The sequence below is a fragment of the Paenibacillus sp. 2RAB27 genome, from assembly GCF_052115445.1.
Classification (GTDB): domain Bacteria; phylum Bacillota; class Bacilli; order Paenibacillales; family NBRC-103111; genus Paenibacillus_E.
The window spans coordinates 57,672-115,342 of the sequence record NZ_JBFRGR010000013.1 but is presented as its reverse complement, the minus strand read 5'-3'; the positions used below and the strand labels follow the sequence as shown (position 1 = coordinate 115,342).

The window sequence follows — 57,671 nt, the reverse complement described above, 5'->3', positions numbered from 1 at the left end:
CATGTTGCCAACCTATACGCATCCTATCCTTGAAGGTAACTATGTGTCCAAATCGATGTTTGGCCGCGAAGGCGGCTCTGTTGAGCTATATAACGAAAATGGAGAGCTGGAATTTAAGGATGAAGCGGGCTTTGACACGAGTGTGTTTTTTAAACGTGTGTATCAAGAAAGGGCAGACCTGCCGCGGCTAACTTTCCAGCATGGTCAAGGACATTTATTAACGGGTCTATTCGTATTGAATGGAACGCCATGTGGGCTTTTAGGTAGGGCAGGCGGCATCATAACAGGAAATGCAAGTCAATTTGTGGCGATTGGAGTGAAAGCGCCTTGAAACAAGGAAGATTTATACTATTGGCCATAGGACTTATCGGAATTATCGTTATCATATGGCTGTTCAGCATGATATTCGATAAGAAACCATCCGTCCTAAGCCAATCAACAACAGGCAACGTATCGACAACATCCAGTTATGCTCCTGGTGACGTGCCATGGGATTATCAAGTCCAGCAAGTTAAGGTCGGTGATCTCATTGATGGTGATATGGTGCTGTTGCCGAACAATGACCGAATGTCCAACGATCAGAATTTTGCGACAGGTGATAGTATCTGGGTACTGAGTTTCATGCAAGCCACGATGAAAGCGGACAGTCAAGGAAAGAACGATGTTACTTTGTCACAATGGAAACCAATTAAGTCCTTCAAAACAAAAGAAGAAGCCGACAAAGATCTCGTGGAGCTGAAAGTGGAAATAAAGACGGATGTGAAATTGATCGGTGTTTATAAAACAGATCTGGATAGCCAATTCAGGTACTTTGCGGTAGTAGAATTGCCAACTGGGCAGAAGGTTAAGCAGCCGATTCCAGAAGAGAGATACAAAGCGTTCAAGGATAAAAAAGAAGTAAGCGTAGTCCTAGAGGAAGTACATGATTATACAGATTTTGATCAATCGATGGCTAAATTTCGGGGGTGGGCAGAGTGATCGTTGTGAATCTTATTATAAGTTTATTCGTCATTGTCTTGTTACAGTTTGCAGGGATGTACATCTTTAGTTTAATGACACCCTATCGGGATATGGAAGAAATAAATAACGGCAACGTGGCTGTGGGGATTACCATGGGAGGCAAGTTCGTAGCTACGGCCATCATTCTAGGCATTGCTGCCTATACGAACGCCTCCATTTGGCATATGAGCTTATGGTTTGCAGTAGGGTACGCATGCTTAATAGCTTCATATTGGGTGTTCGATTGGCTAACCCCAGGCATGAAGCTATCAGACCAGCTAAAAGGAGGGAATGTGGCTGTAGGTACCCTTCTTGCTGCGGTATATATCGGAATTGCGATTTCGGTAAGCAGTCTAATTATTTAACTATCTATGTATTAGATCGCAATTTTCGTAATTTCTACATTTGCTTGCTGCGATAAATCCAAGAATTGATTGTCGATGCTGATGAGCGGTCGGAAGAAATCAGTAGGGTTCGTCATGATGATCGTACCTTCACGTCCATCGCTCAAAGACACTTTTTTACCTATAAAGTTAGGAATCATGTTGCGTATGAACACTTGGGTGATCTTGGGATCCAGCTCGCCGAAGCTCATGCGATGAAGCTCTTTAAGCACATGCAAAAGATCACGTCGTTGTTGATACACTCTGCTGGATATCATGGCGCTGTAGACATCTGCGATCGCGACAATCTTGGAGTAGGAATGGATGTCCGTACCGCTTTTCCGTAGAGGATAACCTGTACCATCCATACGCTCGTGATGTTGAAGAGCAACAAGAGCGAGCGTTTCATCCTTTAATGATTTGCGAATGATATCGTACCCATGAATGGTATGCTTCTGAACTTCCTCGAATTCTTCCTTTGTCAGCTTACCTGGCTTATTCAGAATATCTGGATGTATTCGACATTTCCCGATATCGTGCAAATAGCCTGCTTTTCCGATGACGATAGCATCCTTCTCGGATTTATTCATCCATTTGGCAATATAATAAGACAGTATCCCAACTTGAACACTATGCTGTAGGGTATAGTCATCTTTACTATGCAAAGATAGAAGTAACGAAACTACATCCTTCTCCTCTTGTATGCTGTTTATCAGTGGATTGAAAGCGGATTCTACAGTTTCATTGCGAAGAGATCCACCGTCTTGCAAAGCTTCAAACATTTCTTTAATACCCTGAGTTGCGTTGTTAAAAGAGGTAACCTGTAAGATATTAGCTTGTCTAGTTGGCGCTTCCTCTACGACATTCTCGATTTCACTGCTTCTTGGAGCTATATCAACATAATCCACACTGTGGCGATTGAGCATCGAAATGTCTCCAGCATCGAGAACGGTGCCCGAGGATAGAAGATGAAGGCCTACTGCATTGTAGGAATCGGAAATTAATTTGTCACCAACAATAAGTTGAAGCACATGTACACGCATAGAAGCTCCTCTCCAAGTCCTAGTATCTGGTAGGTATATTGTAATACTACATCCCAATATAACGACTGTAAAGACTTTTGGCTTGAATTAAATCCTCAGTCCCTTGAATGAGAACACGACCACCAGGGAATAGAATAATTTGAATATCCTCAGATGCGTGAAACTTTAAAAGAAAACGATTTTTCTCAACCAGACCAAGCGGTTGAAGTCGTTCCTCCCAGTATTCCAGTGGTTGCGTGCTGGGAATAACCGGATGAATTTGAACCGAGTTGCGCCCGCATAAGGATTGAATGGTATCACTTTCAAGATGGGCATCTAAGTACTCGTATTGCTTCTGCGCACAAGCGGGACAATCCGACTTCTTAGCTCCAGAGACCCGTATTGCGGAGTTCTGATTGAACCATAAGTCCCATTGCTGCATGCTGAGATTGAGCTGATCCGTCGCACCTACGAGCAACTTAAGAGCCTCTGTGGCTTGGAAAGAAGCGACAACATGGATGATTCCTCCAATGACACCTGCAGTGTCACAAGTATCCGTGGTACCCGCAGCAGGTGCTTGTGGGAAGAGGCAGCGCAAACAAGGTGTTCGTTCAGGGATAATCGTCAGCGAAACGCCTCGTGAAGCTACAGCACCGCCATAGATCCAAGGTATCCCTAATTTCATGCTGACATCGTTGAGCAGGAAACGAACGGCAAAGTTATCGGTCCCATCGAGAATCACATCGACATCATGAAGCAATTCTTCGGCATTTGTAGCGTTAAGATCACAGACATGAGGATCAATGACGACATTGGAATTCACGAGCTGAAGACGTTTCGCAGCGGCAATTGCTTTGGGAATCGTGGCAGCAGCGTCCTCTTCATCGTACAGCATTTGTCTTTGCAGATTGCTTTTATCAACAAAATCACGGTCAATGATCCGAACATATCCAACGCCTGCTCGCACCATATGATTGGCAAGAACGGTGCCTAAAGCACCCATACCAACAATAGCAACACGACCAAGGCCAAGTTTGCGTTGACCTTCGATGCCAATGGGGGGGAAAAGAATTTGTCTCGAATAACGTGGGTCAATTCCTGTTGCATTTTCTGTATGTAAATGCGGGTCCAAGTAAAGTCATCTCCGTTCAAATCAGTTATCAGCCTGCGGTGCTTGAAGCGGGTTCCAGGGTCCTGTTTGATTGCCTTTCCATTCGGACCCATCCTCCCATATTTCTTTTTTCCAAATGGGCACGATTTGTTTCAAACGCTCAATAGCATATCTACTAGCGTCATAGCAATCAGCGCGGTGAGGCGAGGATACAGCGATCACGACACTGGCCTCAGCAATCGCGACCTTACCCAATCGATGTGTAATGGCACACAGCGTGCCAGGCCACTTCGCATTGATTTCTTCGCCGATGCTTGCCATCGTTTTCAATGCCATAGGGACATAAGCCTCATACTCCAATAGGACTGTTCGCTGTCCATACGTCATTTCTCGCGTCGTGCCGATGAAGGCGAGTGAAGCGCCATGGTTGGGATGATTCACCTTAGAGGTCACGGAGACGACATCAATCGTTGAATCGGTGATCTCATAGAGCGAAGGCTGCCCACCTGAAACAGGTGGTATGAGTGCGAGCTCGTCGGAGGCGGAAACCGTTTCCTGATCACCGGCATAAGCTTGATTTTTAGCGAAAAAACATATAGGAAGCTGCCCTGAGGCAGCAGGATAATCGGTGACGATTTTATCCTTCAATTGTGCAATGGTAATGGAATCTTGATCGACTGAAATCGTTAGAACCGCAGTACCGAATAGGTCTACAAGACCTGCGAAGAGTTGGATGTGTAAGTTCAATTTGTTTCTCCTTGCGATAGATGTTAGAATCCCTTACAGCATATCATATTTTGCCCTGAAAATGGTATAATGGAGTGATCCTTTGGCAGGGCATGGAATTTTGAATTAATGGAGGAGATCTAAGCATGCAATCCAATTCACACATAGAAGTGTCTGACTTACATAAGCGCAAGGAAACCTTTACTGTTGATGAAATGGTGACATTAGCGGAGCTGCGGTTGAACATTCAAGATCGCGTTCCGTCTGTAGAGGGGGAGGCATTTGATCTCAAATCGTGGTACCGTAACTGGAACAATAAGGGGCAGCATCGTACTGATGAAGAGCCTACTCATGTGAAGGTGGAAGCGGTAGATGAGTTCCAAGCGTTGATACCTTGGGGGCAAGCGGATCAAGCACTATTCCTATATGCACAAGAGGGACAAGCATTGAAGAAAGGATACCCTATTCGACTATATGTACCTGATGGAAGCAGTGAATGTCTGAATGTAAAAAGTATTGTTAAGGTATGGTTTCTGAACGATCCAGGTTTAGGTGAAGAAGCAACTTATGGGTTTAAGAACAAAGTTACCCCGGGTGAGCTCAAATTCAAGAAATGAGGAAGAGGATACTTGCATAATATAGAGACATGCTAGGAACTACTTGCCCATGAAGAGAGGTGAACGGGATGACGTCCCCCTTGCAACGGCTAGTCATATTGCATACGAATGATATTCATAGCCATTTCGAACAGATGCCCAAGATAAGCGCTTATTTTGATCGTATCCGCCGTCTCTGGCCGCCAGATCAAGTACTGACACTTGACATTGGCGATCATATGGATCGGATGTTTCCAGAGACAGAAGGAACGAATGCGATCGCTAATTTAGAGATCATGAATGCCACAGGCTATGAGGCAATGGTTCTGGGAAATAATGAAGGGCTAACCTTCACGCCGGATTGGCTGCGATCGGTTGTGTTGGAACACGCGCAGTTCCCGATTATTGGCAGTAACATTACAGAAATCAAAACGAATGAAACTCCTGATTGGATGCTGTCTTCACTGACACTTGAGAAATCCGGTCTTCGTATTGGTTTGATTGGGGTTACGGCTGCTTATCAAGCTTACTATGAGTTGCTCGGTTGGCATGTAAGTGATCCTATGAAGGCTGTAAGCGCCCATGTGAGCCTATTACGCCCCAAGGTGGACATTCTAATCGTCATGTCGCATTTGGGTCTGAGAACGGATCAACGGATGGCTGAGGAGCTGGACGGCATCGATCTCATCCTTGGCGGTCACACGCATCATTTACTTGAAGAGCCGCTGCTGATCAGCGGCACTTATATTGGTGCGGCCGGCAAGTTCGGTCAGTATGCCGGCCACATCGAACTTGCCTACGACCCGGCGCAGCGCCGGATCGTGGAGCTGAACGGCCGCGTCGTCCCGATGACGGACGCGAGCGAAGAAGACAGCAGCGTCATCACCCTGCTGGAGCACTACCGCATCGCCAGCAGCGCCTCGCTGGCGGTGGAGGTGGCGCAGCTGCGGCAGCCGCTGCGTCTGGATTGGTACGGCGAATCCCCGCTCGGCAACTTGCTTGCCGCGGGTATTCGCCGCTGGACCAGCGCCGAGATCGGGCTGGTCAATAGCGGGCAGCTCCTTCAGGGACTGAAGGAGGGGGGCTTGACCCGGGGCCGGCTGCTGGAAATCTGCCCCGGCCCGATCAATCCCTGCCGCATGCAGCTCAGCGGCGCGGATATTCGTCAAGCGCTCGAAGAGTCGCTGCTTGACGAGTTCATGGAGAAGCCGATACGCGGCTACGGCTTCCGCGGGGAGGTGCTAGGCGTCCTCTGTGTGGACGGGATAACCGTCCAAGTGGATGCTACGCGCCCTCCCTACGAGCGCATCGTCGCCGTATATGTCGGCGAGGAATTGTTAGATCCAGAACGTTCCTACCTCGTGGGCACGATCGATATGTTTACGTTCGGCTCAGGTTATATATCGTTGAGCCGAGGCAAGCAGATCGTTTACATGCTGCCGGAATTTATCCGTGATGTGTTAGCTGAACAACTGCAAGATGAGGCTGCGATTGCAAGCAGCCACCACTTTCGATTCTCAGATGTTGTCAGACCCAGTCCTAAACAGGTAGAATAGTAATCGGAGCAAGATTCCTGATAGTTATCAGAATTTTAGGGGGCAATTATGCATACAATTTTTGAGGCGATCATTATTGGGATCGTTGAGGGCTTGACTGAGTTTTTACCCGTATCCTCGACAGGGCATATGATTTTGGCACAGAGCCTGCTAAACACACAAAATGACGAAGTCATGAAGACGTTCGATTTCGTGATTCAATTGGGTGCTATTATGGCGGTAGTTATTATTTATTGGAAACGAATTCTTTCATTATTTGGACTTGTGAATCGGAAAAGCGAAAGTAAAACAGGGAAAAAACTGAATTTAATTCATATTTTAATTGGTATCATACCTGCTGGTGTGATCGGAGTTTTATTTAATGATGTTGTGGATGAGAAGCTATTCAATACAACAACCGTTTTAATTGGACTCGTGCTCGGTGGTATTCTATTGATCATTGCTGAGAAGAAAAAGGAACAACCCAAAACGACCGTCCTTGATGATTTAACGTATCGCCAAGCATTTGCTATCGGATTGTGGCAGCTCATTTCGATTTGGCCTGGTTTTTCTCGATCGGGTTCCACGATTGCAGGCGGTATGCTTTCTGGTGTAAGCCGTGCCGCTTCAGCGGATTTCACCTTCATAATGGCCATTCCGATTATGTTCGGGGCTTCAGGGGTCTACTTTTTGAAAAATTATGAAGCATTGTCATCCGACGATTTGGCCTTTTTTGTTGTAGGATTTTTAGTGGCTTTCGTAGTGGCTTTACTGGCTGTCGTATCCTTTATTAAATTTGTACAAAAGATGAAGCTCACTTACTTTGCGTATTATCGTTTTGCCATTGCAATAATTTTCGCGCTTTATATGTTTTTAAAGTAGAACACTAGCGAATCGCGTCGAAAGATGCGGTTTTTTGTATTGAACTTTTCTTTAAAATCTATTACATTTAAATAGAACGTAATGCTCACCTATGCGGGGGTCCTGAAATGCTGTTTATGCCGATCAACATGTGTCAACCTGGGATGAGGCTGGCTAAGAATATATACAACGATGATGGTATGGTCCTTCTGGCCGTTAATGTTGAGCTTACACAGAGACTCCTTGATCGCTTGTTTAGCTATGGAATTGATTATATTTACATAGAAGATGCTAGAACGAATGATATTATTCAAGAGGATGTCATTCAGGATGAAACAAGAAGCAAAGCAGTGATCGAAATTCGCAATACGTTTAAGAAGGTAATGGAAGATTCGAATAAGCGCGGAGCAGTGAATTATTACGATATTGGTCGTAATTTTCGTAATGTCATGAAGATGATTATTGATGATCTAAGTGCTCATGAGGGTGCGATGGTCATGCTTAATAATATGAATGTGAAAGATAATTACTTATTTCAGCATTCGGTCAACGTGAGTATTTATGCAATCATGCTTGGAATCAGTTATGGGTACAGTCGTGATAAGCTCGAAACTCTTGGTTTAGGTGCTTTATTGCATGATATTGGAAAAACGAAAGTGCCATTAGGCATTCTTCGCAAGCCTTCTCAGCTAACACCGGACGAGTTCAAGGAAATGAAAAATCATACGACCTATGGCTTCAATTTATTGAAGGATGAGCCGAATATCCCACTTCTTTCAGCCCATTGTGCCTTGCAGCATCATGAACGGATTAATGGCAGTGGATATCCACGGGGCATTCAAGGGGGCGAAATTAATGAGTTCGCCAGATGGATTGGACTTGTCGATTCCTATGATGCCATGACGACTACACGTGTGTATCGCAGACCTTTATTGCCACATGAAGCAATGGAGCAGTTATTCGCGGGATCTGGTACGATGTATGATCAAAGTCAGATTGCTTTGTTTCGAGACAAAATTGCCATTTACCCACTAGGGATTACGGTACGACTGAATACTGGCGAATATGGCATTGTGTCGAAGTTGAATATGACTGTTCCACATAGACCGACTATTCGTGTGCTTCAAGATGAAGCAGGTACTGTACTTAAAGAACCTTATGAAATTGATCTTTCAAGCAAGCTATCGATATTAATTTCCGAAATTGGGGAAATTAAGGTTAGCGAATCGGAATTAGATTCAAGTATGCCTACACTTCTATAGCATAGATATAGCACGTATTGGATAAAGAACCTGGGAAACCAGGTTCTTTTTGTAGATTAAGGAGGAAGCACGATGCGGGAGTCCATGGAAAAAGGGTTGTTTTGGAGATGGGGGCACGCCATGTTTCGGTTCCGATGGTTAGTGCTAACGATTGGCATTAGTTTAATGCTTATCTTTGCTATTTTTGCTCAAAAAACGCCAGGCATGTTGAAGGACAACGGGTTTACTCCGAAAGGGAGCGAATCCGATCTGGGCTTGATTCAAATGAGGGATGAGCTTGGTGTGCCTCGAACACAGCTGAATATCGTTTATGCGGGGCGTAATGGGCTTGATATAACAGTGAAAGATCAGCAAGACGCGATTATGGCCTCACTTACGAAACTGAAAGAACTGTCTTATGTGGAGAATGTGAAATTTATAACTACGCCTCGGAACGAGGGACATCTAGATGTCCAAGCTGTTAGTGTATCGCTCACATTGGATACAGATCCTGCCTTGGAGGCATACCCGGAGTTTAAGTCGCTTGTGYATCCACCGGCAGGTATGGACGTGTATGTTACGGGAGGTCCCGCAATTCTGTATGACATGCAAGTAGCCAGCAAACATGATATTGCCAAGTCGGAAGCGATTGGTTTACCTATTGCACTTCTCGTATTGTTAATTGTTTTCGGTACATTTGTTGCAGCATTCCTCCCCATGGTCGTGGGGTTGATGAGTGTGACGCTCACACTGGGAGTTACCTATTTTATCGCGCAGCATCAATCTTTATCGAATTTTTTGCCGAATATGGTTACGATGCTGGGGCTTGCTGTTGGGATTGACTATGCGCTATTTCTGGTTAGCCGATTTCGTGAGGAGCTTAAAGTACAAGGTAGTGTAGCTGCTGCCGTAGCCATGACATGTCAAACAGCAGGAAGATCGATTTTCTTCTCGGGTATCGCGGTACTTATTGGTTTATTGGGGATGCTGTTTGTGGATTTGACCTTCTTCCGGTCCCTTTGTCTCGGGGGGGTTATCGTTGTTTCAATTTCCGTCATTGTGGCCAATACAGTTCTGTTAGCACTTCTAGGTATTTTAGGTCATCGCATTAACTCCTTACAGGTCCTTCCAAAAGGATTCCGTAAGCAAGAAACATCGAAATTCTGGGAGAAAATTGCCTACGCGGTGATGAAACGTCCAGTCGTTTTAGTTGTGCTAATAGGCGGTGTGTTGATCTACAGTATGACACCGATCTGGCATATGAAATTAGGGGTGCCTAATGCGGAGGTTCTTCCTCCAAGCTATGAATCCCGATATGGAGCGGAGTTGCTCAAAACCGCCTATGATCCTCGTATGACAGGGCCGATTCAAATTGTGATACATACGAAAGAGGAGATCTGGTCAGCAGACTCGATCAGCGAGATTCAAGCTTACGGAGAGCGGGTCAAAGCTGTCGCTGGTGTAAAAGAGGTGCAGAGCTATCTAACCGTCTTAGGACAGCATTCGAATACAGAGCTTACAGGTATGTTTACAAAGAGGGATGTTCAAAAGCAGTTAGAAGACGCGCAATTAGCGAAAGGTCATACCGCTTTGATGGTCGTTATACCTGAGAAGGACACGGATGATCCTGTGACGGATACGTTAGTTCATGAGCTCCGCAAGTTAAACAAAGAAGCATTAGAGACTGCGGTTACAGGTGGGCCTGCCTACCGATTGGACATCATTGATCGCATTCAAAAGGAAATTCCTGAAGTTCTTATTTTCGTTATGGGAATTACCTATCTCGTTCTTTTGCTGGCATTTCGTTCCGTCCTGCTCCCGCTTAAAGCTGTGCTGATGAATATGCTTAGTTTAGGTGCTAGCTTAGGTATCGTCGTATTAGTTTTCCAACATGGATTTATGGCGGATATGCTGCACATTACGTCAATCGGATATGTGAGTGCAACGCTGCCTGTTATCATCTTCTGCGTCGTATTTGGTATCTCTATGGATTATGAAGTGTTCCTCATTTCACGTATCATGGAAGAGTATGAGGTGAGTGGGGACAATGATCAGAGTACAGCTGAGGGTTTGAAAAAAACGGGGAGCTTAATTACAAGCGCGGCTTTCATTCTTGTTGTCGTAGTTGGATCTTTTATTTTCACGGATATCGAAATTATGAAAGCGTTGGGACTTGGCCTCGGACTCGCTGTATTGATTGATGCCACGATCGTCCGGGTTATGCTGGTTCCTGCGCTTATGAAACTGCTCGGTGACGCCAATTGGTGGGCACCAAGGTGGCTCCGAGTGAAGCCTAAGGCAAAAGTAGAGAAGCGGTAGCGCCATCTGCAATTCCTGTCTCTGTTTCCTTTTTTGTGAATCATAAGTTACAATAAAGGGCATAGGTATAGGCATAATAGGTAGTAACATGTTCTTGAATAGGAAATGATAGGTCAGGTGTAAACAGCATGAATAGGAACGTAACACACTCCATCTTACCGGAGTTAACTCCCCAATATGATCCTTGGGACCCCATTCGGTCGTATCGGAAATACGGGAAACATGTATTAACCAGCATAGAGCTTACCATCACCAATCTGTGCAATATGCGTTGTGAGCATTGTGCAGTTGGGGATTCACTTACGATGTCAGAAGGACCACGCATTCCGTTGCCAGTTATTTTACAAAAGCTGGATGAGATTGAGCATTTGGAAACGATAAGTTTAACAGGCGGCGAGCCGTCCTACCACATCAAGATTGTGAAGGACTACATGCTGCCAATCCTGAAGTACGCGCGGGAGCGGGGAATTCGCACTCAAATCAACTCGAATCTAACTTTAGATTTGGAGCGTTATGAGCTGCTTGCGCCGTATCTCGATGTGATGCATATTTCGTTTAATTATTTGAATGCAGATGATTTCCATCAAGTAGGATTTGTGAATTCTCAGCGTCCCGTGGGGCAAGTAACGGCATTAGGGATGTATGAGCGAATGGTGAATAATACAATCGCGCTAAGCAAGGGCGGTTTGTACGTTTCTGCGGAATCGATGATTAACACGAGAACCCATTTGAAATTGCCTGAGATTCATCAGTTAATTAACGAAATGGGGTGCAAGCGTCACGAGGTACATCCGATGTATGCAAGCTCTTTCGCCTCACATCTTCCGATGGTTACGCTAGACGAATTGCGCGCGAGTATCCATCGCTTGTTAGATCATCGCAATCCAGAAATGTGGATGCTGTTCGGCACGCTGCCTTTTTTCGCATGTAATGAACTGGAAGCGGACCGTAAGTTAGTTAAACGTCTACGTGAGGAGCCAAATGTTACCGTTCGTAACGACCCAGATGGGCGGAACCGATTGAACGTCAGTACGTTTACTGGCGAGGTTTTCGTCACCGATTTTGCTAATGAGCCTCCGCTTGGAAATATACATGATGATGGGCTTGATGATATCTTTGCACGTTGGGAGAACAATCCGCTAAACCAGCAGGTGAATTGCTTCTGTAGTACGGCATCCTGTTGCGGACCCAACCTGCTCGTAGCTGACTCGTACTATCGCACTGTGGATTTCAAAAGCCGTAAAGCTATTATCTAATCATCTTTCCGAAGGAGAAATACATTTTGCCACATACGTCGTTTGATTTCGGTTCCATCGCACTTAATCTTTTCCTGGTTATCGTACTCGTTCTGTTAAATGGCTTTTTCGTAGCAGCCGAGTTTGCCCTTGTGAAGGTTCGACAGTCCCGCATTCAACAGCTTGTCAATGAAGGCAGCGGAAAAGCCAAATATGCGAGTATCGTAACGTCACAATTGGATAGGTATTTATCAGCCACGCAGCTTGGCATTACACTTGCCTCCTTGGGACTGGGTTGGATTGGAGAACCTGCGATTCATGATCTGATTATGGAGCCTCTATTTCATACATTTGGCTTAGGGGAATCTGTATATACAACGACTTTGTCTTTTATTATTGCTTTCGGATTTATTACGTTTATGCACATTGTGCTAGGGGAATTGGCTCCTAAATCGTTTGCGATTCAAAAACCTGAATTGACCTCTTTGTGGCTCTCAGCTCCGCTATTGTTTTTCTATCGAGTATTTCGCCCGATTATCTGGGTGCTTAATGGCGCGGCGAACAAATTTCTTGCGATGATCGGCGTTGAGCCTGCCAGTGAGAATGAAGCAGCACATACCGAGGAAGAAATTCGAATCCTGATGGATGAGAGCGTCAAAAGCGGTCATATCAATGAAGATGAGATGACGCTTTTCGATAATATTTTTGAATTCTCCGATCTCATCGCTCGTGAAGTGATGCTGCCGCGGACAGATATGGATTGTCTGTTTCTGGAAACAAGTTTTATCGATAATTTGCGATTCGTTCATGAAACCAAACACACACGCTACCCTGTAGCTGATGGGCATAAAGATAACATTGTAGGTTTTGTACATATTGCTGACTTGCTAACGGCGGATCCTGATGTCGAGCAGGAACTCAAGACCTTCATTCGTCCGATTTTGAACGTGCCGGAGTCGATGGAAGTTAGTCGCGTGCTTAAGCTCATGCAGAAAAAGCATTCCCAACTCGCGATCGTTGTTGATGAGTACGGGGGAACTGCGGGGCTCTTAGCTTTAGAGGATATCATCGAGGAAATTGTGGGAGAATTGCATGATGAATTCGATGTGAATGAGCGACCTGGCGTGGAAGTGAAAGACAAATATACTTCTGTCGATGGGCGTGTATTGCTGGAAGACCTGAACGACATGCTGGACCTCCAAATTGAAGATGATGATGTGGATTCGATAGGCGGCTGGCTGTTCAAGAAGGTGGAAGGTGCGCCTGTCAAAGGGAAGAAAGTGCCTTTTGCTAATCATGTTTTTGAAGTGACCGAGGTAGATCGATTACGTATTGTTCGTATACATATAACGAATATCGACACGATTAAACCGGGAAATGAATAATCGGAGGAGTCTCTATGTCACCCAGGACAGCTATAATCATGGCGGTAGGAATACTGGTGCTATACGGTTTGTTCACTGTAGGGCTGCCATTTCTCTTAGCGTTGGTGACTGCTATTTTTTTAGACCCACTCACAACTCTCTTGATGCGTGTCGCGAAAATGAAACGCTTTGTCGCCGCAACAATCGTTAGTACGGCATTTACTTTGCTGATGGTGGCATTAATCTATTTTATTGGGATGAATGTCGTCACCGAGTTAATCGATCTTGGTCGTAAAGCGCCTAATTACATGGAAGATGTCAATAATTACGTGGATCAAGCAGTGGTGCGGACCCAAGTATTCTATGACTCTTTATCCCCAGAGATGGCAGCGCAAGTACAAATGTGGGTAGAACGGGGTACAGAGACGTTAACTGGAGCATTGACGAGTATTTTGAGTGGAATTTCAGGATTTTTCCTCAATATGGCCGGGAAGATCCCTAATTTATTCATGCTATTGATCATCTATGTGATCACCCTGTATTTGTGCATGTACAACTTGCCGAATTTGAAGGTTTCTTTTCTCTCGATGTTTGAAACGAAAACCAAGGATAAGATGGAAAATGTGCTGACATATTTGCGTGAGGCTATTTTTGGCTTCATTCGCGCACAGCTGATCATGGCAATCTTTACGTATTTGTTGACTTTCATTGGATTGCTCGTCCTTCGGGCAGAGTACCCACTCGCCATTTCACTGCTAGTTATGGTGATGGAATTCGTACCCGTGATAGGAACTGGCATTATTTTCATCCCATGGATCATTTACCAGCTGCTGCTAGGATATACGAGCATGGGAATTGGCTTGTTCGTGCTCTTCTTGGTGCTGGTCATCCTCCGCCGGATTGTAGAGCCCAAAGTGCTTAGTGATGCCGTTGGGATCAACTCGTTAGCGGCTTTAATTTCCTTGTATATTGGCTTCGAATGGCTGGGCTTAGCCGGCTTGTTCCTCGGTCCTTTGGTCGTCATTATTTATCAAGCGTTGCGCAAAGCAGGCGTGTTGAAATTGAATATTAAATTAGATTAAGAATGAGCTAAAAGGAATCCCTTTCGAATTGCGCGGGTGCAATCGGAAAGGGATTTTTTGCTTTTGGCGGGGTGAAAGGCTCGGGAAAGGAGCTAAATTGATCATCTCATCGAAAAAAATGGGAAATCGGTGATTTTGGTCAAGTTATGCCGCATATAACGAGTCATATAGACTTTGAAAAGGAGGAGACGTATGAACACACAATTTAAAAGTTGGTACCCGTATATCGGACCGTGTGACCCTTGTCCACCGATTCGAGTGAAATGGTATAATACACCGCCGCAATTATATATGCATTTTCAACCGCCAGGATTGCCACAATTTAGCCCCTATGATGCTTTGAAAATAGGGACATTGTGGCCAGCGCTTTATGGGCCCTATCCGAATCCGTTACAGGAGACTAGAGGTGATGAAGGAGGCGAATCTACATGAGCGAGCGAGTGCTGCCCGAAGCCTATTACAAGCAACTTCGTGATTTGCAAACCGTGGATTTTGTATTGGTGGAGTTGAACCTATATTTGGATACCCACCCTGACGATCTGAGCGTGATCCAACAGTATAATCAATTTACCCATAAGCGAATGCATATAGCCCAGCAGTTCGAGATGGAGTTTGGCCCCTTGATGCCTTTTGGACACAGCTTCACGAAAGCGCCATGGCAGTGGGTGGAGACCCCTTGGCCGTGGCAAGTTTAGGAAGGAGAAGGAGGATAGCCCATGTGGATTTATGAGAAAAAGCTGCAATACCCAGTCATGGTAAGCAAATGTGATCCGCGGATGGCCAAACTGCTTCTTGAGCAGTATGGGGGAGCAGACGGGGAACTTGCTGCGGCCCTTCGTTATTTGAACCAACGGTATTCGATTCCGGATAAGGTTGTCGGTTTGCTGACAGATATAGGAACGGAGGAATTTGCCCACCTCGAGATGATTGCTACGATGGTATATAAACTGACGAAAGATGCCACTTTGGAGCAAATGAAAGCAGCAGGATTGGATGATCACTACGCAGCCCATGATCGAGGACTCTTCTATCAGAGCGCAGGAGGCGTCCCCTGGACCGCAACCTACATACAAGCCAAAGGAGATCCTATCGCCGACCTTTACGAGGACATAGCAGCAGAGGAGAAGGCGAGAGCGACTTACCAATGGTTAATTGATTTAACAGACGACGTCGACTTGCAAGATAGCTTGAAGTTTCTGCGGGAGCGGGAGATTGTGCATTCCCTGCGGTTTAGGGAGGCAGTAGAGATACTGAAGGCGGATCGGGTGGAGAAGAAGATATATTAAGTGTAGTGGTACATGTACCGCATTCCATAGAAAGAGGGCCGCCTCAAAGTAGTTATCGCTACTTCGGGGCGGCTCTCTACCGCGTTAGTCCGATTCCTCCGAACTAAACCGAGGGTTACTTATAAAAAATGACCAATAGTTCGTTTTTGCCGAGCTAATTATCCATTTTCCCTGTGTAAGAGTTGTTTTGATCGAATTAGTTTGGCTATTTAGGACTATTTAAGATGTAATGGGACAACAATGAGATTAATTCGGCAATTTCGGACTAATGAGTTGCCGAGGGAGTAGTCCGTCCCGTACTAGTTGACATAAAAAGTGGTCGCTCAACTTTAATTAGCTGAGCGACCACTTTTCTTCCATGTATCTAATTAGATAACCACAATTAAGCTTCTTTCATCGCCGCGCCGTGCACCCAAACCTGCTCGAGCTCAAGCTCCGAGCTGATCAGCAACAAGTCGGCGTGCTTGCCTGCGGCGATCGAGCCGTGCGTCGCTTCGAGGCCAAGCAGTCTCGCCGGATTGCCGCTCGCGTAGCGGCTCGCTTCTGCGACGCTGACACCGACCTCGCGCACCATAAACCGGAGCGCATCGATCATCGTCAGCGTACTGCCGGCGAGCGCGCCGCCCTCCGTCAGCCGGGCAACGCCCGCCTGCACGGTCACGGCTTGGCCGCCTAGGTCGTACTGCCCGTCGCCGAGGCCGGCGGCGGACATGGCGTCCGTGATCAGCAGCAAGCCATGCGGCTGCTTCACCATCGTCAGCAGCTTAATCGCTGCTGGATGCACATGGATTCCATCGGCGATCACCTCGCCGCTGATGCGTGCGTCGGTGAGCACGGCACCGACGGTCCCCGGCTCGCGATGATGCAGCGGCTTCATCGCGTTGAAGGTATGCACCGCATGAGAGAGCCCGACAGCCACCGCCGACTGGATGTCGGCGTAAGAGGCGTCCGTGTGGCCGCATGCAGCAACGATGCCTTGATCGCGCAGCCACGCGATCATCTCATAGCCCCCCTCGCGCTCGGGGGCAAGCGTCAACTGCTTCATGAGCTGCGGGAACCGCTCATGCCAATCTTTCAACCAATCAAGCTGCGGCGTAACCATGAGCTTCGGGTCTTGAGCGCCGGCCCACTTCGGCGAAATGAAAGGACCTTCCAAGTGCACGCCAAGCAGCTGAGTATAAGGCATACCCTGCTCCATATAGCTGTGCACTTCAACGAGAACACGATCAATGGCTTCACGCGTAGCTGTCATCGTCGTAGCCAGCATGCCAGTTGTGCCATGCGAAGCATGGAATTTGGTGATCGTATCCAAAGTTTCCGAATTCGCATCCATGAAATCAGCGCCGTAACCGCCATGCACATGAACGTCAATGAAGCCAGGCAGCAACCATTTGCCGTCTGCTTCGATGCGAACCACACTTGGACTAGCTGTGTTCTGCCAACCAGTTTGTTCACCCACGTAGGCCAATTTACCATCTATTACATGAACTAATCCATTTTCAATGATACCTTGTTCCGTGACGACCTTGGCACCCGAGATGAGAAGCTCGCTCATTCGAACAGCCTCCCTGCCTCAGCATCAAGTAGAACAACTAGATGAGGATGAGTCTGCAGCAGTGTGGCAGGGACTTCAGTTGTAATCGGTCCCGTTAGAGCACGATGTACGATTTCAGCTTTATCAGCGCCGCGTACGATCAAAAGAATTGTTTTGGCTTTCAGAATGGTACCAACGCCCATCGTCAAGGCGTGTGTAGGCACGTCATTAATGGAATCGAAGTATCGCGCATTGGCTTCACGTGTTTCTTCTTTTAATTCAACACGGTGTGTACCACTAATCAAGGAATCGTCAGGCTCATTAAAGCCGATATGTCCATTATGGCCAAGGCCTAGAATTTGCAGATCAATTTGCTTCGCATCATCCAAAAGTTGATTGAATCGCTCACACTCTGCTTCTAGGTCAGGTGCATTCCCATTCGGGATATGAGCGGCTTCCGCAGGAAGATCAATATACGCAAATAAATGTTGCTGCATATAAGCATGATAGCTTTCAGAATGGTCCTCAGGTAAGCCAACATACTCATCTAGATTAAAAGTTGTCACTTGTTTAAAACTAACACGGCCCTTCTCGTAGGCTTTCACGAGCTCTTCGTAAATACCAACCGGTGTGCCACCTGTGGCTAAGCCGAGAACAGCTTTGGGCTGCATTTGAACCAGAGAGGTAATAATACCTGCACCTGCTTCGTTAAGTTCTTGTTGATTCTGGAAAATATGAAGATTCATATTCATTATTCCTCGCTTTCATGGATGTAAAATGTAAGTGGTTAGAGAGAGTAAGGTTCAATGGACTATTTAGAAAGAGTTCATTTTTATTTTGCGTGAAAATTTCATTTATGGATCAAATTATTCTCATTTCAATCATAACTGATATTTTTGAGATCGGCAATAACCATTTTCCACTAAATAGTAGAGTGTAAAGTTTCACTTTCTACATTGTCTATATTTTTGATAAACACTGTGAGACGTCCAAGAAGGACTGAGTAGTCGTTTATTGTAATTCTACATTGACTTACATGGGTATGTTTGCCATTCTTAACATAGATCATTACAACTATTTTATACAGATAAAGGAGTAAGAACATGACGACTCGGGGACAACTGCCAGAAGCAATGCTTTTTGATTTGGATGGGACGTTATTTCAGACGGAAACCTTACTATTACCAGCGTACCATGCGACTTTCGACGAGCTTCGAGCCAAAGGAATATATGAAGGGGAGACACCGCCTGAAGACCGAATTCTTGGTGCGTTAGGCATGCTCCTTGAACAAATATGGATGCGTGTGATGCCAGAGTCGCCTGTTGCCGTACATCAGGAGGCAGATAAGTTATTGATTAAGTACCAGGTCGAAGGACTTCAGGAGGGCCGCGGGGTATTATACGAAGGTGTAGCTGAAACCTTACAGACTTTGCATGCCAAAGGGGTTCGTTTATTTGTTGCTAGTAATGGGTTAGAAGATTACGTCAAACAAGTTATCGCGGAGATGGGGCTAGCGCATCTGTTCGAAGGCTTATATAGTGCAGGAGAGTACCAAACGCGTTCCAAAGTAGATTTAGTCCAAATTTTGCTCGAAAAACACGGCATTCAGTCCGCTTGGATGGTTGGAGATCGTTCGTCAGACGTAGAAGCGGGACTTCGTAATAACCTTACCGTTGTGGCATGCGACTATGCTGGCTTTCGAGAAGCTGGAGAACTTGAAGGAGCACATATCCGAATAGGACGATTTTCTGAGCTGCTGGACTACATTTCCTAATTCTCGCAGGTCTGTCGCAAAGCGGGAGCCTTGGGCATACACTGTAGCACATTGAGAGATAAAGGTGCTGATCAGAATGCCTTCTTTTGTAGGGATATTTAATATTATAAGGAATGAAGGAAACCTGATTAACGGAGATACGTGTATCATTGCCCCGACGAGTGCCACCAAATCATACACAGGTGCTGGAGGAGGAATCACGGGGGACTTCTCGATTTCTACGACCGTATTCAGTGCGACAATTACGTTAGACCCTGATGTGATTGATGCAGGGGCGAATAAGACAGCAACGGGGACCTAAGCGATTCTAGTTGCCTATGAAGTTGACCGATTCAAGCTCACCATGCGTGGCGAGATGAATCGGTCTTTTCTTTTTGGAGAAGCCTATTGACACTGGCAAGCATGTTTATTTATTATTAACATATGAGCGATCATTCATATATAAACATGTAGTTATAAGTATGTCGTGTGCAACTGGGGAGGTAATGCCATGCAACAGCATGATTCGAAAAAGGAACACGCATGTGGACATGACCACGGAGAAGAAAAAGGTCATGAGCATAAGGGCCACGCTCACCATGAATCTGACCATCACGGTCATCACCATGATCATCATCATGGCCACGGACATCACCATGGCCATCATCACGGGCATTCAGGCAATAAGCAAGGACTGTTGATCGCGCTAGGAATAACAGCGGGTATCATGGTTCTTGAATTGGTTGGTGGACTCTGGACGAACAGTTTGGCACTGCTGTCTGATTCTGGCCACATGCTAAGCGATGCGGGTGCATTAGCATTGAGCCTTCTAGCGCTATGGTTTACAGCGAAGCCCAGCTCAGCTCGTTTATCCTTCGGATTCCACCGTTTTGAAATATTGGCAGCACTTTTTAATGCGGTGACGTTATTCGTCATTGCTGGACTCATTATATGGGAAGCGATTGATCGATTCCTCCATCCTGCTGCTGTTGCTAGCGGGTCCATGATGCTCATCGCGTGCATTGGACTAATCGCCAATTTATTAAGCGCTTGGTCGCTCATGCGTAAGGGTGATGTACATGGGAATCTGAATTTACGCAGTGCTTATCTGCATATCTTAGGTGATGCGTTAGGTTCTGTAGGCGCGATTATAGCCGGTGCTGTGATGCTGTTATTTGGCTGGTATGTAGCAGATCCCATCATTAGTATCATTGTATCTCTACTTATTTTAAGAGGCGCCTGGGGCGTCCTGAAATCAACTCTTCACATCTTGATGGAAGGAACACCAAGTTCTATTTCTATAGTCTCTGTTAAACAAGTCCTAGAAGAAATCGAAGGTGTCATTGATGTACATGACTTGCATGTGTGGACGATTACTTCGGGCATAGAAGCCATGAGTTGTCATTTGCTGATTAAGGATGATCGGGATAGCCAAACTATTCTGCAGCAAGGAATTACTGTTATTGAGAAGCGGTTTGGTATTACTCACGCGACCATACAAATCGAGAAATCAACGATCGACCATCAAGCGCTTCTGGTTTAAAATAGGTGACGAAGACAGGAGGATTTCCTATGGATAAGGGATTACTGGAAGCGAGGAAAGTAACCGATGATGATTGTAGCTGTGAGCATACGGCTATAACGCAAGCGGAACGAGAGAGAGAGCTAACCGATGAGCAAGCCACTGGTATTGCTGAGATTTTCAAAGCCCTAGGAGATCCTACGCGCGTTAAAATCATCTACTTTCTACTAAATAAGGAGCTTTGTGTTCACGATCTGGGGATGCGAATTGGGATGGAGCAGTCTGCAGTATCTCATCAACTTAGGTATTTGAGGGATCTTCATATTGTCAAAAGACGAAAAGAAGGCAAGACCGTTTACTACTCTCTGGATGACGAGCACATTGAACAGATTTTTGTGCAAACGATGGTGCATCTAGGGCACAAATAAAACGAAGTAAACCAAAAAACAAGCGTTCACCCAGCAAGGTGATTCGCTTGTTTTTTGGTGAACTATGAATCCGTGCTGTCATCCGTGCCTTTTTTCTGCCGCAGCATCCAAAGCGCATATTCTAGTGGCCTTGTTACGGCCTTCTGGTAGGTGTCGTGCTGTCCGATCCTGCGAAACACTTCCCGTGATGGCTTCGGGTTCACTTCGAGCAGCCAGACACTTCCTTTGGAATCTACGGCGATGTCCATCCCCAATTCACACAGCTTCCCGAATTTGACCTCCAAATAATCAGCCAGCTTATAAGCGAAATCGTTCATCTCGTCTTTGATGTCTGCAATTTTCTCTTGAGATGAGAAGCGGTATCCTAATAAGCGATCTTGCGTCACAGCCGTGCCTCCACCGTGAAGATTGGAGGTAATACTGCGATGAGGGCCAATTCTTCCTGCGCACCCCGTCACTTCCCATTCGCCTTGACCATTTTTTTGAATCAACAACCGATAGTCATGAACACGACCATCATTAAGAGTTAGTTGGATCCCTTGCTGAACGACATAGTCGGAGCTCAAATTCAATGTATGAAGCTTGATGGCCAGCTGTTTCTCATTCGCTTTGAAGGGAGCAATGATCGAACGAAATTGATTTCTGCCTTGTAACAAATAGAGATCAGAGGAAATCTGTTCAATCCGAAGAATTCCTCTTCCTCCGGTGCCATTCTTTGGTTTTACGTAGATGAGCTTATGTTTCTTCAGAAACCTCATCAACTCATGGATGGTACTGTAGCGAACGGTGGATGGTAGATAAGGTCGGATGCCAGTGTTTTGGGAGAGGGTTTGATGCATCGCCCATTTATTGGCCAGCGGTTTGCTCAAATAGATGAGCTTGGCATGGCGGTTGCGAAAAGCTTGTAGCATATGATAATTCGCCGCGGCTCTATAGCGGCAGCGATCATAGATAATGGGTGGTAATGTTGTGTACTTCCGAAGCCATCTTCCTCGACTGGAATCAAATGTGAGAGTTCGCACGGCATTTCCCTGTACATCCGCCGGAGTAAACACCTCGACTTGAACGCCTAGACGTTGGCCTTCCTTGCTAAGCTTTTGGAAATAAGCCAGTTCCTCAAGTCGTGAGTTGTTTAAATAAATAGCGAGTACGCCTAGTCGTTCTTGAGCCAAGCATAATCACCTTCTTCTCCGATTATTAATCAAATGAAGACTGTATTGAATAATCCGTTCAAGTGATTTCTGGCGGATTCGAGGTTCATCGAATTTCATTGGTTTCGAATTCGCTTCAAAAAACCAGATATGTCCAGACGTGTCAACACCGATATCCATGGACATTTCACCAAGTGGATTGCCTGATGATTTCTCTATTTGTGTAGCCAGTGTAATCACTGCTTGACGAACCCGTTTTAGAATGTTTTTGGCTTCTTTGGGACCGAAAACATAGGCAAGCAGCTTCCTGGGTTCGTCAATGGAACCTCCGCGCGGAACGTGTGTGGTTATGCTGGCTTTGCCTGCTACACGGGCGCCAATCCCAGAGACACTCCATTCTCCTTTTGCTGTTTTTTGGACTAATGCACGCAGATCGTAAGCACGTTCTTTGAATCTGGTTAGCGCAATCCCTTGTTGGACGATATAATCTTGGCCGCCGCTATGGCTCTCCCATTCGTTCCAAATGTCCTCCGCGTCGTTATGATAACTATAGACCATCTTCTTGTCTTCGAGGCGACTAAGCCGATATTGTCCATTGCTTCCCTTAGGGCTAATACGATCTATACGCATAATGCCCATTCCGGCTTTACCTTTAACAGGCTTCAAGTAGAGTACAGGGTGCTTCTGTAATAATTGGGAGAGATCTGCTACTTCATTCATCTGCAGGGTATCCGGCATGAATGGCTTACTTTCTTTGGCGTTATTTAACCAACTGAATAATGTCCATTTATTAAAAAAAGAAGGATTGAATAAATGAATGCTGGTGCTGCGTTTACAAGCCTGAATCGTTTGCTGGACCTCAGGTTTCATTTCCATTTTTCGATAAGGAATGCGGTTGTAAACAACTTGAGGAGAGGGAACGAGTTCCCTGCTCCATTTATTAGCACTTGGTCGAAAGCGATAACCGTACATTTCAGAGTTCGAAATACTGAAGTCCTTGGTAGTCACGACATAAACGTCAAGACCAAATCGCTCGCCTGTTTTAATTAAGTCAAGAAAGTTTTCTAAATTTCCGCGAAATACACGGGAACTGTCTTTTACGGTAAGGATAGCTAATGTTGGTTTAGGAGCTCTCTCATGAAGGGTAAAACCCATTAGTTTTCCCTCCTTGAGCGGAAACGGCTCAAATAAAGACAATGCTCATACACACTTTGAAGGGTGGCCGTGTCTCCGTCTTTCAGCGAAGGATGCTTGAAAATGGATCGACCAGGCTTTGCATTTGCTTCAAACATCCACACTTTTTCATTCTGATCAATTCCGATATCGAAGCCTAACTCACCGAGCAAATGATTGTAGTTATTTTCAATGCCTTGTGCGAGTTTAATCGCTGTTTCCTTGGCATTATCAAGAATTTGTTCCCCACGTGCCCCATAAACTAGACGAAGAACCTGCTCAGGTGTCATGAGCTGCCCACCGTTTCGGATATGCGTTGTGACACTGCCTTTTCCTGATTTTTTAGCCCCGATCGCTGCAACAACCCATTGATTACTGCCGTTTTTCGTTAAGTGGAAGCGGAAGTCAATCGGACAATTATCAATTTCGATGAGCCGAATTCCTTGTTGGGCGACATAGCTAGCTAAACGGCCGCGCCCTGTTCCCAGCATTTGCATCAAACCATCGAATTTGGCATAACGAATCAGGACATTCTTATTCCCTTTCCGGAAGCGGACGAAATAACCACGCTTCGGATTATAGGTAACACGATATATGCCGATGCCAAGGCTGCCTGCAGTTGGTTTTAAGTAAATAAATTTATGTTTATCCAACATTTCTTTGATTTGTTCGGCTGTGGGATTAATTCGGGATTCGGGTACGAAGCGGAAAGCTTCGTCACCATCTAACATTTTGTAAACATCCCATTTATCAAAGAAGCTCCAGTTAAAGATCGGAATACCTCGYGCCACGAAGCGATTTTTAAATCCCTCCATCCCGGCTGATTTCTCAGCTTTACGGCTGGAGAGCCGATTGTAAATAACATCGGGAAGCGGGAAGGTTTTACGCATCCAACCGCCGCCTTCTTTGGGAATAAGGCCAGTTACGGTCTCCTGTATCCAATTCACACTCTTAGGGCTGAAAGCGAAGCTGAAAGAACGTTGTGAGCCGGTGTTGATAACTTGACGAATGAAGCCTGTTTTGGAGCCGAATGGCGATGTACCGTTTTCCACGTTGGTTAGAACGCCAATAAGTGGACCGATGCGAAGCTCTTTATTGTTGGTATTAACGACTAACACATTCCCAGTGCGAGGAATACGCAAGGAGGCCATTAGGGAAAGCGGGATGTACATATGCTGACCACTTTTTTTGATCAAACGGACCGGTAACGAAGTCCCTTTACTCCCAACCTTTACAGTAATGGATTTAGTTCCGGTTAACCGTAAAGCTTTGGCGAGATCACTGGTTAAGTAGACCGATCTATCTGTTCGTTGTACGGCGTGGAGCATACACGATGTCAAACTCATTAGGTTACCCTCCTAAACTTGTTGCCCTACGGGGCTTTCCGTGTCAAACCAAGCAGATATGACGTTCTGCCCCCATGAGCACGTTCAAACAAAGCTTTGCTAAACCTCAGCTCAGCTGTTTGTTCAACAAAAATCCAGCATAGTGGATTGGATTTGCAATTGATTTCGAACGAGCTCGCTCATTATGCATTCGGGCGAAAATCGTTCTACCCGGCTTTGAATTCACTTCAAGAATCCATACGCGTCCGCTGGTATCAATACCGAAATCAATGCCTAACTCGGCTAATCGGCCATGATTGGACTCGAGTACAGACGGTATCTGATTAGAGAGCGTGGTTATGGTGTCTATCAGCTGTTCAGACTTCATCTCCCCGAATTCGCGAGTTAGATACGCACTCACATCTTCAGCAGTGCCTCCGCCATGCAGATTGGAAGTGATGCTTCCAGGCTTTCCAACGCGAACGGCCATACCCGTATGTTCCCAGTTTCCGCGACCATTTTTCTGGACTAGAGATCGTACGTCATAGGACATTCCGTTCATGGAGTGGAGTTGTAAATAATGTTGCAGGAGGTAAGGACGTGAGCCTATTCGATGCTTCAGCCATTGCCAGCAAGCGGACCATTCTTGAAACTCTTCCGAGACGGGATGATTACGTCCATCTCGTCCATGCAGCCTAAATAGGGAACCCGCTTTGTGAATGTGGATCGCACCCTTGCCTTGACTCCCGCCTTGAGGCTTTAAGAATGCGTCTGAATGGCTCTGTAACCAACTTTCAAGTTGGTGTCCGCTTCGGAGTCTGCTGGTCTCTGGCAAGTAAGGCAGTAAGGCAGGATCTTTTTGCAGAATCAGCCCTACTTCCCACTTTCCGCCAAGACCATAGCCAAGGAATCGAATCGTAGGGATCTCACGCAGCTTGCGTACATGATACTGATAAGTGAGATAACTATGTTTACTGCTGAAGAAGCAGCGATCATAGATGAGAGAGGGCAGGGGGAACAGCTTAGTTATCCATGCTGACTGTATCCGATCGTACATATAGCCTCTTACGATCCCTTGCATCCAATCAATGCGATTAGGCGAGAAAACAAACACATCGATCCCTTTGCTAGCACCATGTGCCGACAGATTCTGATAAAAACTCGAGCTTGCAAAGGGCAGTTCTCGGTTCAGTTCGGTAACCATGATGCCTAACAAGGGGCGTTGTGTTCGCAATCGCATAGTTCACCTCAGTGCTTCGCTAGAAAACGAGCGTATTTAACTAAAGTTTTAACAGATGGTCTGATTTTATTTTTCGTGTTGTCGGTGTTGAGCGCTGTATTATCATCCTTAGAAGGCTTAGAGTTCACTTCGAGCAGCCATACTCTACCTGATCGGTCAACGGCAAGATCAATTCCTAATTCACCGAAATGACTGGGGATTTGGGTTTCAATCCCTTTGGCAATGTCCAAAGAGGCCTTGCGTAAACGACGAATAATCGAAGAGCGAGTTACAGTCGTAGTGAAAGAGGCTTTGGCGAGCGCAGCCGGTACAGTGGATAAGGATCCACCTCGTGCCAGGTTAGAAACAAAGTGCTGAGCACCCGCAATCCGACCTACAATCGAAGTGATTTCCCATTCTCCTTTTTCTCCCCGTTGCACAAGTGCTCGGAAGTCAATCGGATTCCCCTCGGATGAAATGAGATCAAGTCCTTGCTGGATTTGATAGCGCTGTGTCTTGAGCTTTCCAGAAACGGACTGAAAAACGGCAAGCAGAGAAGGGAATGTTTGTCGGCGGACGCCTGCAAGGCTAGTTGAATGAGCCGTATACGATTCGCCAAGGCCTTCTCTGCGAATACGAATAATGCCATTTCCAAGACTTCCCGTAATGGGTTTGAGGAATAGAACACTATGGCGAGCAGCCATAGATTTCAGCATTTGAAAGTTTTTGAAAAGATAAGACTCCGGCAAGTAGCTATGCAACGAGCTATCTTTTCCCAAAGCTTCGAAAACCTCTGTTTTGTTCAAATATTTCTCGTTAAAGATTTCTGTGCCATATCGGGACTTGACATCCTTCATGAACTGTTGAACATTGGGCATATTCTCGTACTTGCGTGAGGTGAGACGATTGTAAATGACATTCGGAATCGGGAACGTTCTTTTACTCCAAGAACCATTGGTATAAGAATAAGCAGAAAGTGACTGTGGGTTGGCACGCATTTCTTTAGGTGGGAAGAAACACACACTAGCCCCCATCTGATAACACGCATCGGTCAATTCTTTACAAAAAGTGGTGATAGCACCAAAAGGGCGGCTCGTGGAACTCTCGTTAACGCGGCTAATCATGACACCAATTAAGGGTCCAATCGACATTGTATTCGAAGTTGGCTTATAGTTGATGGTAAGCCGAGCCCCTTGATGAAGACCTATCTYAGATGCAAGCGCAGGGTCGACGCGAAGGCTATTCGGTACAGCAGCTGTGACCACTTTAACATCCTGCTGAGAGGAGCCGAATCGCATGTTAATCATTTGATTGGACGGAACTTTCCATTTTCTTGCAATGGCTTCACTTAGAACAACGGTCCGATCATCCAAAAAGATGCTGGTGCTTTGAATGGTTACGCCAACTTTCGATCTGGTCAATAGTGAACACTCCTTCCAGCATGAGAAAATCCCTATCGAGGCCATTCAAGGATGATCGACCGCTATTCTCCCCTACAAAGTGACGAGAATCTTCGAAGCAAAGTCAGTCCGCACCGAGTGAGCGCTCCTTCGGCTTCTACACTTTCCGCGTAAAGCGGTTAGTCATCTTTGGCTTTTTTCGATATGCGTTTCTACATTAATTTGTGGGGGCCCCGGGAAAGGAGAGACTTTGGCCTTCGACCAAAGATCCCTATATCTGGTAGATTTTATCTCCAACAAGAAAGCTGTTTGGAAAATCGAAAGCGAATACTTTCTTATCTGGTCATGGCGGTATTGCTGTTTATGCAAAGTAAACTACTCCATCATATGAGGACATATTTCCCTTTGTGCCTAGGCATCGGGAGGAAAGCGCCCATTCTTGCAACATAACTTCAGTGATTATTCAGCTATTTTTTAGGAATTACTCAGGTTTTTAGGTGCTTAACCGCGTATAATTAGCTTAGATTCTTATTCAAAGAGATGGGATGGGTTGGGAATGAAAGCATCCTCGAAATGGACCAAATGGCAGATCGGATTCGTTAGTGCGATGATTGTTTTCTATTTGTTTCAGGAAGTCAAAGAGAGCCCTGAATTTCTTGCGGCGGTTCGAGTAGCATCGAATGCGAAGCTAAATACGACACCCGTGATTGCACAGAAAAAGCTAGATATGCCATCGTCAGATGCTTTCAGTCGAAATTCTAATAATAGGATGGGGCGCAGTGAAAGTAGTCGAGACCAGCTCAATCGGACAGATGGATCTTCCTCGCAATCACTTTCACAATCGCAGCAGCAGAATCAGACCAAAACCCACACAAGAAGTCACGCATCCTAGCGTCGAGTCTGGACAGGAGAGGATGGCTACATGTTTCGTGATTTTACATTTCGTGCAATGAATTCACACATACAAATCTTATTGGAAACGGAAACACCAACTGCAGAGCTTGAAATCCCTGTGTTGGATGGTTTTGCTCATGCAGAGCAACGGTTTAGCCGGTTTATTCCGACAAGTGAATGCTCATATCTCAATGCGAGAAGCGGGCAGCTAAGTTTTGTTTCTGACAGCATGCTCGAAGTTCTTGAACTAGCAAGGCATTATCAGGAACAAACCAATGGAGCTTTTGATATTTGTGTTGGACATGCGATGGAGCGGGCTGGATATCGGCAATCATTTGAGACAATACAGGAAAGAATGATGGAGCTTGAGCAACCCAATCTACTCCCACACTCAGGTATGGCGGTGCAAGTGGATCCTTGGATGAAATCGGTTCGCTTATTAGCCGGGTACAAAGTGGATTTCGGTGGGATTGTCAAAAGCTGGACTGCTCAGCAGGTTGCGAATCGTCTGCAGACGGATTGGCGAGTTCGTAGAGGATTCATTAATGCGGGTGGAGATGTATCGGTATGGGGAGGGGCTGCAGAGAATGAGCCTTGGTGTATCGGGATTGCCAATCCTTTCGAAACGGATCCGTCCAAGGAAGTTACGCTTCAACTACGAACCGGTGCTGTAGCTACTTCCAGCATATTACGCAGAAGTTGGCTAACGAACGCAGGAGAGATGCATCATCTTATAGATACACGCACGATGCGGCCAAGCCGATCATCTGTTGTGCAGTGCACAGTTGTCGGCCAAGATTTGATTGCCTGTGAAGTCTGGGCTAAAGTGTTGTGCATGCTCGGAATGGAGGAAGGAATCCCTCTCTTCCAGCGTAGATCACAAGGCATGGAAGCACTCATCTATACCTCCGTTGGTGATATGTTTCAAGTGAAGCCGCTTCTCGGGAGCATGGAGCATTCCTGGACAGGGTTGAAAGGAGAAAGAAGCGTATGATTCATTTCTTGATTGAACTGCCTACCTGGATGCTCATTCGAACCTTTGGTATTCTTTCTTACTTAACTTTGTTCGTTGGCATGGCGATCGGTATTACCTATAGCTATCCTCAGATCAAAGGGCACAAGAAAGGCCAACTGCTCCGCTGGCACACTTATGCGAATATAACAGGCACGGGCTTTGCCCTCCTGCACACGGCTCTTCTCATTATAGATACTTTCATGCCTTTCGACTGGGCGGAACTGTTAATCCCTTTTTCAGCTAAAAATAATCCAGTACTAAACGGCTTGGGGACAATCGCCATGTATGGTTTACTCCTTGTACTGTTTACAACAGATATTCGACATAAGTTGAAAAGAAAGTTATGGCTTGCACTTCATCTGTTGTCCTATCCGATATTTATGTTGTCCATGCTGCATGGCATCTTCCTAGGGACAGATAGTAAGCAAGGCTGGGCAGCCACGATGTATATAACAACAGCGATCATCCTTGTTAGTTTAACGCTGCTTAGATTCCAATTGTCGTCACGTAAACGTAAAGTTAAGGTAGGTCAATCGAAGCAAATATGATTCTGAGTTCCAATCCAGGGGATTGGGACTCTTTTGCGTATTCCCTTGTTGCGAAACATGTCGAAAATGGCTATAGTTAAAATGTATTTATGATGAAATGAGGATAGTAAACTCACATGGCAAAAGCAAAGATTACGGAGCTTGATATTGTCAGAGCCATTTCCATTTTGGCTGTAGTTCTGATTCATGTAACGGCAGACTGGACAGTGGATCCAGCGTTGAAAGGCAGCAGCACGCAGCTGTTTATTTTATTTCTGAACAAAATAAGTTATTTTGCTGTTCCCGTCTTTATTTTTTTGAGCGGCATCGTGCTGTTCTATATTTATGCGGATAATTGGAGCGCTAAGCAAGCAGGCATATTCTATTGGAAACGCGTTCGGCAAGTGCTCGTCCCTTATATCGTTTGGTCCTTTTTCTACTATATATATAATCCGTGGTTATGGACGCCAGGGCATCCAATTAAAATAGATTTAAGTGTATTTCTCAAGCAGTTGAAATGGGCGGATTCCGGTTATCATTTATATTTTATGATCATTATTGTGCAGTTCTACCTGCTGTTTCCTTTGCTTGTCTGGGCAGTACGGAATGCAGCATGGTTTCGCAAAACACTAGCCTTTTGGGGATTAGCGATTCAGGCGGGGGTCTACATCTATAGTCACTGGGTCGGTCCTATCAGCCATAAACCTGAGCTGTGCATCACCTATTTCGGTTACTTCCTAGTTGGCGGTGCCATCGGGATGAATTACGGCAATTTCCGAGCGTGGTTGGATCGCAACAAAGGGTGGGTCATTCCATCTTCCATCGTGAGTGGACTCGTGTACACGGGGCTATATCTATTAGCATCTAGAGGGTATTCTTTTGAAAATACCTGGTATGAGATCGCATGGCTGTTGTACAATCTTGGCATCGGTGTGAGTATGATCTGGATGGCAAAGGGACTCCTAGTGAGGTGGAAGCGCGTGGCGAAGTTTTTCGTCTCGCTGGGGTTGGTCTCTTTCGGCGTCTATCTGATGCATCCAGCCCTGCTCTCCTTATGGAAATATAAGGTTCACATACCGGGATCAATTCTACTATTTAATCTCTACAATGGCATTGTGTTTGTCTTGATTGTGGCCATACCGTGGATCTTAACTTTGCTGTATCGAAAGGGAAGAAAAGTTTTGTTGAAGTGAGGCAGGAAGTCCTCTGATCAGTAGCTATTCTAAGCCCMAGCGCCGGTCGGACATTCTGACCAGTAGCTGCATAAAGAAACAATAACGTCTCATCAGCTTCCACAATAACGGCTCCCGCAAATCTGCGAAAATGCAGCTTTGGTGGGAGCTTTTTCGTGGGAGAGGGGATATGTGTAATTACTCCTACTTCCCGGCGAGCACCAGGAACTGGCTTCATCCGCTGAGCCCTCGCACAAGTATCAGGAACGCACATTATCCGTCTAGCCTTTGCACGAACACCAGCAACTAGTACCATCCGCCTAGCTTTCGCGCGAGCACCAGCAACGCGCAATATTCGTCTAGCCCCCGCACGAGCACCAGGAACACACATTATCAGTCTAGTCCTCCCCACGAACACCAGCAAAGCGCATATCCGTCTAGCCTCCTCACGAGCACCAGCAACAGTACCATCCGTCTAGCTTTCGCGCGATCACCAGCAACGCGCAATATTCGTCTAGCCACCCGCACAAGTACCAGCAACTATCATAGCTCCGCACCACGCATCAACCGCTATTGCGAAACGGTATCTGCTCCAGCTTTCACCAAAAGTAGAAGCAAAACTGCGAAAAGGCATCTTTGCAGGGCATTTTCCCGTGGAGGAAATAGGAGATAAGTGCAAATAAGCACTTATTTTTGGTTATTTCGTAAAAATAGCATGTTTTCATGTGAAAAGGATGCTTATTCGCAACAATTTACTAGTTTTGAGCTGATGTGTGGTGAAAAGGTTGCACTTTTGCATTTTTGGTCTATGTTAACGTATCATCTTCTGCTACCCGAACCACAACAAGTCCGAACACTAGTTACAGCCCTACACTACTACAGTCCGCTGACTAGTCTGTCCTCGCAACAATAATCGCCTGATCACCAACTTCAGCCCCAGCGCATCAGTTACCTCCAACTAGCCCCACTATCTACACTTGCATCCTCATCCTCACCGTCACCAGTCCCTGCAACCGCCTCTACACCAGCCCGCCCTATCGCCTCTCGTTTCAAATCTGAGTTGAATTTGAAAATTGCTCCATTTTCAAGGATACTGAGTGAAAAGAGATAGAGGAGTGGACTCATGCATGAATGCAATCATTGATCTACTAAAAAATCATCGCTCTATTCGTAAATTTACGAATGAGCCCATTAGCATCGAGCAACGCGAGGCGATTATCCAGGCAGCTCAAGCTGCCTCCACCTCGAGTAATATGCAAGCTTACAGCATCATCCATGTGACTGATGCTGATCTGAAGAGCCAGCTAGCCGAGCTAGCTGGCAATCAAGCTTACGTCAGCGAGTGCCCGCTGTTCCTCGTCTGGTGCGCAGACCTACACCGCTACGCGGAGGCGGTCCACCAACACGTGGACACGCCGGTCACCGGCAATGCTGAGAATCTCATCATTGCCACGGTCGAGGCTGCATTAGCTGCGCAAAATGCAGCGATCGCCGCCGAGTCGCTCGGCCTCGGCGTCTGCTATATCGGCGGGCTGCGCAATAAGCCCGCGGAAGTATCCGAGCTGTTGGGCCTGCCGCAGCTCGTGTACCCGATCTTCGGCATGTGCATCGGCATGCCGGATCAAGAGCCGCTGCACCGCCCGCGGCTCCCGCTCGAAGCCGTGTACCACGAGAATCGGTACACACTCAACCAAGCCGCGGTCGAGACCTATGACGAGACGCTCCGCGACTACATGAACGTGCGTACCGACGGCAAAGTCGATACGACCTGGTCTAAGGAAATGGCTGCCAAAGCGCAGCGTCCAAGGAAGCATATGAAAGCCTTTCTGAGCAGCCAAGGCTACGAAGTCGAATAATCTTGGCCGTACTGCGCCACACGCATTCATATCTCGATGACTTGTCTCATACAATGGAAGTAGGTAGAGGTAGGTTCGAGGTTATTATGAACGAAAGGCGTGTGATTCGGTTGAAAGGTTTCAAAAATGTCGTGTATATGAGTTTGGCAGTCGGCATGTTATTTTATTCCATACCCCAATTAAATTTTCGTGAAGTGGGCTCATTGCCGATGATATTTAGCGTCATCTGGCTTGTGATGGCGTTGCTCATCATCGCCGCTCATTTGCATCAAATCCTTGGTGTAGATGAAGAGAAACGTAAGCAACAACTCCGCATTAACCGGATGAAGAAATGGCAAATGGAACAGCTTGTACAAGGCAGACGGAAGCTTCTTCAATTCCGCAAGTAAGCGAAGAATGAGCTAAACTTTGACTTCGAACATATGTTTGGTATAATGAATATGAAGCATCCAATCCAATAGGGTTGGATGCTTTTCCATCTTCCAAATCCTCATTGTTCTTACCCATTAGAACGATTATACTAGTAGTACAGACTAATACAGGATCTAATAATGAGGTGTAACAGTTGGATACACATTCCGTCGATACATTAACGAAGCATGAGCAGATTTTGCGGCATATTGAGGACTTGAAGCTAGGAAGTCGGATTTCCGTGCGCAAAATAGCCAAAAATATGGAAGTCAGTGAAGGCACAGCCTACCGCGCAATTAAAGAGGCCGAGAATCAGGGACTCGTTTCAACGAAAGAGCGGATCGGAACCGTTCGTGTCGAGAAGAAGCTTCGTCAGAACATTGATAAGCTGACTTTTGCCGAGGTTGTGAACATGGTGGATGGCCAGGTCCTTGGCGGAGCGAAGGGACTGCATAAGACGCTGCATAAGTTCGTCATCGGCGCTATGGAGCAAGATGCCATGATGCGCTACATTGAGGCAGGCAGCTTACTTATTGTAGGTAATCGGAATAAAGCTCACTTGTGTGCCCTGGAGCAAGGGGCAGGCGTTCTCATTACAGGAGGATTTAATACGAGCCCTGAGGTCAAAGTTCTGGCGGATGAGCTGGAACTGCCGATTATTTCAAGCAGCTATGACACCTTTACCGTCGCATCCATGATTAACAGGGCTATCTACGATCGTTTGATCAAAAAGAAAATCATGCTCGTGGAAGATATTCTCGCTTCTGGTGCAGCGCTGTTCGCCTTGAAGGCGAACAGTACATTGAAGGATTGGCAGCGCATGTCCGAGGATACGGGCTACAGCCGCTTTCCTGTTGTCGATGAGTGGAATCGGATTATCGGTGTTGTAACGTCCAAAGATATGGTTGGCGCGAGCATTCAGCAATCTGTTGATAAATTAATGACACGCAATCCATTAACCGTTTCACCTCAGACGTCGGTCGCGTCGGCAGCTCACATGATGGTGTGGGAAGGCATTGAGCTTTTGCCAGTTGTAGATACGAATCGCAAAATCGTCGGCGTGCTGAACCGCAGCGATATTTTGAAAGCCATGCAAACGATTCAGAAACAGCCGCAGAACGGCGAAACCTTTGAAGATTTGATCTGGTCCGGGATGGAAGAGGTCAGAGATGAGAAGGGCAAACTGCAATTTCATGGCGTAATTACACCACAGATGACGAATCATTTAGGGACGGTTTCGGAAGGGGTTCTTACGACTCTTATGACGCAGGCGGCCTACCGCATTGTGCAGGAGCATAAGAAGGGGGATCTCGTCATGGATAATATGTCGACCTACTTTCTGAAGCCGCTTCAGATTGATTCCAAAATAGAAATACGACCCACCATCATTGAGGTGAGCCGTAAATTTGGCAAGATCGATGTAGAGATTTATCATGCAGGCGCCCTGGTTTCCAAGGCGATGCTAACCGCACAAGTGATCTAGCGGAGCAGACGATCAAAGTGACCGTGATTGCGGATCCCAACGAAAACATTGAACACGCCGATCAACACAAGCACGGTACCGAAGATGCGGCGGAAGCTGGATTCGCTGAAGAAGAAGATTTGCGTAATTGCAATAAGTACGAGCATCAAGCCCATGCAAATGTTCATGCGTGCAGTGTACAAGCCTCGTTTGGCAGTATCTGGTTCGCGACGTGAGCGAATGCTATAGAACAAGGTAAGCCCAAGGAAGAGGCAAATAAGAATGAATAACGTCAATTGTATGGCGTGCATAACGACAATCCGTCCCTTTTATTTGAATTTACAATTAACTTTAGCGATTTTAAGAGGGGATTGCAAGATGAGCGGCCATTTCACGTTATGTTTTTTTCTCCTCGGCCGTAATCCAAATGGTTAATTCCGTCTGAATCAACACAATGGATTTGACCTGAACAACATATTTTTTATCATGAAGAAAATAGGTTTTTTGTGTAATTAGCTTCTCATAGAGGGGCTGGGCATCTCCGACGAATGATGCTTTTTGGCCAATGGCGACTTTGAGCTCACTTTTAATATCACCTTCAATTTCTTTTTGAATATCCTCGCTAAAGATGTCAGTGTCGTTTTTGGGAAGTAGATGAACATTGACTATATTGACTAACGTTTGATTGTTTTTTGTCTTTTTTAAGCTAGCGATATCATCTTGGAGATCATAATTCTCCTGTATGACCTTATGCAACTGCACGTACAACTCATTATATGTGTGTTGATGAATACTCATATATACAGCGCTCCCAATGATCGCTCCCGACAGCAGCAGTCCAAGGCTCGCCAGCAGTCGTTGGTATCTTGCAAAAGGCGGGATTCTCAAGGCTGATGTCCACCTTTGCAGATCATTTGAATCAACGCCGTTCCGAATTGTGCTCCTGTAAAAGCAACGACGATATAGACAATCTGCTTGATTGCCGGATTGAGATGGCCGATGGCTACATGACTTTCAATGTAACGGATTGGATCGATAGTACCGCCTACCGCAGCGACCATCGCCCAAATTTTGATATTTTCCGAAATCGTCAGCATTTTCTCCGTTGGAGATTGCAAGGTTAATACGGCTGCGATCCCGCTTAGCATACTGCCTCCGAATACGACTCCAAACGCAATACAGAAATACATGATAATACTTGCCCAAAAGCCAGCCATGTGCCAATCGCTTCCTTTCTACTGAATTGGAGGACAATCTCTCTTTACTACTGTATGGGACTGGCTGGCTCTAATATGATAAAATGCATGGAAATAAATCAAGAAGAAGGGGGGAACCAGCGGATGAGTTCGTTTGTACATCTGCATGTGCATAGTGAATATAGCTTATTAGATGGTGCGGCACGGATGGACGAGCTTGTTGCACAAGCGGCGAATCTCGGCATGACTTCTTTGGCACTGACAGATCATGGTGTCATGTACGGGGCGATTGCTTTCTACAAAGCTTGCAAACAGCGGGGCATCAAACCAATTATTGGCTGTGAGGTTTACTTCACTTCGAGTTCCATTCGTGAAAAAGGGACTCGGCAGGAACAGCCGATATATCACCTTATTTTGCTTGCCAAAAATTTCAAAGGTTATCAGAACCTAATGAAGCTCACGTCGATTGCACATCTACAGGGCTTTCACTATAAACCGCGTATTGATTTAGAGCATTTATCCCAGCACTCGGAAGGTTTAATTTGCCTCAGTTCTTGCTTAGGGAGTGAGGTTTCCCAGCATTTGCTGCATAACCGATACGACGAGGCCCGACGAGCAGCAGAGCGTTATCGTGACATTTTCGGTGACGATTTCCTTCTGGAAATTCAAGATCACGGCATGATTGAGCAGAAAAAAGTGATGGTTTCCATGATTGAATTGAGCAAAGAAACCGGGATTCCTTTAATCGCAACGAATGATGTGCATTATGTAACAGAGCCCGATCATGTGATGCAGGATATTCTTATTTGTATAGGCACTGGCAAAACGGTAGAGGACACGGATCGGCTCAAGATGGGAACGAGTCAGATGTATTTGAAAAGTGAAGAGGAAATGCGACGCTTATTCGTCCATGTGCCAGAAGCGCTATCGAATACAGCTGTAGTAGCTTCACGCTGTGAATTAGAATTGACGTTCGGCAAGTCGATTTTGCCAAGCTTCCGTCCGATCCCTGAGCATTTAACGGCRGGGGCTTATTTGGAAGAGCTGTGCAGACAAGGATTAGAGCAGCGTTACGGCAACAAGCCAGAGTGGCATGATGCAGGCCATCCCATGAGACATCAAGCCGAGGAACGACTCTCTTACGAGCTTGGTGTCATAGCGAACATGGGCTTCTCGGATTATTTCTTAATTGTGTGGGACTTTATTCGATTCGCACATGAGAAAAGGATCATGACAGGGCCAGGGCGGGGATCCTCCGCGGGAAGCTTAGTAGCGTATGTGCTGCGCATTACGAATGTCGATCCGTTGCAATATAAGCTGCTATTTGAACGTTTCTTGAACCCGGAACGGATAACGATGCCGGATATCGATATTGATTTTAGTGATGAACGACGGGATGAAGTTATTGATTATGTTGTTGACAAATATGGTCATGAACATGTTGCCCAAATTATTACCTTCGGAACGATGGCGGCGAAGGCTGCAGTACGAGATGTAGGGCGTGTCCTTAATGTGCCTTACGGGGATGTGGATCGGGCAGCTAAAGCAATTCCGAATCAGCTTGGGATGACTTTGAAGGAAGCACTTCAGGTTAGCTCAGATTTGAAAGGGATGGTGGCCAGACAACCGAAGACCGCAGAACTGCTAGAGATGGCTATGCGAGTTGAGGGGATGCCGCGCCATGCTTCAACGCATGCTGCTGGTGTCGTCATTTCGCGAGAGCCACTGACGCATTACGTGCCTTTACAAGAAGGAACGACACAGACGGCACTCACGCAATATACGATGGAGCACTTAGAGGCGATTGGACTTCTCAAGATGGATTTCTTAGGTCTGCGGACACTTTCCATAATTGAAAGAACAGTCGATTGGCTTTCCCAAATGGAAGAGGTTCAGATTAATTTCGATCTCCTGAATATGGATTCGGATGATATCACTTATGAGATGCTTAGCAGAGGGGAAACAACCGGCGTATTCCAATTGGAGTCAACCGGCTGTCGCAAGGTCCTCAAGGACTTGAAGCCATCTGAATTTGAAGATATTATTTCCGTCTTAGCCTTGTATCGTCCAGGTCCGATGGAGTTTATTCCGAAATATATAGCCGGTAAGCACGGACAGGTGGAGGTTGTTTATCCGCATCCAACGCTTGAGCCCATTCTACGGGACACTTACGGCATCATCGTTTATCAAGAGCAAATCATGCAAATTGCCTCGTCCATGGCAGGCTTCAGCTTAGGAGAAGCGGATCTACTGCGTAGAGCTGTTTCCAAAAAGAAGCGGGAAGTCCTCGATGAAGAGCGTACACATTTCGTGTCGGGAAGTTTACGTCAAGGTTTTAACGCAGATGAGGCGAACCATGTGTATGATATGATCGTGCGTTTTGCCGATTACGGGTTTCCGCGTGCGCATGCAACAGCCTATGGCGTCCTTGCCTTCCAGACGGCTTATCTTAAAGCGCATTATCCGATCTACTTCATGGCATCGATGCTAACCGCAGTTATGGGGAATCATCGCAAAGTTGCAGAGTATGTTGACGAATGTAGACGAGTGAAGTTAGCGGTCCTGCCTCCAGATGTGAATGGCAGCGGAACGGTGTTTACGCCCGATTCGAAAGCTGGAGCTATCCGTTTTGGTTTGGCCGCCATCAAAAATGTCGGAACACAAGCGATCGATGCTATTCTTAGCGAGAGAAAGAAAGCACCTTTTGAGAGCTTGCTCGATTTCTGCCGACGGGTGGACCTTCGCGTAGTTAATAAAAGAGTCGTTGAATCGCTTATTCAAGGCGGAGCCTTCGATTCGCTTGGTGGTCACCGCGCCCAGCATCTCGCGATTCTCGATGAAACCATCGCTTCCGCTACGAAATGGCGCAAGGAACGGGATGACCTGCAGCTTCACTTGTTCGGATTCGTTGAAGAACCGAACTGGGAGGTGGAAGTGCCGAATATCCCTCCAATGCCACAATCCAAGCAGCTTGAGCTCGAGAAAGAGCTGCTCGGCATGTACATCTCTGGTCATCCTCTGGATGCCTATGCGGAACAGCTGGCAGAGTTGGATGCTGTGATGCTGCATCAATTAGCAGAGCTTCCAGATAACAGCGATGTCCTAGTTGCCGGAATGATCCTCTCGAACAAGACGATCGTCACCAAAAAAGGTGACCCGATGGCGTTCATGGAGCTGGAGGATCGCATTGATAAGGTCGAGGTGGTCTTGTTCCCCGAGACCTGGAAGAAGTCGGCTCCGCTCGTGCAGAAGGGCAGACTCGTCCTCGTCCGGGCGAAGCTGCAGCTTCAGGACGAGGACCCGCCCAAGCTGCTCGCGGAGCAGCTGGCCGCACTGGACGACCCGGAGGCCGTCCAGCGGCTTCGCCGGCAGCCTGGGGGCAGACGATCCCCTGACGACGTCAGGGATCGTGCACCGCGCCCGGCTGCCCCACAGAGCGGCGCGCGCAGCGCCGCTCCAGCACCGCAGGCGGCCCCGGCAGCGGGCCGCCCAGAGCCAGTCGCTGCGGCTGAGGCGAAGCCGCAGCGCGTGTTCGTCAAGATCACGGCTGACTGCGAGCAGCCGGATAAGCTCTTGCAGCTGAAGGCGCTGCTGAAGCTGCATAAGGGCCAGCTTGCGGTTGCGCTTTTCTATGAAAGCAGCAACAAGCTCTTGGCCTTGAGTGACCAGTACAGAGTCGATCCGAACAAGGATCTTACGCGCATGATCGAGACGATTATGGGCAAAGATTCCGTCCGAGTGAAATGAGAAAATTTGTAAACATTCAGTGAACCCGCATCAGTAAATTTTTAAACCTGAGTTAGTCGGTTTCATCGACTAATTCATCTCCCCAAGCACTGGGAGTGGCTGAATTAGTTGGTTTAATCGACTAATTCATCTCACGTAGCACTGGAAGTGCCTGAGTTAGTCGGTTTTATTGACTAATTCATCTCCAGAAACGACAGTAATATAAATTTTCAGGTGCTTGGAACGTTTTTACTGAGCAATTAAGAAAAGGTAAATCGTTGTTATTCTATTCTGGTTCTTGTGGTAAATATAGCTTCCTCCGCATATGAATAGGAACCCGGCTTTTCTTATTCATATCAGCATCCCATTGCTAGGAGGAGGATTTATGACCGACCAACACATGATCCAGCTACTCCAGAAACGCGGCGTGTCCGTGGATCAAGTCTCAGAAATTGTATACAAGCTGCAGAAGCCGTATAATGATCAACTCACGACCCAAGAATGTGTAGACAGTGTTATGGCAGTACTTTCCAAGCGTGAAGTGCAATACACCCTCTATACAGGGATTGCACTGGATGAATTAGCCGAGAAGAAAATGCTGCCAGAGCCGCTGCAATCGATTCTTGAAGTGGATGAACCTCTCTATGGGGTAGACGAGACGTTAGCTCTTGGGATTGTTCATGTTTATGGAATGATTGGTTTAACCAGCTTTGGCTATTTGGATAAGGAAAAAATAGGAATTATTCGCGCTTTAAACGATGATCGCAGCGCTGTACATGTGTTTCTAGATGATTTAGTTTGTGGATTAGCGGCAGCAGCCTCAGCCAGAATCGCGCACCAAAATGAGCATGCGCCTGATTATAGCTCTAAACACCGTCTGGACTAAGCCATAATAGTTCAGGCTTTATTTTACATTTAGAAATGATAGGTTTCTCGCGATAAATCTGATATATTTCTAGATAAACGCTCACGTCCAAAGCGGACTGTTGTAGTCGTTTATTTTCGTTTCCATGATGTGCTCTGTTGCGGGCAAAAGTGGAATTATGCTATCATTATTGCATTGTGTGTTCCTATGCATGTATTATCGTCATTGCTTACTTGCCTTAGTGGTTGTAGTTGCACGTCATAGGAGGTTTATTCATGTGGACGGTGATCTATATAGCTCCTACTGCGAAAATTGCAGAGCGGATTAAACAGAGACTGACGGAAGAAGGTTTTCTAGTTCAGGTACGAGGCATCTCTTTATCCAAAAATCAGTTTGAAATTGTTGTTCCCGAAGGGGAGCTGGAAGAAGTACAAGAAGTGCTCAATTCTATTTTACATAGATAGTTAAAGTAGAACTAAGAAACGTGGCTTGTCAGGGAATATAGATCATAGCCAAGTAGAGGTGGAAATGTGCTAAAGGATTTATTTCAAAAGCGAAAATATGCAACGATTCCTTCCGAGAGAACGAAAAGGGATATTCCTGAGGGTTTAATGAATAAATGTCCGAAGTGTGGCACGATTCAAACAAGCAAAGAGCTTGAGAAGAATCTAAAAGTGTGTACGTCTTGCGGTTATCATTATCGTTTAAGTGCATCCGAACGAATCCAACTTACGCTTGATGAAGGTCAATTTGTAGAATTTGATGCGGATATGATCTCCGAAGATCCCTTGCAGTTTCCTGATTATGTCGAGAAATTGGACAAAGCCAAGAACGCAACGAAACTTCAAGATGCGATTATGACGGGTCAAGGAACAATTGGCGGATATCCGGTTATCGTTGCTGCGATGAGCTTCGATTTTATGGGAGGCTCGCTAGGTTCCGTTGTCGGTGAGAAAATGACGAGAGCCGTCGAAATTGCGATTGAGAAAAAGCTTCCGATTCTCATTTATTCCACATCTGGTGGCGCACGTATGCAAGAAAGTATTCTTAGCCTTATGCAAATGGCCAAGACGAGTGCAGCATTGTCCAGACTCAGTGAGGATGGCGGATTATTCATATCTATTATTACAGATCCGACGTTCGGCGGGGTTTCGGCGAGCTTTGCGATGCTTGGCGATATTATTATTGCAGAGCCGGCTGCTTCGTTTGGTTTTACGGGCCGTCGTGTTATCGAGCAAACGATTAAGCAAAAGCTTCCAGATAATTTCCAAACATCTGAATTCAATCTCGAGCACGGTCAGCTCGACAAGGTCGTCTGCCGCAAGGATATGAGACCGACGTTAATTAAGCTGCTCGACATGCACGGAACGAAGGAGGAGGCGACTTATGGCGGGTGAAATGCCGTTTGAACAGCCACTAGCGGAACTAAAAAGCAAAATTGCAGAGCTGCGTAAATTTGGGGCAGAGAAGCAAATCGACTTTTCAGAGGAAATTCGTCGTTTGGAAGAAAGATATGCGCAACTAGAAGATGAACTGTATACAACGATGACGTCTGCGGAGAAAATGCAATTAGCACGTCATCCGCAAAGACCGACGACGATCGATTATATTAACACGATTTTTACGGATTTCATCGAGTTTCATGGTGACCGCTTATATGGTGATGATCTAGCCATCGTTGGTGGACTGGCAAAGCTGAACGGAGTACCCGTGACGGTTGTTGGTCACCAAAAAGGGAAAGATACGAAGGACAATATCGCACGTAATTTCGGATGTCCGCATCCGGAAGGGTTCCGTAAAGCGCTGCGTTTGATGCGTCAAGCTAACAAGTTTAAGCGTCCTATTGTGACATTTATTGATACCAAAGGGGCGTTCCCTGGGAATGCTGCGGAAGAACGCGGTCAAGGAGAAGCGATTGCCAGAAATCTACTGGAAATGGCCTCTTTTCGTGTGCCGATCATCTGTATCGTTATCGGAGAGGGCGGCAGTGGCGGCGCTCTTGCCTTAGGTTTAGGCAATAAGGTGTTAATGTTGGAGAACGCGATCTATTCGGTTATTAGTCCCGAAGGCGCAGCTTCGATTCTTTATAAAGATGCTTCTAAAGCATTACACGCGGCAGAAGCTATGAAAATTACGGCTGATCACATCCTTGAACTCGGTGTCATCGATGGGATCATACCGGAGCCCAAGGGCGGCGCTCACCGAGATTTAGCAACACAAGCCGAACATATTAAATCAGCGATCTGGGAACAGCTTCAGCAACTGCTAAGTTTGAACGAACAGGAGCTGCTCGAGGACCGTTACCGGAAATTTAGAGATATCGGTCGGTTCACATTCACTCAGGAGGGTAACAGTAACCATGCGTAAAACGAAAATTGTCTGTACGATTGGACCAGCAAGCGAATCACAAGAGAATCTCAAAAAGCTTCTAGAAGCGGGCATGAACGTAGCTCGTCTAAACTTCTCCCACGGAGATTTTGAAGAGCATGGTGCCCGTATCCGCAACCTTCGCGCTGCATCCGCCGAGACTGGTAAAATAGCTGCTATTTTGCTGGATACCAAAGGACCGGAAATTCGTACAGGTAAGCTAAAAGAAGAGCCAATTGAGCTTGTTCAGGACAAGCATATTATTTTGACAACCGAAGAAATTCTAGGGGATACAGACCGTATCTCAGTTACGTATTCGGATCTGCCGCGTGACGTTAAAGTCGGCTCAACGATTCTGATCGATGATGGTTTGATCGGTCTTACGGTTGTTGATATTCGTGGAACAGAGATCGAATGCCGTATCGTCAATGGCGGAACGATCAAAAGTAAAAAAGGTGTTAACGTACCAGGCGTGAAAATCAGCCTTCCAGGTATCACAGAAAAAGATGCGAATGATATCGTGTTCGGTATCGAACAAGGAGTAGATTTCATCGCAGCTTCTTTTGTTCGTAAAGCAAGTGATGTCATGGAAATTCGTGAATTGTTGGAGCGTCACAACGCTTCGCATATCCAAATCATCTCCAAAATCGAAAACCAAGAAGGCGTTGACAACCTTGACGAAATTCTTGAAGTTTCCGACGGTTTGATGGTTGCTCGTGGAGATCTTGGTGTTGAAATTCCTGCTGAGGACGTGCCCGTTGTTCAAAAGCAAATGATCAAAAAATGTAACATCGTTGGTAAACCGGTTATCACCGCTACAATGATGCTAGATTCCATGCAACGTAACCCGCGTCCTACACGTGCGGAAGCAAGTGACGTAGCGAATGCGGTATTCGACGGAACAGATGCAGTCATGTTATCTGGTGAGACAGCTGCTGGGAAATATCCAGTTGAATCCGTTGAAACGATGGCTCGTATTGCTGAGCGTGCAGAAGCGGCTTTGGAATATAAAGAAATTTTCCTTCGTCAAGCGCAAGCGCAACAAGTAACCGTAACAGAAGCGATCTCACAAGCGGTAGCGAACTCTGCATTGGAGTTAGGCGCGAAAGCGATTCTAACGGCAACAGAAAGTGGCTATACAGCACGTATGGTATCCAAATACCGTCCGAAATCCCCGATTATTGCAGTTACACCAAGTGAGCAAGTGATTCGTCGTTTATCCCTTGTTTGGGGCGTAATCCCTGTGATGGGCGTAGAAGCGAAAACAACGGATGAGCTATTCAACCTAGCGGTAGAGAGCTCCATCAAAACAGGTATCGTTTCCCTTGGCGATATCGTTGTTATCACAGCAGGCGTGCCAGTAGGCCGCTCTGGGACGACGAACCTAATCAAGGTTCATCACGTTGGTGAGATGATTGCCAAAGGAACAGGCATCGGAATGCAAACGGCGACAGGTACTGTTGTAACGGCGCGTACACCGGAAGAAGCTAACGCGAAGATGGTAGACGGAGCTGTGCTTGTAACAGTTTCAACAGATAAAGAGTACATGCCGGCTGTTCAAAGAGCATCTGCCTTGATTACCGAAGTGGGCGGCATCACGTCTCACGCGGCAGTCGTTGCACTTAGCCTTGGAATTCCAGTCATCGTAGGTGTGGAAAATGCAGTAGAACTAATTAAAGACGGTACAGAAGTTTCCATTTACCCAGAAGTAGGCGTTATCTACTCAGGTCAAGCGAGCGTTCTGTAAGTGAAATAATAAGGAAGAGTGAAGCGAGAGAACGATCTTGCTTCACTCTTTTTTTGCGTCTGCAGCGCCAAATTTATAGCTGCGCCCTACCTATGATATAATGAGGATACCAATGGTTATCGGGAGGATCAGCATGACTCAGGAACGGTGGCATCAACAACAGCTGCGTGTGCGTTATCAGGAGACGGATCAAATGGGGGTTGTGTACCATGCCAATTATTTGACTTGGTTCGAAATCGGACGTACAGAGCTTATACGATCCCTAGGCTATCCCTATCGTAAAATAGAAGAAATGGGACTCTTGCTTCCCGTTACAGAAGCGGATCTCAAATTCAAAAAACCAGCACGATACGATGATCTCGTGGGTATCTATACACGCGTGTCACAAACAAGCAGCGTTCGGCTGCAATTCGCATATGAAATTCGGAGAATAAACGACGATCTCACCGCAGAATTACTGGTGACTGGAACAACTGGTCATGTTTGGGTGAATCCTTCTTGGAGGCCCGTACGTATAGAGAAGGAAGCGCCAGAATTGTGGCAGCTTATTGCGAAGTATACTGAAGACGGAGGCTAAACCTATGTTTCGATGGATTATCGCTATTTTTATTCTTGTACCTGCCGTAGAAATTACGATGTTGATCATGCTTGGACATCTGGTCGGAGGTTGGATGACCTTCCTGTTAATCATAGCGAGCGGTTTCTTAGGTGCTTACTTTGCGAAGCGCGAAGGGCGCAAGGTGATGGAGTATGCGAAGTTCGAGTGGTCACAGGGGCAGCTGCCAGCGCAGCAAATCCTCGATGGGATTTGTATTTTCCTTGGAGGAATTTTGCTCATTACACCGGGATTCATTACGGATATTCTAGGTTTCCTGCTCGTCTTTCCTTACACAAGACCGATTTTTAAAATATTACTGCTGGCGATCATACGTAAGCAAATCGGCAAAGGCAACATGCACATCATCAATCGCAGATAAGCAAAGAGTAAACGAAAGGCTCGGTCATCCTCTTATTCAGGAGGTGCCGAGCCTTTGTGTATGTATGCTGCAATATCATGGAAGATTCTTGCCCGATAGAAGGCGGTTATTAGGATCAGGGAGACAGGTCCAACGATGAGTCCCAGCAGCCCGAATAGTTTTAACCCTACGAACATCGCAATAAGTGTAGCAAGTGGATCTAGGCCAACTGAGGAGGCTAATACCTTGGGCTCCATAATTTGCCGCGCGATCACAATAACCCCATACAGGACACTGAGCCCAATACCCAGCATGATATTCCCTTGAGCGAAGAAAACATAGAGGATCCATGGCACCATCACTGCACCTGTTCCCAGATACGGCATCAGGTCCGCTAAACCAGTTAATAAGCCGATGGTAATTGCATAATCAACACGGAGAATTAGCAAGCCGATGATCACGACGAGTGCAGTGAGCGAAACGAGTATCAACTGAGCTCTTAAATAGCCGAACAAGGCTTTCTGTAGATCCGTGCGGATCAATTTGGTCGTTTTTACAATCACGTCAGAGAAAATGCCCTTATAGCGTTTGATGAGCCCGTACCAGTCTTTACTGATGAAAAAAGTGGCCAACATGACGATGATCGTGATCGTCGCGATATTAGGCAGAGAAGTCAGGAAAGCTTTGAGTGCTGCAAAAGTATAGGTGATGACCAATTTACTAATGTCGGCAATAGAACCAGCTGTGGAGGAGAGATTCGTGTTAACAGTCTCCTGATATTTCGGATTATTTTCAAAAAACTCATTTACGCGTTCGATCCATTGCTGGAAAGTGACTGAATTAATGAATACATTAAATTCCTCGACCCACCGGTTGATCTGAAGTTGAATCGTATCCGCAAGGGAGCCAAGCTCCACGACAATATTAGCTACAAGTAAGGTGATAATCGTAACCATCGCACCTAAGAATAGGAGCATGGATAACGAGACAGCCAGCCATCTTGGCAGTTTTAATTTGAATTGAAAGAAATTAACAAGCGGATTGAGCATAAGTGCGATAATCCAACCAAAAATAAAAGGGTAAATGAGTGGAATGATATAGTAAAAGGCAGTAGCTAGTAAGAAGAGAATTATGGCCACCCATATGCCTCTGAAAATTTGGTGAACCAGTCGCGGATTTAGGATACCCATGGTAGGAATCACTCCTTGTTTCAAGTCATTTATATTGTAACATGAACATGGATAAATACGGAAATATCATGTTCTTTACAAAATCTTAATATATTGAAATACAGGGAATTGGATTGTCGCCTCCCTAAGACGCATAGTACAATGAAGATATTAGGTCACTAAAAATGGAAAAATACTGGAGGATTTATGAGTATTGCGCGCGAACCAGAACTAAATGATGTTAAAGAACTCAAAGAAGTCAAAGAAGTCAAAGAGATTTCAACCAAGTACTTAAATCGTGATTTGAGCTGGATCGAGTTCAATTGGCGTGTGCTTGAGGAAGCGCAGGATGCGAGTACACCACTGCTAGAGCGTGTGAAATTTCTGTCGATCGTATCGAGCAACCTCGATGAATTCATGAGTGTTCGTGTCGCAGGACTCAAGGATCAGATTAAGGCTGGCTATACCAAAAAGGATTTCACCGGCTACACACCGGCAGGACTCATCAAACGCATTATGAAGCGCACGGCGAAAATGGTGACAGAGCAGTATAAGACGTATCGAGAAGTGACGCGGCTTTTGATGAAGGAAGGCATTGTATTTACCGAGTATGAAGATCTAAACACGTCTCAGAAAAAAGCTATGGATGCCTACTATCATGACATTATATTCCCTGTATTGACGCCGATGGCAGTCGATCAGAGCCGTCCTTTTCCACTTGTACATAATCAGTCGTTATATTTGGCCGTTTTACTTGTACGCGAAGGCGAAGACTTGGATGAGGAGCCTTATTTCGCAATCGTCCAAATTCCTAGTAACTTAGCTCGCTGCATACCTGTTCCAACCMGTTCCAATAGTAAAAAGACAGAATTTATTCTGCTGGAGGAACTCATTGAGCATCACATTCAATCGCTATTCAGCGGGTATACACCGATTTCTGTACATGGCTTCCGTGTCACGCGTAATGCGGATCTAACGCTTAACGAAGAAGGCGCGGAGGATTTACTGGAAGAGATTGAAAAGGAGCTTAGACGCAGACGCTGGGGCTCTCCTGTGAGGTTAGAGGTACAAGAAGGGATTCATCCCTACGCGCTTGCCCAATTGCAAGATGAGTTTGAGATTGAAGAGCAAATTTTTGAAATCGACGGTCCTTTAGATATTACTTATTTTATGAAGCTCGCAAGTTCGTTGAATGGCTTTGAAAATCTGCGTTACCCGCGCGTGGTGGCTAAATACCCGGTTGAGTTTGAGGATGAAACTGACTTTTTCAATATTCTCAAAACGAAAGATGTACTTGTGCATCATCCATATGAGACATTCGACGCAGTGACGGACTTTATCGTCCATGCCGCTTATGATCCGCACGTATTAGCCATCAAGATGACCTTATACAGGGCGAGTGGCAAATCGCCGATTATTCAGGCATTGGCTAGAGCAGCAGAATCCGGTAAACAAGTGACGGTGGTTGTCGAACTGAAGGCAAGGTTCGATGAAGAGCGGAATATTGCTTGGGCGAGAATGCTGGAGAAATCAGGCTGCCACGTCGTTTACGGGCTAGTTGGACTCAAAACGCATGCCAAAATCACACTTGTCGTTCGTCAGGAAGAGCATACGCTTCGTCGTTATGTTCATGTCGGAACAGGTAACTACAATGACAGTACGGCGCGGCTCTATACGGATGTTGGCTTGTTCACATCCAACAGTGTGATTGGAGAAGATGCTTCTGCGCTTTTCAACGAAATTACGGGCTATTCTGCCCCTCATGATTGGCAATCCTTCGCTGTCGCGCCAACGGACTTGAAAGATAAGCTGTTTGAGCTCATCGCACGTGAATCGGCGCATGCTAGGGCTGGTCGTCCAGCTCGGATTATTGCGAAAATGAACTCCCTATCGAATCAAGAAATGGTGGATGCGTTATACGCGGCGTCGCAAGCTGGCGTGAAGATCGAACTCATCATTCGAGGTGTCTGCTGCTTGAGGCCAGGTGTGCCTGGACTAAGTGAGAATATTACCGTTCGGAGTATTGTAGACCGATTCTTGGAACATTCGCGGATTTACTATTTCGAAAATGGGGGACATGTCGATGTCTATCTGTCTTCGGCAGATTGGATGACGCGTAATTTAACCCGGCGAATTGAGTTGATGTGCCCGGTTTTGGACAGAGATATGAAGAAAATGATGATTCAAATTCTAAACGTGACACTCCATGATAATGTCAAAGCGAGAGAGCTCATGCCCAATGGGATGTATACGCGCATAAAAAATGAACTGACCCCTTATCGGAGCCAGTTCGAGGCGATGCGGATTACTTCATGGAAAAGACTTCGGTTTGAATCTTAAGCTTAATGCCCCAGATTTTATCGAAATCTTTGGTGAATGTGTTCAGCTCCTTGAGTTCCAAGAAAGGGTTGTGCGCACAAAGCAGATTAAGATTCATGGAAGTATCATTGCGTTGGATACGGATGGCCGCATGGATGGGTTGTGTCTCGCTGGCATCCATGGCCATGGCAAGCTTAAGGACGGCACCAAGCTTAATGATTAAGGTAACATCGGATTCCTGTAATAGGTCCTTGTAAACAAGTGCCTGCTGCTGGGTCCGATTTTTTGTTTTGAATGTGGCGATGAGCGAAGCGATGACAATCTCCCGATGACTGAGGCCGTCAATATGTGCTTCTTGAATCATATATTCGGTGTGCTTCAAGTACTGGTAGTAATGGACGCTCACACCAATTCGGTACAAAAGAGCAGCTGTGTGCAGCAACAGCCTGCCGCGTGCTTCTAAATCTGTCGATGGCGCTAGCGCATCGTACAGTTGCATTGCTAAGGTATCAACATGCCGAACATGTGCGACAGCTGCATTCGGGTGGAGAGTCAGTGTATTCTGTATGCTGGCTTCCAATACGTTAGCTTTCACCGGTTGCTTCGGATTATAGGTTTCAAAGAAAAGTCCGTCGCGTAAGCCAGATCCACTGATGAGGCAAGATGAGGATTTCGCGGCTTCGAAGATCGTCTCTAGAATAAGCAGGCCAGGCATAATAATATCGACTCGTTCTTTGGCGAGTCCATCGATTTTTTTCCTTTTTTCAATAGTTAATGTGGATAAAAGTATCGAAAATTCTTGAAGCTCACCTGGCTTCATGACGTAATTGTGAGCAAGTTGAAGCGGGTAATTATTTCTCTTGCGGCTCATTTTGCCAAGTGTACGGATCGTCCCACCTAGGCCAACCATAGGAAGATTGGGGGATTGCATAATCCATGGCTGAGAAGCGATGGCCTCATGTACCATTTTGCGAATATCGGCCATCTCTTGATCCGTTAAATTAGCGCCCTTCATAAATTGACGCGTAGTATTCACGGCACCGAAAGGAAATGAGACACTTTGGACTAACTCCCGATCTTTTACTAAAGAAACTTCCGTGCTTCCACCACCAATATCAATAATCATGCCATTGCGGATATCCATGGAGTTAATGACGCCTAAATAACCATACCGAGCCTCCTCGAAGCCGCTCAGAACCTCAATCGTGAGCCCTGTTTGTTCCTCGAGAATACGTACGATTTCTGACGTGTTGGCAGCGTTACGAACTGCGGCAGTAGCAACAGCTCGAACGGTTGTAACAAATTGAGACTGGCATAACCTGGCATAGTGGGTTAAGATAGGAACGATTGAAATAATATCTTTGTTATGTAAGATGCCATCAGGACCCATGCGTTCGCTAAGTCTTGCGGAATCTTTATGCTCACTTACAACGCGATAAGCTCCATGGGCATTTATTTCATAAATGACAAGTYGGATGGAGTTGGATCCGATATCGATGATGCCAATCCTAGCTGCAAGGTTGCTCATTGTGTCGCTCCTTTATAACTTAATTCACGGAATCATTCCTTACATTGTATCAATCTCGCACAAGGTCTACAAATTTTTCCGCGCACACTGCATAATTCGAGGAAATTAACAAAAACTTGTATCGTGTGTTTGGAACCTGTGTACGAAAAATGGTGTGAAAATTCCGCCAAAAAGAATTTCTATGGTAGTGATAATTTACTTCTATGACCTATTTTGTTCACTTACCAAGTAAAATACTTTATTATTAAGAGAAGAAAACAGCAATATTATGCTAATAGAGTAGCTAAGGAGAGATTCCCATGTCTGCAACCAAAGGTTTAGAAGGAATTGTAGCCACAACCTCGTCGATCAGCTCCATTGTAGATGGTGTGCTTACGTATCGCGGGATTGATATTGATGACCTCGCAGAAAATGCGACTTTTGAAGAAGTTATTTACTTACTTTGGTTCGGTAAATTGCCTACTCAAGCTGAGCTTGAGAAATTGCAAAGCGACCTGAACGCATACAGCAAAGTACCAGACGCGGTAATTGATCTTATTCGAACATTCCCGAAAGATGTGAATTCCATGGCTGCGCTTCGTACAGCAGTTTCTGCACTTGCCCTGTATGATGCCGAAGCAAATGATTCAAGTTCGGAATCCAATGTGCGTAAAGCCATCAAATTGCAAGCGCAAATCCCTGCTATTATCGCGGCTTTCGCACGTATTCGTGAAGGCAAAGAGCCAGTAGCTTCCCCAGGATATTCTTCTGTAGCTGCTAACTTCTTGTTCCAATTGACAGGTAACGAGCCGGATAAAGTTGCAATCGAAGCGTTGGACAAAGCATTGGTACTTCATGCTGACCACGAGTTGAATGCATCCACATTTGCTGCGCGTGTAACTGTTGCAACACTGACAGATATCTACTCTGGTATTACTTCCGCAATCGGCACACTCAAAGGACCTCTTCACGGTGGTGCTAACGAAGCGGTAATGGTTATGCTTGAAGAGATCGGTACTGTTGAGAATGTTGTTCCTTACATTAACGGTAAATTAGAGCGCAAAGACAAAATCATGGGCTTTGGTCACCGCGTTTACAAAAACGGCGATCCTCGTGCAAAGCACTTGCAAAAAATGTCCTATGAGCTTGGCAAATTGACAGGCAACCTGAAATGGTACGAAATGTCCATTAAAGCAGACGAGTTGGTAACAGGTCTTAAAGGTTTGAAACCAAACGTTGACTTCTACTCGGCATCCGTATACACGACGCTAGAAATCCCACGTGACTTGTTCACGCCGATCTTCGCGATCAGCCGTACTTCCGGTTGGGCAGCTCATATTCTTGAGCAGTACGAGAACAATCGCTTGATCCGTCCTCGCGCTGAGTACACAGGTCCAGTTAACCAAAAATATATCCCAATTGGCCAACGCTAATTGTTAGTTCTTTAAGCTCAAGGTGCGGGCGTTTGGTACTGAGCCCCAGGTGGGGAGTACTGTAACTCCCGTCACTTTTTGTGTGCCTAGCTATGCACAGCATATAGAAAAGAAATCATTTTCATACAAATTTGAGGAGGAACTATTAATCATGCCACAATTCGAAAACTACGAGCTACCAACAGAAGGACAAAAAATTACGATCGAAAATGGTGTACTTCAAGTCCCTAATAACCCAATTATCCCTTTCATCGAGGGTGACGGTACAGGTCCTGACATCTGGGCAGCTTCCGTACGCGTGCTAGATGCTGCAGTTGAGAAAGCATACAAAGGCGAGAAGAAAATCGCTTGGTACGAAGTATACGCTGGTGAGAAAGCATTCAACAAATTCAATAGCTGGTTGCCTAACGATACGTTAACAGCTATGAAAGAATACATCGTGTCCATCAAAGGACCTCTAACTACACCAATCGGTGGCGGTATCCGTTCCTTGAACGTGGCACTTCGTCAAGAGCTTGATCTTTACGTTTGTTCCCGTCCAGTTCGTTACTTCGATGGCGTTCCATCCCCAGTTAAACGTCCTGAGCTAGTTGATATGGTTATTTTCCGTGAAAACACAGAAGATATCTATGCAGGTATCGAGTGGGAAGCTGGTTCTGAAGCGGTTAAGAAAGTAATCTCCTTCTTGCAAAATGAAATGGGCGTTAACAAAATCCGTTTCCCTGAAACTTCAGGTATCGGTGTTAAACCAGTATCCTCCGAAGGTACAGAGCGTTTGGTTCGCGCAGCTATCGAGTACGCAATCAAACATGGCCGCAAAACGTTAACATTGGTTCACAAAGGTAACATCATGAAGTTCACAGAAGGCGCGTTCAAAAACTGGGGTTATGAGTTGGCTGAGCGTGAATATGCTGATAAAACATTTACATGGGCACAATACGATCGCATTAAAGAAGCAGAAGGTGCAGAAGCTGCAAACAAAGCACAAAAAGATGCAGAAGCTGCTGGTAAAATCATCGTAAAAGATGCGATCGCAGACATCGCGCTTCAACAAGTATTGACACGTCCAACTGATTTTGACGTAATCGCTACATTGAACTTGAACGGTGACTACCTGTCTGATGCACTTGCTGCACAAGTTGGTGGTATCGGTATCGCTCCAGGAGCTAACATCAACTACTTGACTGGTCACGCAATCTTCGAAGCAACTCACGGTACAGCTCCTAAATACGCTGGTCTTGACGTTGTTAACCCAGGTTCCGTTATCCTTTCCGGCGTTATGTTGCTTGAGCACCTTGGCTGGTTGGAAGCTGCTGAGCTGATCTACAAAGGCTTGGAAACATCCATCAACAACAAAACGGTTACTTATGACTTCGCACGTTTGATGGAAGGCGCGAAAGAAATTAAGTGCTCCGAGTTCGCGAACGAAATCATCAAAAACATGGCTTAATTCGTACCTATCGTTGAGTTAGACAAAAGATTATGAGGAGGTACATTTTAAATGGCTATTCGTCGTAATAAAATTACCGTTGTTGGCGCGGGTTTCACAGGTGCTACTACTGCTCTAATGCTAGCTCAAAAAGAACTTGGTGACGTTGTTCTACTTGATATCCCGCAATTAGAAAACCCTACAAAGGGCAAAGCACTTGACATGCTTGAGGCGGGTCCAGTGCAAGGCTTTGACGCTCAAATCACAGGTACTTCCAATTATGCGGATGCAACTGGTTCTGATATTGTCATCATCACAGCAGGGATCGCTCGAAAACCAGGGATGAGCCGCGACGATCTTGTTAACACAAATGCGGGTATCGTGAAATCCGTTTGTGAGAACGTGAAGGAAGTTGCTCCTGATTCCATCGTGATCATTTTGAGTAACCCTGTTGATGCGATGACATACGTCGCTTACCAGGCGCTAGGTTTCCCGAAAAATCGCGTTATCGGTCAATCCGGTGTACTTGATACAGCCCGTTATCTAACGTTTATCTCGCAAGAGTTGAACGTATCCGTTGAGGATGTGAAGGGGGTTGTTATCGGTGGACATGGCGATGACATGGTACCACTCGTGCGCTACACATACGCTGGCGGGGTGCCTATTGAGAAGCTGATATCAGCTGATCGCATCGAAGCCATCGTTCAACGTACACGTACTGGCGGCGGCGAAATCGTTAACCTGCTTGGTAACGGTAGTGCATACTACGCACCAGCGGCTTCACTTGTGCAGATGACGGAAGCCATCCTGAAAGATAAGAAGCGAATCATTCCAACAATCGCGCTGCTTGAAGGCGAGTACGGCTATGACAACCTGTTCATGGGTGTTCTGACGGTTCTGGGTGCTAATGGCATCGAGAAAATTATGGACATCGAATTGACAGACGCTGAGAGATCAGCTTTGGACAAAACAGCTGAATCTGTACGTAACGTCATTAAAGTAGTGGCAGGTTAATAAATGAGAGGCCAGTCTCCTAGGTTTTTTAGGGGGCTGGCCTTTTTTTGTGAGGAACGGTAACGATTGCGAATGTAGCAGCAGAGCCGCTGCCGTAAGACCATAAGATTTACACGAAGGTAGAACAACGCCAGCTTCCTGCACGGAAGCCTTCGCATGAATGGACAACGGAAGTCTTTCCAAGTCCATGTTCGCATGCTTCCGCRGGGGGATCAGGGGTTGTTTTCTGTTTATTTAGTCACAGTTTTATGGAGATATGGTGAATTTGTAGGAATTTTGACATCGCTTTCTTGTTACCCTCATTCCGATTCTGTATACTAAAAGAGAACGATTCTAATTAAATTTGCGGAGGTCGACTCAATGCCAGAATCAGTGCAACATGTTATGCTTTTTTTACACGTAATTAGTGCTTTATTGCTTGGATCTTATGTTGTTTTCCCTTTCATTGTAGGACGAGCTGCTAGCTTATCCGGCGCAGGACAAGAAAGCTTCATGGGACTATTGGCAACGATCAATCGAATTGGCCAGTTTTCTTTGATTGTTACCTTCATCTCTGGAGGAGCAATGGTCAGCGAAGGTAGTTTCTCTGGTTTGTGGATGGCACTTGCTATCGTTTTACTTGTAATTGTGGGAGCAGTTACAGGAATGATCGGTGGTCGCATCAAGAAATTGAGAGCGAACAGTGCAGCAGGTAAAAGTACTGCAGCAGATGCTGCGAAAATTAAAACATTCAGCTGGATCGGTTCTATCGCGGTTATCCTAGCTATTGTGATTATGACCAATCCTCAAATTTTGGCATAGTCTTAGAGATGTAAAGAACCTCCTTTCCAAGTGGAAAGGAGGTTCTTTTGTGTATGTTCGATGAACGCCAAAGCCMAGTTAGTTGCTGGATCTGCAGCATAGATGGATTTTCTCCAGCTAATTGTGCAAATTTTGAGGGGTTTCTTGATATAGATGGATTTTGTACAGCTAATTTCGCGCACATCGGCAAAATGGCTGAATAATGAGCAAATTAGCTACATGAAATCCATCTAAATCCGATTATATGCTGGATATTGAGAATTTAGCGGGAGGTTTTCCAGTTATTCAAGTTTGAGGCTGAGATTAGCTAGGATCCGCGATATCCAACGTGATTTCATCCAGCGTTTTCTCGAAGGAGGCGCTCATATGCTCCAAGAAGTAATCGACTTCCGGCATGTTCATCTTCTTCAAACTGTCGAGCACTTGTTGTTTGGCAACGACAAACTCACGGTTGCCGGTAGAGAGCTCTGTTAAGCATTTGATATAGGCTTCAATCAGATCAGCTGCCTTCACCCAGCGATAGAGCTCGGGGTCAGGATCTTGAATTAAGCCGCGATAAATGCTGCTGAGCGCTGGTGGGATCGTGCCGATCAGTCGTTCTACGGCGACGTCTTCGATCTCACGGAAATTCCGCAAAATTTGCTCGTTGTTATGTTTCACCGGCTGCGGGATGTCACCCGTCAGCACTTCGGAGGCATCGTKGAACAAAGCGATGGAGACGACGCGGTCGGTCGGGACATTCCCACCATAGACTTCGTTGGAGATGGTGCACAGCATATGCGCAATCGAAGCTACATAGAAGGAATGCTCAGCTACGTTCTCGCGGCGCATGTTCCACATGAGGCTCCAGCGGTCGATATATTTGAGACGATATAAGTAAGCAAAAAAATGATGATTCATAAGTTCCTCCTGAAGACGGACTGCATACATTCCGCAATTTATGGTACCTAACAGGTATATCACTTCGCCTATTTGAAGTCAACAAGTCGGGTGGGCGAGATGGGGTATGAATGGATCAAGTTGCGACAAGGGGAGGGTACGGAACCTATTCCCTACAGGCGCAGCTCCTGCGAATCCTTCCGATAACTGCCAGGCGTCGTGCCGGTGATTTTCTTGAAAATGCGGTTAAAGCTATTGACCGATGTATAGCGCAGCTTATCCGTAACCGCTTGGATGGAATTCTTCGGATCGCCAAGTAGTTCCTTGGCAATACCGACTCGATATTGAATGACGTAGTCAACGAAATTAATGCCCATCATTTTTTTGAAGGAACGGCTTAGCTGTGAACTGCTAAGACCAACAAGATCAGCGCACAATTGCAGCGAAATGTCCTGATCATAGTGGGCACGAATATACGCGACGACCTCTTCAACTTGCTGGCGTTCAAAGGAGGACTTCTCTGGCTGAGAAACGATTAATTTATCGAAAAAGTGCTTATGGAAAAAAGCTTCGATTTCCTGCAAGTTACGCTGACGCTCCAATTCCATTGTCAGATGCTTCATATTCACAGTTTCCGTATCCGTATGATAATCTTTCCCAACCGTATGAATCATCGCTCCTAGAAGTTGTGAACAGTAGGTTTTCAGGACCTCTGACGTCAATGAGCTGTCATCTTTTAACTGTTGAATGATCTGAGTAAACAGATCTTGGGCCTCTCCATAGTTCGAAACATGCAGCGATTGCATAATAAGATTTTCCACTTCTACCAAGGCATCAGCCTGATCGGAAACAGAGGGATCTAACTCATCGCTAATGATGACGTGATTCGCACCTAAGGAGAAGCTGTACCGTAGTGCATGCTTTGCTTGTAGGAATACCTCGTGAATACCGTGCAATCCCGCCTCGGAATATCCCGCTGAAATCACAAAATTTAATTTCAAATACGTACGAACCGCCTGAAGAAGCTCATTCGCGTATAGGCGCGATTGCTGCGACCCCGCTTGATCAGGTTGATGAAGGATGGCAAATAGGCCAGGCTGGATCATCATGATCCGTGTGATGCCTTTGGCACTTAGAATTTCATTCACAATGTTTTCGATTGCGTAGTAGAGAAGAAACTGGTCATTCTTAGAGTATTGTGACTGCAGAAAGGACGAATCCGTTTCCAAGAGGAACAAACAGATGGGCTTCTGGTGGAAAGTGTCCTGCTGAAGCGTCGTAACGCTGGAATTGCCGAGTAAGAGACTCATGAGACTGTATTGCTCCACATGGGCATGATACTGCTCCAGGTTTTTTTTCAAAATGTCATTATGCTTCTCAACGTCTTGAATATGTTCGGTGATGAAATGAATTTCATCTTTGGCCTGTGTGGAATCTTGCTGTTTAAATACCCGTTGCGTAAGCTTCTGGACAGGCTGGTAAATGCTTTTGGACGTAAAGATAGCGATGATGATGGCTAATAAAATGAAGGCAATACTGACACCGAATAAAATATTTCGCAGTTGATTCGTTTCTTTCGCTACTAAAGCAGTCGGGAGCACGGACACATAATACCAATCTCGATTAGCGGAATATACGGTGTTAATTAATGAAGGCTTAC

55 protein-coding genes (2 of these 55 cut by a window edge) are annotated in these 57,671 nt (G+C 46.0%); 38 read left to right on the top strand and 17 right to left on the bottom strand.

All coding sequences use genetic code 11. From position 1 onward, the window contains the following. The 3 genes in view from AB4114_RS18790 to AB4114_RS18780 are tightly spaced (each overlapping or abutting the next) and all read left to right on the top strand, a layout consistent with a single transcriptional unit that may run on beyond the window. On the top strand, positions 1 to 331 hold the final stretch of the coding sequence (locus AB4114_RS18790; RefSeq protein ID WP_441989851.1) for a glutathionylspermidine synthase family protein. The gene continues 866 nt to the left of window position 1, outside the view; the window shows 331 of its 1,197 coding nt (coding positions 867–1,197); the start codon falls outside the window, past its left edge; the stop codon is at positions 329 to 331. Next, a complete protein-coding gene (locus tag AB4114_RS18785; protein ID WP_441989850.1) occupies positions 328 to 978 on the top strand; it encodes a signal peptide protein in 651 nt (216 codons plus the stop codon). Before AB4114_RS18790 ends, AB4114_RS18785 begins: the two co-directional genes overlap by 4 nt. Then, complete coding sequence (locus AB4114_RS18780) at positions 975 to 1,364, top strand: DUF350 domain-containing protein (protein ID WP_441989849.1); 390 nt, start codon at positions 975 to 977, stop codon at positions 1,362 to 1,364. The genes AB4114_RS18785 and AB4114_RS18780 overlap by 4 nt, the downstream gene beginning before the upstream one ends. Before the next feature lie 11 nt (positions 1,365 to 1,375). On the opposite strand, the gene AB4114_RS18775 is transcribed toward AB4114_RS18780, so the two are convergent. The 3 genes from AB4114_RS18775 to AB4114_RS18765 are packed head-to-tail and all read right to left on the bottom strand — an operon-like array spanning position 1,376 to position 4,262. Next, positions 1,376 to 2,425, bottom strand: a complete 1,050-nt coding sequence (locus AB4114_RS18775) for an HD-GYP domain-containing protein (protein WP_441989848.1) — start codon at positions 2,423 to 2,425, stop codon at positions 1,376 to 1,378. A gap of 46 nt (positions 2,426 to 2,471) precedes the next feature. Continuing rightward, the gene (locus AB4114_RS18770; protein ID WP_441989899.1) at positions 2,472 to 3,500 is read right to left on the bottom strand and encodes a ThiF family adenylyltransferase; all 1,029 of its coding nucleotides are present in this window, start codon (positions 3,498 to 3,500) and stop codon (positions 2,472 to 2,474) included. Between the two features lie 57 nt (positions 3,501 to 3,557). Then, positions 3,558 to 4,262, bottom strand: coding sequence for a molybdenum cofactor biosynthesis protein (locus AB4114_RS18765; protein ID WP_441989847.1), 705 nt, complete (start codon positions 4,260 to 4,262; stop codon positions 3,558 to 3,560). 125 nt (positions 4,263 to 4,387) lie between these two features. Here AB4114_RS18765 and AB4114_RS18760 point away from each other — a divergent pair, with 125 nt between their 5' ends. The 11 genes from AB4114_RS18760 (at position 4,388) to AB4114_RS18710 (ending at position 15,760) form a co-directional block, all read left to right on the top strand. Next, positions 4,388 to 4,858, top strand: coding sequence for a hypothetical protein (locus AB4114_RS18760; protein WP_441989846.1), 471 nt, complete (start codon positions 4,388 to 4,390; stop codon positions 4,856 to 4,858). Positions 4,859 to 4,938: 80 nt separating this feature from the next. Continuing rightward, entirely contained in the window at positions 4,939 to 6,393 is a 1,455-nt protein-coding gene (locus AB4114_RS18755) for a bifunctional metallophosphatase/5'-nucleotidase (protein WP_441989845.1), read from the top strand. A 48-nt stretch (positions 6,394 to 6,441) separates the two neighbouring features. Continuing rightward, the gene (locus tag AB4114_RS18750) at positions 6,442 to 7,254 is read left to right on the top strand and encodes an undecaprenyl-diphosphate phosphatase (RefSeq protein WP_056624158.1); all 813 of its coding nucleotides are present in this window, start codon (positions 6,442 to 6,444) and stop codon (positions 7,252 to 7,254) included. A gap of 107 nt (positions 7,255 to 7,361) precedes the next feature. Then, positions 7,362 to 8,495: an HD-GYP domain-containing protein gene (locus AB4114_RS18745; RefSeq protein WP_441989844.1), complete on the top strand. Its 1,134-nt coding sequence runs from the start codon at positions 7,362 to 7,364 to the stop codon at positions 8,493 to 8,495. Positions 8,496 to 8,567: 72 nt separating this feature from the next. Then, on the top strand, positions 8,568 to 10,793 hold the full coding sequence (locus AB4114_RS18740; RefSeq protein WP_441989843.1) for an MMPL family transporter: 2,226 nt from the start codon (positions 8,568 to 8,570) through the stop codon (positions 10,791 to 10,793). A gap of 128 nt (positions 10,794 to 10,921) precedes the next feature. Next, complete coding sequence (gene yfkAB / locus AB4114_RS18735) at positions 10,922 to 12,049, top strand: radical SAM/CxCxxxxC motif protein YfkAB (RefSeq protein WP_441989842.1); 1,128 nt, start codon at positions 10,922 to 10,924, stop codon at positions 12,047 to 12,049. Between the two features lie 26 nt (positions 12,050 to 12,075). After that, positions 12,076 to 13,413, top strand: a complete 1,338-nt coding sequence (locus tag AB4114_RS18730; protein ID WP_441989841.1) for a hemolysin family protein — start codon at positions 12,076 to 12,078, stop codon at positions 13,411 to 13,413. Between the two features lie 14 nt (positions 13,414 to 13,427). Further along, the gene (gene ytvI, locus AB4114_RS18725) at positions 13,428 to 14,474 is read left to right on the top strand and encodes a sporulation integral membrane protein YtvI (RefSeq protein WP_441989840.1); all 1,047 of its coding nucleotides are present in this window, start codon (positions 13,428 to 13,430) and stop codon (positions 14,472 to 14,474) included. 192 nt (positions 14,475 to 14,666) lie between these two features. Then, positions 14,667 to 14,906, top strand: coding sequence for a spore coat associated protein CotJA (locus tag AB4114_RS18720; RefSeq protein WP_441989839.1), 240 nt, complete (start codon positions 14,667 to 14,669; stop codon positions 14,904 to 14,906). Further along, positions 14,903 to 15,169, top strand: a complete 267-nt coding sequence (locus AB4114_RS18715) for a spore coat protein CotJB (protein WP_441989838.1) — start codon at positions 14,903 to 14,905, stop codon at positions 15,167 to 15,169. Before AB4114_RS18720 ends, AB4114_RS18715 begins: the two co-directional genes overlap by 4 nt. Positions 15,170 to 15,190: 21 nt before the next feature. Beyond that, a complete protein-coding gene (locus tag AB4114_RS18710) occupies positions 15,191 to 15,760 on the top strand; it encodes a manganese catalase family protein (protein ID WP_441989837.1) in 570 nt (189 codons plus the stop codon). A gap of 382 nt (positions 15,761 to 16,142) precedes the next feature. Here AB4114_RS18710 and nagA read toward each other — a convergent pair whose 3' ends face one another. After that, positions 16,143 to 17,315: an N-acetylglucosamine-6-phosphate deacetylase gene (nagA, locus tag AB4114_RS18705; protein WP_441989836.1), complete on the bottom strand. Its 1,173-nt coding sequence runs from the start codon at positions 17,313 to 17,315 to the stop codon at positions 16,143 to 16,145. Further along, a complete protein-coding gene (nagB, locus tag AB4114_RS18700) occupies positions 17,312 to 18,040 on the bottom strand; it encodes a glucosamine-6-phosphate deaminase (protein WP_441989835.1) in 729 nt (242 codons plus the stop codon). The genes nagA and nagB overlap by 4 nt, the downstream gene beginning before the upstream one ends. A 357-nt stretch (positions 18,041 to 18,397) precedes the next feature. Between nagB and AB4114_RS18695 the strand changes: the two genes are divergently transcribed. The 4 genes from AB4114_RS18695 to AB4114_RS18680 all read left to right on the top strand — a co-directional run bounded on the left by AB4114_RS18695 (position 18,398) and on the right by AB4114_RS18680 (position 20,998). Further along, on the top strand, positions 18,398 to 19,069 hold the full coding sequence (locus AB4114_RS18695) for an HAD family hydrolase (RefSeq protein WP_441989834.1): 672 nt from the start codon (positions 18,398 to 18,400) through the stop codon (positions 19,067 to 19,069). A 76-nt stretch (positions 19,070 to 19,145) separates the two neighbouring features. After that, positions 19,146 to 19,370, top strand: coding sequence for a spore germination protein (locus AB4114_RS18690; protein WP_441989833.1), 225 nt, complete (start codon positions 19,146 to 19,148; stop codon positions 19,368 to 19,370). 189 nt (positions 19,371 to 19,559) lie between these two features. Further along, positions 19,560 to 20,591 (top strand): cation diffusion facilitator family transporter, encoded by a 1,032-nt coding sequence (locus AB4114_RS18685; RefSeq protein WP_441989832.1) that lies wholly within the window; start codon positions 19,560 to 19,562, stop codon positions 20,589 to 20,591. A 29-nt stretch (positions 20,592 to 20,620) separates the two neighbouring features. Continuing rightward, complete coding sequence (locus AB4114_RS18680) at positions 20,621 to 20,998, top strand: ArsR/SmtB family transcription factor (RefSeq protein WP_441989831.1); 378 nt, start codon at positions 20,621 to 20,623, stop codon at positions 20,996 to 20,998. Positions 20,999 to 21,060: 62 nt separating this feature from the next. On the opposite strand, the gene AB4114_RS18675 is transcribed toward AB4114_RS18680, so the two are convergent. From AB4114_RS18675 to AB4114_RS18655, 5 genes are all read right to left on the bottom strand, one after another. Then, the gene (locus AB4114_RS18675; RefSeq protein ID WP_441989830.1) at positions 21,061 to 22,170 is read right to left on the bottom strand and encodes a YheC/YheD family endospore coat-associated protein; all 1,110 of its coding nucleotides are present in this window, start codon (positions 22,168 to 22,170) and stop codon (positions 21,061 to 21,063) included. A gap of 6 nt (positions 22,171 to 22,176) precedes the next feature. Continuing rightward, the gene (locus AB4114_RS18670; protein ID WP_441989829.1) at positions 22,177 to 23,304 is read right to left on the bottom strand and encodes a YheC/YheD family endospore coat-associated protein; all 1,128 of its coding nucleotides are present in this window, start codon (positions 23,302 to 23,304) and stop codon (positions 22,177 to 22,179) included. Next, entirely contained in the window at positions 23,304 to 24,668 is a 1,365-nt protein-coding gene (locus tag AB4114_RS18665) for a YheC/YheD family endospore coat-associated protein (protein ID WP_441989828.1), read from the bottom strand. Before AB4114_RS18665 ends, AB4114_RS18670 begins: the two co-directional genes overlap by 1 nt. A gap of 106 nt (positions 24,669 to 24,774) precedes the next feature. Continuing rightward, on the bottom strand, positions 24,775 to 25,881 hold the full coding sequence (locus tag AB4114_RS18660; RefSeq protein WP_441989827.1) for a YheC/YheD family endospore coat-associated protein: 1,107 nt from the start codon (positions 25,879 to 25,881) through the stop codon (positions 24,775 to 24,777). Positions 25,882 to 25,895: 14 nt separating this feature from the next. Then, complete coding sequence (locus tag AB4114_RS18655) at positions 25,896 to 27,287, bottom strand: YheC/YheD family endospore coat-associated protein (RefSeq protein ID WP_441989826.1); 1,392 nt, start codon at positions 27,285 to 27,287, stop codon at positions 25,896 to 25,898. A gap of 535 nt (positions 27,288 to 27,822) precedes the next feature. On the opposite strand from AB4114_RS18655, the gene AB4114_RS18650 reads away from it, so the two are divergent. From AB4114_RS18650 to AB4114_RS18620, 7 genes are all read left to right on the top strand, one after another. Continuing rightward, positions 27,823 to 28,158: a hypothetical protein gene (locus AB4114_RS18650; RefSeq protein ID WP_441989825.1), complete on the top strand. Its 336-nt coding sequence runs from the start codon at positions 27,823 to 27,825 to the stop codon at positions 28,156 to 28,158. 30 nt (positions 28,159 to 28,188) lie between these two features. Next, positions 28,189 to 29,154: an FAD:protein FMN transferase gene (locus AB4114_RS18645; protein ID WP_441989824.1), complete on the top strand. Its 966-nt coding sequence runs from the start codon at positions 28,189 to 28,191 to the stop codon at positions 29,152 to 29,154. Beyond that, complete coding sequence (locus tag AB4114_RS18640) at positions 29,151 to 29,723, top strand: ferric reductase-like transmembrane domain-containing protein (RefSeq protein ID WP_441989823.1); 573 nt, start codon at positions 29,151 to 29,153, stop codon at positions 29,721 to 29,723. Before AB4114_RS18645 ends, AB4114_RS18640 begins: the two co-directional genes overlap by 4 nt. Positions 29,724 to 29,839: 116 nt before the next feature. Continuing rightward, positions 29,840 to 30,895 (top strand): acyltransferase, encoded by a 1,056-nt coding sequence (locus tag AB4114_RS18635; protein WP_441989822.1) that lies wholly within the window; start codon positions 29,840 to 29,842, stop codon positions 30,893 to 30,895. 1,106 nt (positions 30,896 to 32,001) lie between these two features. Next, complete coding sequence (nfsA, locus tag AB4114_RS18630) at positions 32,002 to 32,730, top strand: oxygen-insensitive NADPH nitroreductase (RefSeq protein ID WP_441989821.1); 729 nt, start codon at positions 32,002 to 32,004, stop codon at positions 32,728 to 32,730. Between the two features lie 86 nt (positions 32,731 to 32,816). After that, positions 32,817 to 33,119 carry a hypothetical protein gene (locus AB4114_RS18625; RefSeq protein WP_235550640.1) on the top strand — a complete coding sequence of 101 codons (303 nt, stop codon included), beginning with the start codon at positions 32,817 to 32,819 and terminating at the stop codon, positions 33,117 to 33,119. 176 nt (positions 33,120 to 33,295) lie between these two features. Then, entirely contained in the window at positions 33,296 to 34,624 is a 1,329-nt protein-coding gene (locus AB4114_RS18620) for a DRTGG domain-containing protein (RefSeq protein WP_441989820.1), read from the top strand. Here AB4114_RS18620 and AB4114_RS18615 read toward each other — a convergent pair. The 3 genes from AB4114_RS18615 to AB4114_RS18605 form a co-directional block, all read right to left on the bottom strand. Beyond that, the gene (locus AB4114_RS18615; protein ID WP_441989819.1) at positions 34,621 to 34,914 is read right to left on the bottom strand and encodes a YtpI family protein; all 294 of its coding nucleotides are present in this window, start codon (positions 34,912 to 34,914) and stop codon (positions 34,621 to 34,623) included. The genes AB4114_RS18620 and AB4114_RS18615 overlap by 4 nt on opposite strands. An 85-nt stretch (positions 34,915 to 34,999) precedes the next feature. Then, positions 35,000 to 35,491, bottom strand: a complete 492-nt coding sequence (locus tag AB4114_RS18610) for a hypothetical protein (protein ID WP_441989818.1) — start codon at positions 35,489 to 35,491, stop codon at positions 35,000 to 35,002. Beyond that, on the bottom strand, positions 35,488 to 35,820 hold the full coding sequence (locus AB4114_RS18605) for a YtrH family sporulation protein (protein ID WP_056624073.1): 333 nt from the start codon (positions 35,818 to 35,820) through the stop codon (positions 35,488 to 35,490). Before AB4114_RS18605 ends, AB4114_RS18610 begins: the two co-directional genes overlap by 4 nt. Positions 35,821 to 35,943: 123 nt before the next feature. Here AB4114_RS18605 and AB4114_RS18600 point away from each other — a divergent pair, with 123 nt between their 5' ends. The 8 genes from AB4114_RS18600 to AB4114_RS18565 all read left to right on the top strand — a co-directional run bounded on the left by AB4114_RS18600 (position 35,944) and on the right by AB4114_RS18565 (position 45,481). Continuing rightward, positions 35,944 to 39,546: a DNA polymerase III subunit alpha gene (locus AB4114_RS18600; RefSeq protein WP_441989817.1), complete on the top strand. Its 3,603-nt coding sequence runs from the start codon at positions 35,944 to 35,946 to the stop codon at positions 39,544 to 39,546. Positions 39,547 to 39,910: 364 nt separating this feature from the next. Further along, a complete protein-coding gene (locus AB4114_RS18595) occupies positions 39,911 to 40,411 on the top strand; it encodes a phosphatidylglycerophosphatase A family protein (protein WP_441989816.1) in 501 nt (166 codons plus the stop codon). A gap of 254 nt (positions 40,412 to 40,665) precedes the next feature. Further along, the gene (locus tag AB4114_RS18590) at positions 40,666 to 40,854 is read left to right on the top strand and encodes a hypothetical protein (RefSeq protein ID WP_028554922.1); all 189 of its coding nucleotides are present in this window, start codon (positions 40,666 to 40,668) and stop codon (positions 40,852 to 40,854) included. A gap of 66 nt (positions 40,855 to 40,920) precedes the next feature. Continuing rightward, the gene (gene accD, locus AB4114_RS18585) at positions 40,921 to 41,787 is read left to right on the top strand and encodes an acetyl-CoA carboxylase, carboxyltransferase subunit beta (protein ID WP_171637896.1); all 867 of its coding nucleotides are present in this window, start codon (positions 40,921 to 40,923) and stop codon (positions 41,785 to 41,787) included. Further along, the gene (locus AB4114_RS18580) at positions 41,777 to 42,757 is read left to right on the top strand and encodes an acetyl-CoA carboxylase carboxyltransferase subunit alpha (protein WP_436237973.1); all 981 of its coding nucleotides are present in this window, start codon (positions 41,777 to 41,779) and stop codon (positions 42,755 to 42,757) included. Before accD ends, AB4114_RS18580 begins: the two co-directional genes overlap by 11 nt. Then, positions 42,750 to 44,504: a pyruvate kinase gene (gene pyk, locus AB4114_RS18575; protein ID WP_441989815.1), complete on the top strand. Its 1,755-nt coding sequence runs from the start codon at positions 42,750 to 42,752 to the stop codon at positions 44,502 to 44,504. The genes AB4114_RS18580 and pyk overlap by 8 nt, the downstream gene beginning before the upstream one ends. 133 nt (positions 44,505 to 44,637) lie before the next feature. Beyond that, the gene (locus AB4114_RS18570) at positions 44,638 to 45,081 is read left to right on the top strand and encodes an acyl-CoA thioesterase (protein ID WP_441989814.1); all 444 of its coding nucleotides are present in this window, start codon (positions 44,638 to 44,640) and stop codon (positions 45,079 to 45,081) included. A gap of 4 nt (positions 45,082 to 45,085) precedes the next feature. After that, positions 45,086 to 45,481, top strand: a complete 396-nt coding sequence (locus tag AB4114_RS18565) for an FxsA family protein (protein ID WP_441989813.1) — start codon at positions 45,086 to 45,088, stop codon at positions 45,479 to 45,481. Between the two features lie 32 nt (positions 45,482 to 45,513). Here AB4114_RS18565 and ytvI (AB4114_RS18560) read toward each other — a convergent pair whose 3' ends face one another. Further along, a complete protein-coding gene (gene ytvI / locus AB4114_RS18560; RefSeq protein ID WP_441989812.1) occupies positions 45,514 to 46,650 on the bottom strand; it encodes a sporulation integral membrane protein YtvI in 1,137 nt (378 codons plus the stop codon). Between the two features lie 186 nt (positions 46,651 to 46,836). Between ytvI (AB4114_RS18560) and AB4114_RS18555 the strand changes: the two genes are divergently transcribed. Beyond that, a complete protein-coding gene (locus AB4114_RS18555; RefSeq protein ID WP_441989811.1) occupies positions 46,837 to 48,969 on the top strand; it encodes an RNA degradosome polyphosphate kinase in 2,133 nt (710 codons plus the stop codon). On the opposite strand, the gene AB4114_RS18550 is transcribed toward AB4114_RS18555, so the two are convergent. Next, positions 48,935 to 50,476 carry a Ppx/GppA phosphatase family protein gene (locus AB4114_RS18550; RefSeq protein ID WP_441989810.1) on the bottom strand — a complete coding sequence of 514 codons (1,542 nt, stop codon included), beginning with the start codon at positions 50,474 to 50,476 and terminating at the stop codon, positions 48,935 to 48,937. The genes AB4114_RS18555 and AB4114_RS18550 overlap by 35 nt on opposite strands. Positions 50,477 to 50,775: 299 nt before the next feature. Here AB4114_RS18550 and citZ point away from each other — a divergent pair, with 299 nt between their 5' ends. From citZ to AB4114_RS18530, 4 genes are all read left to right on the top strand, one after another. After that, a complete protein-coding gene (citZ, locus tag AB4114_RS18545; protein ID WP_441989809.1) occupies positions 50,776 to 51,888 on the top strand; it encodes a citrate synthase in 1,113 nt (370 codons plus the stop codon). Between the two features lie 151 nt (positions 51,889 to 52,039). After that, positions 52,040 to 53,338: an NADP-dependent isocitrate dehydrogenase gene (gene icd / locus AB4114_RS18540; protein ID WP_056624036.1), complete on the top strand. Its 1,299-nt coding sequence runs from the start codon at positions 52,040 to 52,042 to the stop codon at positions 53,336 to 53,338. 51 nt (positions 53,339 to 53,389) lie between these two features. Next, positions 53,390 to 54,331, top strand: coding sequence for a malate dehydrogenase (mdh, locus tag AB4114_RS18535; protein ID WP_441989808.1), 942 nt, complete (start codon positions 53,390 to 53,392; stop codon positions 54,329 to 54,331). Between the two features lie 360 nt (positions 54,332 to 54,691). Continuing rightward, a complete protein-coding gene (locus tag AB4114_RS18530; RefSeq protein ID WP_441989807.1) occupies positions 54,692 to 55,132 on the top strand; it encodes a hypothetical protein in 441 nt (146 codons plus the stop codon). 303 nt (positions 55,133 to 55,435) lie between these two features. Here AB4114_RS18530 and yfbR read toward each other — a convergent pair whose 3' ends face one another. Both yfbR and AB4114_RS18520 read right to left on the bottom strand, forming a co-directional pair. After that, positions 55,436 to 56,032, bottom strand: coding sequence for a 5'-deoxynucleotidase (gene yfbR / locus AB4114_RS18525; protein WP_441989806.1), 597 nt, complete (start codon positions 56,030 to 56,032; stop codon positions 55,436 to 55,438). Between the two features lie 152 nt (positions 56,033 to 56,184). Continuing rightward, positions 56,185 to 57,671 carry the 3' portion of a helix-turn-helix domain-containing protein gene (locus tag AB4114_RS18520; protein ID WP_441989805.1) on the bottom strand. Its footprint extends 823 nt past the window's final position, so the window shows 1,487 of its 2,310 coding nt (coding positions 824–2,310); its start codon lies beyond the right edge, outside the window; its stop codon occupies positions 56,185 to 56,187.

Excerpts from the sequence above, each read along its gene's own strand:
- AB4114_RS18775 (WP_441989848.1), bottom strand. The coding sequence starts at position 2,425 with ATGCGTGTACATGTGCTTCAACTTATTGTTGGTGACAAATTAATTTCC.
- AB4114_RS18760 (WP_441989846.1), top strand. The coding sequence starts at position 4,388 with ATGCAATCCAATTCACACATAGAAGTGTCTGACTTACATAAGCGCAAG.
- AB4114_RS18750 (WP_056624158.1), top strand. The coding sequence starts at position 6,442 with ATGCATACAATTTTTGAGGCGATCATTATTGGGATCGTTGAGGGCTTG.
- AB4114_RS18745 (WP_441989844.1), top strand. The coding sequence starts at position 7,362 with ATGCTGTTTATGCCGATCAACATGTGTCAACCTGGGATGAGGCTGGCT.
- yfkAB (WP_441989842.1), top strand. The coding sequence starts at position 10,922 with ATGAATAGGAACGTAACACACTCCATCTTACCGGAGTTAACTCCCCAA.
- ytvI (WP_441989840.1), top strand. The coding sequence starts at position 13,428 with ATGTCACCCAGGACAGCTATAATCATGGCGGTAGGAATACTGGTGCTA.
- AB4114_RS18720 (WP_441989839.1), top strand. The coding sequence starts at position 14,667 with ATGAACACACAATTTAAAAGTTGGTACCCGTATATCGGACCGTGTGAC.
- AB4114_RS18715 (WP_441989838.1), top strand. The coding sequence starts at position 14,903 with ATGAGCGAGCGAGTGCTGCCCGAAGCCTATTACAAGCAACTTCGTGAT.
- AB4114_RS18710 (WP_441989837.1), top strand. The coding sequence starts at position 15,191 with ATGTGGATTTATGAGAAAAAGCTGCAATACCCAGTCATGGTAAGCAAA.
- nagA (WP_441989836.1), bottom strand. The coding sequence starts at position 17,315 with ATGAGCGAGCTTCTCATCTCGGGTGCCAAGGTCGTCACGGAACAAGGT.
- nagB (WP_441989835.1), bottom strand. The coding sequence starts at position 18,040 with ATGAATCTTCATATTTTCCAGAATCAACAAGAACTTAACGAAGCAGGT.
- AB4114_RS18695 (WP_441989834.1), top strand. The coding sequence starts at position 18,398 with ATGACGACTCGGGGACAACTGCCAGAAGCAATGCTTTTTGATTTGGAT.
- AB4114_RS18690 (WP_441989833.1), top strand. The coding sequence starts at position 19,146 with ATGCCTTCTTTTGTAGGGATATTTAATATTATAAGGAATGAAGGAAAC.
- AB4114_RS18685 (WP_441989832.1), top strand. The coding sequence starts at position 19,560 with ATGCAACAGCATGATTCGAAAAAGGAACACGCATGTGGACATGACCAC.
- AB4114_RS18680 (WP_441989831.1), top strand. The coding sequence starts at position 20,621 with ATGGATAAGGGATTACTGGAAGCGAGGAAAGTAACCGATGATGATTGT.
- AB4114_RS18670 (WP_441989829.1), bottom strand. The coding sequence starts at position 23,304 with ATGGGTTTTACCCTTCATGAGAGAGCTCCTAAACCAACATTAGCTATC.
- AB4114_RS18650 (WP_441989825.1), top strand. The coding sequence starts at position 27,823 with ATGAAAGCATCCTCGAAATGGACCAAATGGCAGATCGGATTCGTTAGT.
- AB4114_RS18645 (WP_441989824.1), top strand. The coding sequence starts at position 28,189 with ATGTTTCGTGATTTTACATTTCGTGCAATGAATTCACACATACAAATC.
- AB4114_RS18640 (WP_441989823.1), top strand. The coding sequence starts at position 29,151 with ATGATTCATTTCTTGATTGAACTGCCTACCTGGATGCTCATTCGAACC.
- AB4114_RS18635 (WP_441989822.1), top strand. The coding sequence starts at position 29,840 with ATGGCAAAAGCAAAGATTACGGAGCTTGATATTGTCAGAGCCATTTCC.
- nfsA (WP_441989821.1), top strand. The coding sequence starts at position 32,002 with ATGAATGCAATCATTGATCTACTAAAAAATCATCGCTCTATTCGTAAA.
- AB4114_RS18625 (WP_235550640.1), top strand. The coding sequence starts at position 32,817 with ATGAACGAAAGGCGTGTGATTCGGTTGAAAGGTTTCAAAAATGTCGTG.
- AB4114_RS18615 (WP_441989819.1), bottom strand. The coding sequence starts at position 34,914 with ATGCACGCCATACAATTGACGTTATTCATTCTTATTTGCCTCTTCCTT.
- AB4114_RS18605 (WP_056624073.1), bottom strand. The coding sequence starts at position 35,820 with ATGGCTGGCTTTTGGGCAAGTATTATCATGTATTTCTGTATTGCGTTT.
- AB4114_RS18595 (WP_441989816.1), top strand. The coding sequence starts at position 39,911 with ATGACCGACCAACACATGATCCAGCTACTCCAGAAACGCGGCGTGTCC.
- AB4114_RS18590 (WP_028554922.1), top strand. The coding sequence starts at position 40,666 with ATGTGGACGGTGATCTATATAGCTCCTACTGCGAAAATTGCAGAGCGG.
- AB4114_RS18580 (WP_436237973.1), top strand. The coding sequence starts at position 41,777 with ATGGCGGGTGAAATGCCGTTTGAACAGCCACTAGCGGAACTAAAAAGC.
- pyk (WP_441989815.1), top strand. The coding sequence starts at position 42,750 with ATGCGTAAAACGAAAATTGTCTGTACGATTGGACCAGCAAGCGAATCA.
- AB4114_RS18570 (WP_441989814.1), top strand. The coding sequence starts at position 44,638 with ATGACTCAGGAACGGTGGCATCAACAACAGCTGCGTGTGCGTTATCAG.
- AB4114_RS18565 (WP_441989813.1), top strand. The coding sequence starts at position 45,086 with ATGTTTCGATGGATTATCGCTATTTTTATTCTTGTACCTGCCGTAGAA.
- ytvI (WP_441989812.1), bottom strand. The coding sequence starts at position 46,650 with ATGGGTATCCTAAATCCGCGACTGGTTCACCAAATTTTCAGAGGCATA.
- citZ (WP_441989809.1), top strand. The coding sequence starts at position 50,776 with ATGTCTGCAACCAAAGGTTTAGAAGGAATTGTAGCCACAACCTCGTCG.
- icd (WP_056624036.1), top strand. The coding sequence starts at position 52,040 with ATGCCACAATTCGAAAACTACGAGCTACCAACAGAAGGACAAAAAATT.
- mdh (WP_441989808.1), top strand. The coding sequence starts at position 53,390 with ATGGCTATTCGTCGTAATAAAATTACCGTTGTTGGCGCGGGTTTCACA.
- AB4114_RS18530 (WP_441989807.1), top strand. The coding sequence starts at position 54,692 with ATGCCAGAATCAGTGCAACATGTTATGCTTTTTTTACACGTAATTAGT.